General features: G+C 59.9%; 54 protein-coding genes and 6 tRNA genes (2 of these 60 only partly in view). 28 read left to right on the top strand and 32 right to left on the bottom strand.

Annotated elements, in window-relative coordinates; genetic code table 11:
* From E0D86_RS02385 to E0D86_RS02370, 4 genes are all read left to right on the top strand, one after another.
* On the top strand, positions 1 to 291 hold the 3' end of the coding sequence (locus tag E0D86_RS02385) for a DNA-J related domain-containing protein (RefSeq protein WP_131648370.1). The gene continues 339 nt to the left of window position 1, outside the view; the window shows 291 of its 630 coding nt (coding positions 340–630); its start codon lies beyond the left edge, outside the window; its stop codon occupies positions 289 to 291.
* Between the two features lie 137 nt (positions 292 to 428).
* Positions 429 to 1,028 (top strand): Yip1 family protein, encoded by a 600-nt coding sequence (locus tag E0D86_RS02380; protein WP_131648369.1) that lies wholly within the window; start codon positions 429 to 431, stop codon positions 1,026 to 1,028.
* Positions 1,029 to 1,184: 156 nt separating this feature from the next.
* On the top strand, positions 1,185 to 1,850 hold the full coding sequence (locus E0D86_RS02375; protein ID WP_131648368.1) for a Yip1 family protein: 666 nt from the start codon (positions 1,185 to 1,187) through the stop codon (positions 1,848 to 1,850).
* 56 nt (positions 1,851 to 1,906) lie between these two features.
* Positions 1,907 to 2,401, top strand: coding sequence for a SprT family zinc-dependent metalloprotease (locus tag E0D86_RS02370; RefSeq protein ID WP_131648367.1), 495 nt, complete (start codon positions 1,907 to 1,909; stop codon positions 2,399 to 2,401).
* Between the two features lie 4 nt (positions 2,402 to 2,405).
* Here E0D86_RS02370 and E0D86_RS02365 read toward each other — a convergent pair whose 3' ends face one another.
* A complete protein-coding gene (locus tag E0D86_RS02365; RefSeq protein WP_131648366.1) occupies positions 2,406 to 3,593 on the bottom strand; it encodes an MFS transporter in 1,188 nt (395 codons plus the stop codon).
* 338 nt (positions 3,594 to 3,931) lie between these two features.
* Here E0D86_RS02365 and E0D86_RS02360 point away from each other — a divergent pair, with 338 nt between their 5' ends.
* The 8 genes from E0D86_RS02360 (at position 3,932) to E0D86_RS02325 (ending at position 10,141) form a co-directional block, all read left to right on the top strand.
* Positions 3,932 to 4,114, top strand: coding sequence for a nitrate reductase (locus E0D86_RS02360; RefSeq protein ID WP_371924023.1), 183 nt, complete (start codon positions 3,932 to 3,934; stop codon positions 4,112 to 4,114).
* Between the two features lie 76 nt (positions 4,115 to 4,190).
* On the top strand, positions 4,191 to 4,451 hold the full coding sequence (locus E0D86_RS02355) for a chaperone NapD (protein WP_131648364.1): 261 nt from the start codon (positions 4,191 to 4,193) through the stop codon (positions 4,449 to 4,451).
* Complete coding sequence (napA, locus tag E0D86_RS02350) at positions 4,448 to 6,952, top strand: nitrate reductase catalytic subunit NapA (protein ID WP_131648363.1); 2,505 nt, start codon at positions 4,448 to 4,450, stop codon at positions 6,950 to 6,952. Before E0D86_RS02355 ends, napA begins: the two co-directional genes overlap by 4 nt.
* 11 nt (positions 6,953 to 6,963) lie before the next feature.
* Positions 6,964 to 7,446, top strand: coding sequence for a nitrate reductase cytochrome c-type subunit (locus tag E0D86_RS02345; protein WP_131648362.1), 483 nt, complete (start codon positions 6,964 to 6,966; stop codon positions 7,444 to 7,446).
* A 10-nt stretch (positions 7,447 to 7,456) separates the two neighbouring features.
* A complete protein-coding gene (locus tag E0D86_RS02340; RefSeq protein WP_131648361.1) occupies positions 7,457 to 8,053 on the top strand; it encodes a cytochrome c3 family protein in 597 nt (198 codons plus the stop codon).
* Between the two features lie 140 nt (positions 8,054 to 8,193).
* Positions 8,194 to 8,988 (top strand): dienelactone hydrolase family protein, encoded by a 795-nt coding sequence (locus E0D86_RS02335; protein WP_131648360.1) that lies wholly within the window; start codon positions 8,194 to 8,196, stop codon positions 8,986 to 8,988.
* A gap of 317 nt (positions 8,989 to 9,305) precedes the next feature.
* The gene (locus E0D86_RS02330; protein ID WP_131648359.1) at positions 9,306 to 9,743 is read left to right on the top strand and encodes a hypothetical protein; all 438 of its coding nucleotides are present in this window, start codon (positions 9,306 to 9,308) and stop codon (positions 9,741 to 9,743) included.
* Positions 9,740 to 10,141: an META domain-containing protein gene (locus E0D86_RS02325; protein WP_131648358.1), complete on the top strand. Its 402-nt coding sequence runs from the start codon at positions 9,740 to 9,742 to the stop codon at positions 10,139 to 10,141. The genes E0D86_RS02330 and E0D86_RS02325 overlap by 4 nt, the downstream gene beginning before the upstream one ends.
* Before the next feature lie 299 nt (positions 10,142 to 10,440).
* Here the strand turns inward: E0D86_RS02325 and dinB are convergent, their stop codons facing one another.
* Positions 10,441 to 11,490 (bottom strand): DNA polymerase IV, encoded by a 1,050-nt coding sequence (gene dinB / locus E0D86_RS02320; RefSeq protein WP_371924039.1) that lies wholly within the window; start codon positions 11,488 to 11,490, stop codon positions 10,441 to 10,443.
* 209 nt (positions 11,491 to 11,699) lie between these two features.
* Between dinB and E0D86_RS02315 the strand changes: the two genes are divergently transcribed.
* Positions 11,700 to 11,975, top strand: a complete 276-nt coding sequence (locus tag E0D86_RS02315; RefSeq protein WP_131648356.1) for a hypothetical protein — start codon at positions 11,700 to 11,702, stop codon at positions 11,973 to 11,975.
* Positions 11,976 to 11,986: 11 nt separating this feature from the next.
* Here E0D86_RS02315 and E0D86_RS02310 read toward each other — a convergent pair whose 3' ends face one another.
* The 7 genes from E0D86_RS02310 to uvrB form a co-directional block, all read right to left on the bottom strand.
* Positions 11,987 to 12,436 carry a thioesterase family protein gene (locus E0D86_RS02310; RefSeq protein ID WP_131648355.1) on the bottom strand — a complete coding sequence of 150 codons (450 nt, stop codon included), beginning with the start codon at positions 12,434 to 12,436 and terminating at the stop codon, positions 11,987 to 11,989.
* A 224-nt stretch (positions 12,437 to 12,660) separates the two neighbouring features.
* A tRNA-Glu gene (locus tag E0D86_RS02305) sits at positions 12,661 to 12,736 on the bottom strand.
* A gap of 43 nt (positions 12,737 to 12,779) precedes the next feature.
* A tRNA-Ala gene (locus tag E0D86_RS02300) sits at positions 12,780 to 12,855 on the bottom strand.
* 49 nt (positions 12,856 to 12,904) lie between these two features.
* Positions 12,905 to 12,980: transfer RNA gene (locus E0D86_RS02295), tRNA-Glu, on the bottom strand.
* Positions 12,981 to 13,037: 57 nt separating this feature from the next.
* Positions 13,038 to 13,113, bottom strand: a tRNA-Ala gene (locus E0D86_RS02290).
* 205 nt (positions 13,114 to 13,318) lie between these two features.
* Positions 13,319 to 14,800 (bottom strand): glutamate--tRNA ligase, encoded by a 1,482-nt coding sequence (gltX, locus tag E0D86_RS02285; RefSeq protein ID WP_131648354.1) that lies wholly within the window; start codon positions 14,798 to 14,800, stop codon positions 13,319 to 13,321.
* Positions 14,801 to 15,030: 230 nt separating this feature from the next.
* The gene (gene uvrB, locus E0D86_RS02280) at positions 15,031 to 17,046 is read right to left on the bottom strand and encodes an excinuclease ABC subunit UvrB (protein WP_131648353.1); all 2,016 of its coding nucleotides are present in this window, start codon (positions 17,044 to 17,046) and stop codon (positions 15,031 to 15,033) included.
* 240 nt (positions 17,047 to 17,286) lie between these two features.
* Here uvrB and E0D86_RS02275 point away from each other — a divergent pair, with 240 nt between their 5' ends.
* The 3 genes from E0D86_RS02275 (at position 17,287) to tsaA (ending at position 19,617) form a co-directional block, all read left to right on the top strand.
* A complete protein-coding gene (locus E0D86_RS02275) occupies positions 17,287 to 18,483 on the top strand; it encodes an amino acid aminotransferase (protein WP_131648352.1) in 1,197 nt (398 codons plus the stop codon).
* Between the two features lie 51 nt (positions 18,484 to 18,534).
* A tRNA-Asn gene (locus E0D86_RS02270) sits at positions 18,535 to 18,610 on the top strand.
* A gap of 308 nt (positions 18,611 to 18,918) precedes the next feature.
* Positions 18,919 to 19,617, top strand: a complete 699-nt coding sequence (gene tsaA, locus E0D86_RS02265) for a tRNA (N6-threonylcarbamoyladenosine(37)-N6)-methyltransferase TrmO (RefSeq protein WP_131648957.1) — start codon at positions 18,919 to 18,921, stop codon at positions 19,615 to 19,617.
* Between the two features lie 12 nt (positions 19,618 to 19,629).
* On the opposite strand, the gene E0D86_RS02260 is transcribed toward tsaA, so the two are convergent.
* From E0D86_RS02260 to E0D86_RS02225, 8 genes are all read right to left on the bottom strand, one after another.
* Complete coding sequence (locus E0D86_RS02260; RefSeq protein WP_131648351.1) at positions 19,630 to 22,167, bottom strand: penicillin acylase family protein; 2,538 nt, start codon at positions 22,165 to 22,167, stop codon at positions 19,630 to 19,632.
* A gap of 67 nt (positions 22,168 to 22,234) precedes the next feature.
* On the bottom strand, positions 22,235 to 22,699 hold the full coding sequence (locus E0D86_RS02255) for a DUF2489 domain-containing protein (RefSeq protein ID WP_131648350.1): 465 nt from the start codon (positions 22,697 to 22,699) through the stop codon (positions 22,235 to 22,237).
* Positions 22,700 to 22,706: 7 nt separating this feature from the next.
* Complete coding sequence (locus tag E0D86_RS02250) at positions 22,707 to 22,898, bottom strand: SEC-C metal-binding domain-containing protein (RefSeq protein ID WP_131648349.1); 192 nt, start codon at positions 22,896 to 22,898, stop codon at positions 22,707 to 22,709.
* A gap of 9 nt (positions 22,899 to 22,907) precedes the next feature.
* Complete coding sequence (locus tag E0D86_RS02245; RefSeq protein ID WP_131648348.1) at positions 22,908 to 23,405, bottom strand: LEA type 2 family protein; 498 nt, start codon at positions 23,403 to 23,405, stop codon at positions 22,908 to 22,910.
* Between the two features lie 174 nt (positions 23,406 to 23,579).
* Positions 23,580 to 24,314, bottom strand: coding sequence for an S-methyl-5'-thioinosine phosphorylase (locus E0D86_RS02240; protein WP_131648956.1), 735 nt, complete (start codon positions 24,312 to 24,314; stop codon positions 23,580 to 23,582).
* A gap of 14 nt (positions 24,315 to 24,328) precedes the next feature.
* The gene (nagZ, locus tag E0D86_RS02235; protein WP_131648347.1) at positions 24,329 to 25,327 is read right to left on the bottom strand and encodes a beta-N-acetylhexosaminidase; all 999 of its coding nucleotides are present in this window, start codon (positions 25,325 to 25,327) and stop codon (positions 24,329 to 24,331) included.
* 16 nt (positions 25,328 to 25,343) lie between these two features.
* Positions 25,344 to 25,868 carry a L,D-transpeptidase gene (locus E0D86_RS02230; RefSeq protein WP_131648346.1) on the bottom strand — a complete coding sequence of 175 codons (525 nt, stop codon included), beginning with the start codon at positions 25,866 to 25,868 and terminating at the stop codon, positions 25,344 to 25,346.
* A gap of 39 nt (positions 25,869 to 25,907) precedes the next feature.
* Entirely contained in the window at positions 25,908 to 26,615 is a 708-nt protein-coding gene (locus tag E0D86_RS02225; protein ID WP_131648345.1) for a TetR/AcrR family transcriptional regulator, read from the bottom strand.
* A 194-nt stretch (positions 26,616 to 26,809) separates the two neighbouring features.
* Here E0D86_RS02225 and lexA point away from each other — a divergent pair, with 194 nt between their 5' ends.
* Together lexA and sulA are read left to right on the top strand one after the other, a co-directional pair.
* Positions 26,810 to 27,418, top strand: a complete 609-nt coding sequence (lexA, locus tag E0D86_RS02220) for a transcriptional repressor LexA (RefSeq protein ID WP_131648344.1) — start codon at positions 26,810 to 26,812, stop codon at positions 27,416 to 27,418.
* Positions 27,419 to 27,588: 170 nt separating this feature from the next.
* On the top strand, positions 27,589 to 28,071 hold the full coding sequence (sulA, locus tag E0D86_RS02215; protein ID WP_131648955.1) for an SOS-induced cell division inhibitor SulA: 483 nt from the start codon (positions 27,589 to 27,591) through the stop codon (positions 28,069 to 28,071).
* A 66-nt stretch (positions 28,072 to 28,137) separates the two neighbouring features.
* Here sulA and E0D86_RS02210 read toward each other — a convergent pair whose 3' ends face one another.
* Positions 28,138 to 28,374, bottom strand: coding sequence for a hypothetical protein (locus tag E0D86_RS02210; RefSeq protein WP_131648343.1), 237 nt, complete (start codon positions 28,372 to 28,374; stop codon positions 28,138 to 28,140).
* Between the two features lie 207 nt (positions 28,375 to 28,581).
* On the opposite strand from E0D86_RS02210, the gene E0D86_RS02205 reads away from it, so the two are divergent.
* Entirely contained in the window at positions 28,582 to 29,421 is an 840-nt protein-coding gene (locus E0D86_RS02205) for a DMT family transporter (RefSeq protein ID WP_131648342.1), read from the top strand.
* A 33-nt stretch (positions 29,422 to 29,454) separates the two neighbouring features.
* Here the strand turns inward: E0D86_RS02205 and E0D86_RS02200 are convergent, their stop codons facing one another.
* The 5 genes from E0D86_RS02200 to fadB form a co-directional block, all read right to left on the bottom strand.
* Positions 29,455 to 29,973 carry a DUF6586 family protein gene (locus tag E0D86_RS02200; protein ID WP_131648341.1) on the bottom strand — a complete coding sequence of 173 codons (519 nt, stop codon included), beginning with the start codon at positions 29,971 to 29,973 and terminating at the stop codon, positions 29,455 to 29,457.
* A gap of 114 nt (positions 29,974 to 30,087) precedes the next feature.
* Positions 30,088 to 32,694, bottom strand: coding sequence for a type I DNA topoisomerase (topA, locus tag E0D86_RS02195; RefSeq protein ID WP_131648340.1), 2,607 nt, complete (start codon positions 32,692 to 32,694; stop codon positions 30,088 to 30,090).
* Between the two features lie 310 nt (positions 32,695 to 33,004).
* Positions 33,005 to 33,232: a DUF1653 domain-containing protein gene (locus tag E0D86_RS02190; protein WP_131648339.1), complete on the bottom strand. Its 228-nt coding sequence runs from the start codon at positions 33,230 to 33,232 to the stop codon at positions 33,005 to 33,007.
* An 81-nt stretch (positions 33,233 to 33,313) separates the two neighbouring features.
* Positions 33,314 to 34,489, bottom strand: a complete 1,176-nt coding sequence (gene fadA / locus E0D86_RS02185) for an acetyl-CoA C-acyltransferase FadA (protein ID WP_131648338.1) — start codon at positions 34,487 to 34,489, stop codon at positions 33,314 to 33,316.
* Between the two features lie 18 nt (positions 34,490 to 34,507).
* Entirely contained in the window at positions 34,508 to 36,655 is a 2,148-nt protein-coding gene (gene fadB, locus E0D86_RS02180) for a fatty acid oxidation complex subunit alpha FadB (RefSeq protein WP_131648337.1), read from the bottom strand.
* Positions 36,656 to 37,057: 402 nt separating this feature from the next.
* Between fadB and E0D86_RS02175 the strand changes: the two genes are divergently transcribed.
* Complete coding sequence (locus tag E0D86_RS02175) at positions 37,058 to 39,091, top strand: S9 family peptidase (protein ID WP_131648336.1); 2,034 nt, start codon at positions 37,058 to 37,060, stop codon at positions 39,089 to 39,091.
* Between the two features lie 154 nt (positions 39,092 to 39,245).
* Positions 39,246 to 39,608 (top strand): YgaP-like transmembrane domain, encoded by a 363-nt coding sequence (locus E0D86_RS02170; RefSeq protein ID WP_131648335.1) that lies wholly within the window; start codon positions 39,246 to 39,248, stop codon positions 39,606 to 39,608.
* Between the two features lie 109 nt (positions 39,609 to 39,717).
* Here the strand turns inward: E0D86_RS02170 and E0D86_RS02165 are convergent, their stop codons facing one another.
* The 4 genes from E0D86_RS02165 to E0D86_RS02150 form a co-directional block, all read right to left on the bottom strand.
* Positions 39,718 to 40,005 (bottom strand): topoisomerase II, encoded by a 288-nt coding sequence (locus E0D86_RS02165; RefSeq protein WP_131648334.1) that lies wholly within the window; start codon positions 40,003 to 40,005, stop codon positions 39,718 to 39,720.
* 64 nt (positions 40,006 to 40,069) lie between these two features.
* On the bottom strand, positions 40,070 to 41,290 hold the full coding sequence (locus E0D86_RS02160; RefSeq protein WP_131648333.1) for an aspartate aminotransferase family protein: 1,221 nt from the start codon (positions 41,288 to 41,290) through the stop codon (positions 40,070 to 40,072).
* Between the two features lie 117 nt (positions 41,291 to 41,407).
* A complete protein-coding gene (locus tag E0D86_RS02155) occupies positions 41,408 to 42,103 on the bottom strand; it encodes a crotonase/enoyl-CoA hydratase family protein (protein WP_131648332.1) in 696 nt (231 codons plus the stop codon).
* Positions 42,104 to 42,273: 170 nt separating this feature from the next.
* Positions 42,274 to 43,578 (bottom strand): HD-GYP domain-containing protein, encoded by a 1,305-nt coding sequence (locus tag E0D86_RS02150; RefSeq protein ID WP_131648331.1) that lies wholly within the window; start codon positions 43,576 to 43,578, stop codon positions 42,274 to 42,276.
* Positions 43,579 to 43,813: 235 nt separating this feature from the next.
* Here E0D86_RS02150 and E0D86_RS02145 point away from each other — a divergent pair.
* Positions 43,814 to 43,903, top strand: a tRNA-Ser gene (locus tag E0D86_RS02145).
* Positions 43,904 to 44,053: 150 nt separating this feature from the next.
* Here the strand turns inward: E0D86_RS02145 and E0D86_RS02140 are convergent.
* Positions 44,054 to 44,593, bottom strand: coding sequence for a hypothetical protein (locus E0D86_RS02140; RefSeq protein WP_131648330.1), 540 nt, complete (start codon positions 44,591 to 44,593; stop codon positions 44,054 to 44,056).
* Between the two features lie 450 nt (positions 44,594 to 45,043).
* On the opposite strand from E0D86_RS02140, the gene E0D86_RS02135 reads away from it, so the two are divergent.
* Both E0D86_RS02135 and E0D86_RS02130 read left to right on the top strand, forming a co-directional pair.
* Positions 45,044 to 45,397 carry a rhodanese-like domain-containing protein gene (locus E0D86_RS02135; protein ID WP_131648329.1) on the top strand — a complete coding sequence of 118 codons (354 nt, stop codon included), beginning with the start codon at positions 45,044 to 45,046 and terminating at the stop codon, positions 45,395 to 45,397.
* A 134-nt stretch (positions 45,398 to 45,531) separates the two neighbouring features.
* Positions 45,532 to 46,653, top strand: a complete 1,122-nt coding sequence (locus tag E0D86_RS02130; protein ID WP_131648328.1) for a mechanosensitive ion channel family protein — start codon at positions 45,532 to 45,534, stop codon at positions 46,651 to 46,653.
* Positions 46,654 to 46,697: 44 nt separating this feature from the next.
* Here E0D86_RS02130 and acs read toward each other — a convergent pair whose 3' ends face one another.
* Entirely contained in the window at positions 46,698 to 48,653 is a 1,956-nt protein-coding gene (acs, locus tag E0D86_RS02125) for an acetate--CoA ligase (protein WP_131648327.1), read from the bottom strand.
* Positions 48,654 to 48,905: 252 nt separating this feature from the next.
* Between acs and E0D86_RS02120 the strand changes: the two genes are divergently transcribed.
* From E0D86_RS02120 to E0D86_RS02105, 4 genes are all read left to right on the top strand, one after another.
* Positions 48,906 to 50,249 carry a DUF2254 domain-containing protein gene (locus E0D86_RS02120; RefSeq protein ID WP_131648326.1) on the top strand — a complete coding sequence of 448 codons (1,344 nt, stop codon included), beginning with the start codon at positions 48,906 to 48,908 and terminating at the stop codon, positions 50,247 to 50,249.
* Positions 50,250 to 50,418: 169 nt separating this feature from the next.
* The gene (gene dapE / locus E0D86_RS02115; RefSeq protein WP_131648325.1) at positions 50,419 to 51,567 is read left to right on the top strand and encodes a succinyl-diaminopimelate desuccinylase; all 1,149 of its coding nucleotides are present in this window, start codon (positions 50,419 to 50,421) and stop codon (positions 51,565 to 51,567) included.
* Positions 51,561 to 52,367 (top strand): putative RNA methyltransferase, encoded by an 807-nt coding sequence (locus E0D86_RS02110; protein WP_131648324.1) that lies wholly within the window; start codon positions 51,561 to 51,563, stop codon positions 52,365 to 52,367. Before dapE ends, E0D86_RS02110 begins: the two co-directional genes overlap by 7 nt.
* 111 nt (positions 52,368 to 52,478) lie before the next feature.
* Positions 52,479 to 52,850, top strand: a complete 372-nt coding sequence (locus E0D86_RS02105) for a hypothetical protein (RefSeq protein WP_131648323.1) — start codon at positions 52,479 to 52,481, stop codon at positions 52,848 to 52,850.
* Between the two features lie 222 nt (positions 52,851 to 53,072).
* Here the strand turns inward: E0D86_RS02105 and E0D86_RS02100 are convergent, their stop codons facing one another.
* The 3 genes from E0D86_RS02100 to E0D86_RS02090 form a co-directional block, all read right to left on the bottom strand.
* The gene (locus E0D86_RS02100; protein WP_122164305.1) at positions 53,073 to 53,282 is read right to left on the bottom strand and encodes a cold-shock protein; all 210 of its coding nucleotides are present in this window, start codon (positions 53,280 to 53,282) and stop codon (positions 53,073 to 53,075) included.
* Between the two features lie 193 nt (positions 53,283 to 53,475).
* Positions 53,476 to 55,311, bottom strand: coding sequence for a Gldg family protein (locus tag E0D86_RS02095; RefSeq protein WP_131648322.1), 1,836 nt, complete (start codon positions 55,309 to 55,311; stop codon positions 53,476 to 53,478).
* Positions 55,312 to 55,321: 10 nt separating this feature from the next.
* Positions 55,322 to 55,692, bottom strand: partial view of an ABC transporter permease subunit gene (locus E0D86_RS02090; RefSeq protein WP_131648321.1) — the 3' portion only. It continues 361 nt past the right edge of the window; only the last 371 of its 732 coding nucleotides appear in the window; the start codon falls outside the window, past its right edge — the gene reads right to left on this strand; the stop codon is at positions 55,322 to 55,324.

Below are 55,692 nucleotides of genomic sequence, written 5' to 3'. Positions count from 1 at the left end.
AACCTGCGCGACACGGACGAGGGAGAAGTGGAACGCCTGCTGGCGAGTTTCTGGTCGCGGATGCGCGGCGACCACCTCGATGAGCGGAGCGAAGCTTGGGATCCAGAGCAGAAGCAGGCGGCGCTCGAGTTGTTCGAGCTGGATCAGGAAGGCGCCTCGCTGACGCTGCATGCAATCAAGCGGCGCTACCGCCAGTTGGTGAGCATCCATCATCCGGATCGTGGAGGCAGCACCAAGCGCATCCAGTCAATCAATCTGGCAATGGAAATACTGCAACGCTATTACCGCTAAGGCCATAGCTTCTAAACGCTCTAACCAGCCGGGTGCGCCGTACCGTCAAATTCCTATACTGCGACTTAAGGTCGCACGCCCGTCCAACTGACGGCACGCCAGGCGAAGCGACCCTCCAAAACCGAGGAGACGCTGGCATGATCAATCACGTTTGGGGATTATTCGCTCACCCAGGTCAGGAATGGCAGGAGATCACCGGAGAAGAACGCGAAGTCGGACATTTGCATCTCGGAGAAGTGTTGGTTCTGGCGGCGATACCAGCCATTTCCGCTTTCATCGGTACCACTCAGTTCGGTTGGAGCATTGGCGGTGGGGACGCCGTAAGACTCACCGAAAGCAGTGCATTTCAGCTTACCCTTCTGTCCTACCTGGCAATGCTCGCGGGCGTTGCGGTGATGGGCGGCTTCATTCACTGGATGTCACGCACCTACGATGCCAGCCCGAGCCTGGTGCAATGCATCGTGTTCGCCGCCTACACCGCAACGCCTCTGTTCGTTGGTGGCCTGGCCGCGCTCTACCCTCACATATGGTTGGGGATGATCGTCGGCACGGCAGCAATCTGCTACACGACTTACCTGCTTTATGTCGGCTTGCCGACGTTCATGAATATCCCGTCTGACGAAGGCTTCCTGTTCTCCAGCTCAGTATTGGCCGTTGGGCTGGTCGTGCTGGTGGCGATCATCGCGCTCTCGGTGATCATGTGGGGCATGGGCGTCGGGCCGATTTACATACGCTGATGAGCCGAGCTTCAAGCCCCGCACTGCGGGGCTTGAAGCTTTTGCGTGCCCAAACCATCCAGACGCGACAGATTGAAGCCAAAGCCTGCTGAATCCCTGCGCCGCTGTGACGTCTATATCTACGACAGCGGCTCAAGCACGGTATCAGGAGGCTCCATGACCCCAGAATTCATCAGCTTATTCACCCGGCCGGATCGTGCCTGGGAAGCCATTCGCCAGAAGGAAGATGCGCACGGTCTGCATTATCTGATGCACTTGCTCCTGCTTTCCCTGATTCCAAGCGTGTGCCTATTCATTGGGGTCACCCTCGTCGGCTGGAGCCTGGTGGATGCGGAACGGGTGAGGCTCGACTTCGGCAGTGCGTTCCAGCTATGCCTGCTGCTGTACGTCACCATTGTCGTCGGCACCGTCATCATGGGCTTCTTAGTGCACTGGATGGCGCGGGCCTTTGAAGTACGGCCAAGCCTGAACCAGTGCATCGGCTTCATCGCCTACGTGATCACACCCTTTCTGTTGGCTGGAGTGTCCGGGCTTTACCCGAACCGCTGGTTCGCCGCGATCGTACTGCTGATCGCCGGGATCTACTCCACGTACTTGCTGTTCACCGGCCTGCCCGCTTTCATGCGCCAGCGCAGCTCGCAGAGCTTTCTATACGCCAGCACGATCTGGGGCGTCGCGTTACTGGTACTGGTGACGGTGCTGGTCGGCATGATTCTGTTCTGGACGCTCTCGCTCGAGCCGAACTACGAGCGCACCGTGGACCAGAACCAGAGCTTTGGCACCCAAGAGAGCCGCCCGCAGGAGGAGCCCGGCGGTCTCTGAACGGTTTGTCACCCTGCCTCATTGCGGCATAATTCCGGGCTTCTTCGGAGGCCCCTATGCCCGAACAGCTTCATGCCCGCGTCGAGGCCTGTTATCAGCAGGCCGAGGCCTTCTTCAACAAACGCTTCGCGCGTCCGCAGGTCAGCTTCAGACTGCGCGGGCAAAAGGCCGGCGTTGCGCACCTCGATAGCAACCTGTTGCGCTTCAATCCGCAGCTGTACCGGGAAAATCGCGATCACTTCCTCAAGCAGACCGTGGCCCATGAAGTCGCGCATTTGGTCGCCCATCAGATGTTTGGTGGTCGTATCCGCCCGCATGGCGAAGAGTGGCAATTGATCATGCGCGGGGTGTACGAACTGACCCCTGATCGCTGCCACAGTTATGAGGTCAGCCGCCGCCAGGTCAACCGCTATATCTATCGCTGCGCCTGTCCCGATCAGGATTTTCCGTTCACGCCGCAGCGCCATTCGCTGGTCCGCAAAGGCCGTCGTTATTTCTGTCGCAGCTGCCGTGCCACACTGGTATTCAGCGGCGAGCAACGGGTCGAGTGACCGTCTACAGCCGCCCGGCACGCCAGGCGGCCAACACGAATAGCGCAGCGAGTACCGCCATCAGCGGTAGCCAGCCGGCGTGCTCCCAGACGTAACCGGCCGCATAGCCCACCACGCTTGAGCCCAAATAATAGGCGCATAGATACAGCGCCGATGCCTGCGCCTTGGCACCCTTGGCGTGCACGCCAACCTGGCCGCTGGCTACAGCATGTGCGGCAAAAAAACCGAGCGTGAACAGCGCCAGCCCGACGATGATCGCGACCAGCCAGGGCGTTGCGCACAAGCCGACACCCAGCAACATCAGCCCGACGCCGCATTGAAGGACCGTCTTGGCCCCCAACCGCGGCACCAGTCGCCCTGCCCAACCCGCACTGAAGATTCCCGCTAGATAGACAATGAATAGCAGGCCGATCACCGTCGAAGATAGGCCGAACGGCGCCCCTGCCAGACGGAAGCCGATGTAGTTGAACAGCGCGACGAAGCCGCCCATCAGCAAAAACGCCTGCAGAAACAGGTTGCGCAGAATCGGGTTGCCCAGATGCCGAGCGAAGTTGTCCAGAAGTGCACGCAGCGATAACGGCTGGGGCTTGAAATGTCGCGAGGCCGGCAATAGCCAGATGAACAGCCCCAGTGCCAGCAGCCCTAATCCTGCTATCCCGCCCAGCGCCAATGGCCAACCGCCGATGTCGCTCAACAGCCCCGACAGCAATCTGCCCAGCAGGCCGCCTAGAGCGGTCCCGCCGATGTACAAGCCCATCGCGGCGGGCAGCGACTCGGGATCGAATTCCTCACCGACGTAAGCCATCGCCAAGGCCGGCAATCCGCTGAGCGCCAGCCCCAGCAACGCTCGCAGCACGAGCAGCAGCGTCCAGGATTCCACCGCTACGCAGGCGAGGCCAAGCAGGCAAGCCAAAGCCAGTGCCAGCGCCATGACCGGCTTGCGACCCCAGCTTTCAGCCAGGCTTCCGGAGATCAACAGGGAGAGCGCCAGTGTCAAGGTCGTCAACGACAACGCCAGGCTGCTGACGGCAGCTGATACGGAGAACTGCGACGCCAACAGCGGTAATAAAGGCTGCACGCAATAAAGCATGGCGAAGGTGGCGAAACCGGCGCAGAACAATGCCAGCGTGGCGCGGCGATAAGCAGCGGTCCCGCGCTTGAGATGATCATGAGCGAGCGAGTCAGGAAGCATGCGTTTATTCCTACATCCGTTACCGACGGAACGAGCAGAAAAAAGCGGCGCAGCCTACCACACAGCCATACAGATGCCACGCAGCCACACCCTGGCCAGATAAAGGCACAAGCGGTCATATATCAACAAACTTGTTTCGTCGCAGTCGCAACGAAACAAGACTTTGAGTTTCGGCCGTATATCGCTCGGATGATGCAACGCATTCCGCGTACCGAACCTTATTGTTGAGCTAGGTCAAAACAACTGTGATTAGCGCTTATTAGCCTGTCGTTTATCGACGGGCGACTTTGAATAAGCCATTGGCGCTTCCTAGACTCCATACACAGTCGAAGAAAAAGGTGAACGCAGTGCCGCACGACACCGATCCCGCCCTTATAAGCAAGCCGGACGAAACACGACTGTTCGTATTTCTGCTGGTCTTCCTGTTCCCCCTGCTAAGCGTCGTGATCGTCGCTGGGTACGGCTTCATCGTCTGGATAAGCCAGCTGGTCGTCTTCGGACCACCCGGCCCGCCGAGTTGACCACCGGCACTAACCTGACCTTAACAGTCCTCTTTTAGCTTGCAGTTTCAATGTAGGCGGAGCCTTACCTAAAACAATGAATAACGCCCTGCATATCGCCAGTTTGCTCGTGCATTGCCGCGCCGAGCTGCTGGAAGCCGTGAAAAGAAACCTGGTGTTATTGCCCGGAACCGAACTGCATCAAGAGAGTGCAGCGGGGAAACTGGTCGTGGTCCTCGAAGCCGAACATGAAAGCCGGATCCTCGACACGATCAGCCATATCCAACAAATACCCGGCGTTCTCAATGCCGCCCTGATTTACCACGAACTCCTCTCACCCGAAGGAGAGCCTGAATGAGCCTCACACGACGTCAATTTGCCAAGGCCAATGCTGCGGCCATAGCGGCCAGCGTGGCGGGACTGCCGATCGCCACCAGCGCCAGCAATCTGATCACCAATCCGGAGGTCACCAACCTTCAATGGAACAAGGCGCCCTGCCGCTTCTGCGGCACCGGTTGCGGTGTGATGGTCGCCACTGCCGGGGATCGTGTCGTGGCCACCCATGGCGACGTGAAGGCCGAAGTCAATCGCGGCATCAACTGCGTCAAGGGCTACTTTCTGTCCAAGATCATGTATGGCTCCGACCGTCTGACGCAGCCGTTACTACGCATGAAAGATGGCCAGTACGACAAGCAGGGCGAATTCCAGCCGGTCAGCTGGGAACAGGCCTTCGACGTCATGGAGGAGAAGTACAAGGCGGCGCTCAGGGAGAGCGGCCCGAGTTCGATCGGCATGTTCGGCTCCGGCCAGTGGACCGTGTGGGAAGGCTACGCGGCCAACAAGCTGATGAAAGCGGGCTTTCGTTCCAACAACCTCGACCCCAACGCCCGTCACTGCATGGCGTCAGCGGCGGTAGGCTTCATGCGGACCTTCGGCATGGACGAGCCCATGGGCTGCTATGACGACATCGAAGCGGCCGATGCCTTCGTGCTCTGGGGCTCGAACATGGCCGAGATGCACCCGGTGCTCTGGACCCGAGTCACTGACCGCCGGCTCAGCGCGCCGCACGTCAAGGTCGCGGTGATGTCGACCTTCGAGCACCGCAGCTTCGATCTGGCCGACATCCCGATGGTGTTCAATCCGCAGACCGATCTGGTGATCCTCAACTACATCGCCAACCACATCATCCAGAGCGGCGCGGTCAATCAGGACTTCATCAAGAACCACACCCGGTTCGCCAAGGGTGCGACCAACATTGGCTACGGCCTGCGCCCCACTGATCCCCGTGAGCTGAAGGCCGAAAATGCCGCAGTGGCAGCCAGCTGGACCGATATCAGCTTCGAGGACTACGCCGAGTTCCTCAAACCCTACACCCTCGAACACGCCGCCCACGAATCGGGCGTTGCTGCCGAGCGTCTGAAGGCATTGGCCGAACTTTATGCCGATCCCAAGACCAAGGTGATGTCGTTCTGGACCATGGGTTTCAACCAGCACACCCGCGGCGTGTGGGCGAACAACATGATCTACAACATCCACCTGCTCACCGGAAAGATCAGCGAGCCGGGTAACAGCCCCTTCTCGCTCACCGGCCAGCCCTCGGCGTGCGGCACCGCGCGGGAGGTGGGGACCTTCTCCCATCGCCTGCCTGCGGACATGGTGGTCACCAATCCGAAGCACCGCGCCACCACCGAAAAAATCTGGAAACTGCCAGAGGGCACCATCCAGGAGAAACCCGGCTTCCATGCCGTGCAGCAAAGCCGTGAACTAAAGGACGGCGGCCTCAAGGTCTATTGGACCCAGGCCTCCAACAACATGCAGGCCGGCCCGAATCTGATGCAGGAAACGCTGCCCGGCTGGCGCAACCCGGAAACCTTCATCGTTGTTTCCGATGTCTACCCGACGGTATCGGCCCAGGCGGCCGATCTCATCCTGCCGGCGGCCATGTGGGTGGAAAAGGAAGGTGCCTATGGCAACGCCGAACGCCGCACTCATTTCTGGCACCAGCTGGTCAACGCGCCGGGCGAAGCACGCTCGGATCTGTGGCAGCTGATGGAGTTTTCCAAACGCTTCACCACCGATGAGGTATGGCCGGCCGATCTGCTCGCCAAGGCGCCGGACTTAAAAGGCAAGACGCTTTTCGACGTGCTGTTCAAAAACGGCAAGGTCGATCGCTTCCCCACTTCGGATATCGAAGAGGGCTACCGCAACAAGGAGTCGGAGGAGTACGGCTTCTACGTACAAAAGGGCCTGTTCGAAGAATACGCCGAGTTCGGCCGCGGCCATGCCCATGACCTGGCGGACTTCGATCGCTATCACCAAGAGCGGGGCCTGCGCTGGCCCGTGGTAAACGGCGAAGAAACCCGCTGGCGTTACCGGGAAGGCTACGACCCCTACGTCGAAAAAGGCACCGGGGTGCAATTCTATGGCTATCCAGACAAGAAGGCGATCATCTTCGCCCTGCCCTACGAGGTCCCGGCGGAGATACCTGACGAGGATTATCCATTCTGGCTCAGCACCGGCCGCGTGCTGGAGCACTGGCACACCGGCAGCATGACTCAGCGCGTCGACGAACTGCACCAGGCGGTTCCCGATGCATTGGTGTACATGCATCCCGATGACGCACGCGACCTCAAGGCGCGTCGTGGCAGCGTGGTCAAGGTCATCAGCCGTCGCGGCGAGATGCAGGGACGTATCGAAACCCGTGGACGCAACAAGCCACCGAAAGGTCTGATCTTCGTGCCGTTCTTCGACGCCAACAAGCTGATCAACAAGGTCACCCTCGACGCAACCGACCCGATCTCCAAGCAAACCGACTACAAGAAATGCGCCGTGAAAATCGAAGTGGTCAGCATCGCCTGAGGAGAGTCGCCATGAAATTTCGCTTACTGCCTTTGACGCTCCTCACGGTGTTTGGCCTGGCCATCGCCGCCGAGCCGAACTACCCACTGGACGCCCCCGCGCCGGACGGCCGGCGCCCAGGCGGCACCATCACCCAGGAATTCACCCCGCCGCCACTCAAGGACGAGGAAAACAAGGACCTCAAGCGCGAGCGCAACTACCCCGAGCAGCCGCCGACCATTCCGCACACGATTCGTGGCTACCAGGTCGACGTCAACAGCAACAAATGCCTGTCATGCCACAGCCGCGCCAACAGCGCACGCACTCAGGCGCCGATGATCAGCATCACGCATTTCACGGATCGCGACAGCCAGACGTTAGGCACCGTCGCCCCTCGCCGCTATTTCTGCACCCAGTGCCATGTGGTGCAGCACGATGTGAAACCGCTGGTGCAGAACGACTTCGAGAACATCGACGAGTTGCTCTATCGCGAAAACCAACAGAACGAACAGTGAGGACGCCTGGATGAAGTCGATACTGTCGTTTCTCAAGAAATACTGGACAGTCCTGCGCCGCCCGAGCGTGCATTACAGCCTGGGCGCGCTGACGCTTGGCGGGTTCATCGCCGGCATCATCTTCTGGGGCGGATTCAACACCGCGCTGGAAGTGACCAACACCGAGGCGTTCTGCATCTCCTGCCACGAAATGGAAGACAACGTGTACATGGAGATCAAGGACACTATTCACTACACCAACCGCTCGGGCGTGCGCGCCACCTGCCCGGACTGCCACGTTCCCCATGAATGGACGGACAAGATCGCACGCAAGATGCAGGCGTCCAAGGAGGTCTGGGGCAAGATCTTCGGCACCATCAACACCCGGGAGAAATTTCTCGGCATGCGCCGTGAAATGGCCGAACGCGAATGGCGTCGTCTGAAAGCGAATGACTCGCTGGAGTGCCGTAACTGCCACGATTTCGACTACATGGACTTTACACGGCAGTCCGCCCGCGCATCGCAGTTCCACTCCACTGCCCTGGCCAACGGCGAAGCCACCTGTATCGATTGCCACAAGGGCATCGCCCACCGGCTGCCGGACATGCACGGCGTGCCGGGCTGGTAAACACGATCCGGCGCGGCCCTCAGGGTCGCGCCGGCTCTGTTCCTCCACATCTAACGCCCTTCGCTACACCTGAACGACCGGGTTGCAGGCGAGTCGAACGACGGCTATCAATCGACGTTGCCATAACAAGGAGTTCTCTCATGCGCTATTGCCTGCTCGGCGCGCTGATGGCCGCCAGCGCCTTCGCTCAAGCCGAAATCCAGACTCAGGAAATTCCCTATACCGCCGCCGACGGCACCGAGATGATCGGCTATTACGCTTATGACGACGCCATTGAAGGCAAGCGCCCGGGCGTCGTGGTGGTGCATGAATGGTGGGGCCTCAACGACTACGCCAAAAGCCGCGCTCGAGATTTGGCCGAGCTAGGCTACAGCGCGCTGGCGATCGACATGTACGGCGAAGGCAAGAACACCGAGCATCCCAAGGACGCCATGAGTTTCATGCAGGCCGCCTTGGCCGATGCCGACGCCGCCAAGGGCCGCTTCAACGCCGGCCTGGACCTGCTCAAGCACCAACAGCAAACCGACGCCGCCAATCTCGCCGCGGTCGGCTACTGCTTTGGTGGCAAGGTAGTGCTGGACATGGCACGCCAGGGCGCACCGCTCGCTGGCGTCGTCAGCTTCCACGGCGCGCTGGCCACGCAAACCCGTGCCGTCCCAGGCAGCGTCAAAGCTCGCGTACTGGTCGAGCACGGCAGCGAAGACAGCATGGTCAGTGTCGATGACGTAGCAGCACTGAATGCAGAAATGGTCAAAGCCGGCGCCGACTACCGCTTCGTCAACCTGCCCGGCGCCAAACACGGCTTCACCAACCCCGGAGCCGACAAGTTTCAGGAAAAAGGTGTCGACGTGGCGTACAACAAGGCCGCCGATGAGCGCTCCTGGAAGGACATGCAGCGTTTTCTCGACGAGACTTTTGCCGATACCCGTCCGTAACTATCTGATTGAATCTGGTTGGGCATCGGTGGTCATGGTCGGATTCTTTATGACGCAACAAAGTGACCGCAGCCTACAACAGCCCTAGCAGCCACTCGGTCCGCTCCCTCTCCCCTCCGGGAGAGGGCTGAGGTGAGGGGCAGACGACCTTGCTGCCGGAGCCCCCGCTCGCCGCGCCTTAGACCGATTGCCCAGCAACGCATCGGAAAACCGGATTGCTCGATTACTTTGCCTCGTCCAGCGCAGCCTCTGCTCAACTAGCGTGCTAGCATTACGGCCCGCCGCAAAAGCCCCCTCATTCCAGTCGATCGCGAGTCATGGCCGAACACGATTTCCGTTACAACCTGCTCAACCCCGCACACACCCTGACCGAATGCCGCGCCCTGGCACCGGGCCGCTATCAGGTCACAGGTAACGGCGGCAACATCCGCTCGGGCGACGTGCTCATCGTCACGCTCAAAGGCAGCCGGGAGCTCTTCCAGCGCCTGACGGTCGACAAGGTTCGGCACCTGATCAACCCGCCGGGCCGGTGGATGGCCGTGGCGCGCGGCCCGGTGTTTCGTGAACTCGCGATCATTAACTGGCAGGTCGACTGCGACGCTTGCGGTAAACAGCTGGATTTCGAATTCGCCGTGGACGCAGCCAAAGGCGAAGCCGCTCACGCCCCGGCGGCCGAAGCGCGGATCAGCGATTTGGGCTGGAAGAACGACGGCGGTCGACACCTGTGCCCCGCATGCAGGGAGCCCAAACAATGAACAAGTTCATCATGGCCGGCCTTGCCGTGTTGTCTGTCAGCGGTTGCTCAGTCGACCCGCTCACCCTGCAGCATGACGTCACTTACATCGCCGAATGGATCGGCGAAGACCCCGTGGTAGGCCGCAACCCGGTCTCGCTGACCTTCAGCGAAGACCGCGCCTACGGCAACGCCGGCTGCAATCACTGGTTCGCCAACTACCAGCTCGACGGTCAGCAGATCCGCTTCAGCGAAGTAGGCAGCACGCGCAAGATGTGCGCCGAGCACATCATGAAGCAGGAACAGCAATTCCTGAATTTGCTTTCCCGTGTTGAGCGCTGGGACGTATCCAAAATCGATCAGCTGCGCTTCTGGCCAGCTGAAGGCGCCCCGCTCCGCGTCTGGCCGGAACAGAACTGACTGCGCCACAAGTGTGCGAATTGCATGCAGTTGCACTCTATTTGCGCGAAACGAGCGAAGGCAGCCATCGCACTAGCTTGATATCGCCACCCCAAAACCCAGCAAGAACGCGGCCCTTGGCGAACGCAGCCTCCAATCAGTTGATTGCAGATACCCAAAACGGAACTGGCATATGCGATGCATAGCTTTATTCAGCCAGTTTCGGGGACCTCGGTACAGGCAGGCCGGGGCAACCCCTCTTTTATGCCAAGTGTGCCGCACGAAACCGTTGAATTGACGGAGCCACCAGCGGCAGAAGGCTAGAACAGACTCAGCTGCATGAAGTCGTTGCGTAGATCAATCAAACGGACCCCGACGCCCATCAGCCGCACTGGACGCTTACCACGCGCATAGGCGCCGGCAACGAGATCAGCGTAATTCTCCAGCTCGAGACCAGCGCCTGCCTGCTCGAAGGTCGTCTGGGTAAAGTCGTGAAATTTGAGTTTGACGAAGGGTTTGCCCGGCCGGTATCCACTGTCGAGCCGCGCCATCCGGCCGGCGAGTTCCTCAAGCAGTTCGGGCAATCGTTCCAGACAGGCTGCGAGGTCCGGCAGGTCGCGATCGTAGGTGTTTTCCACACTGACCGACTGGCGCCGCCTTTCAACTTTAACCAGGCGCTCATCGACCCCGTGCGCCAGCCCCCAGAGCCGCTCACCGAACGAACCGAAATCCCGAACCAGATCCAGGCGCTTCCAGGTGCGTAGATCCGCGCACGTGTGGATGCCCAATCGCTTGAGCTTTTCGGCAGTCACGCGGCCGACGCCATGCAACTTGGCGACCGGTAGCGTCAGCACGAAGTCTTCGACCTGATCCGGGGTGATCACGAACAACCCATCGGGCTTGTTCCAATCACTGGCGATCTTGGCGAGAAACTTGTTCGGCGCAACGCCCGCCGAAACCGTGATGCGCAGCTGCTGCCATACCCGGCGGCGAATATCCTGGGCGATACGTGTCGCACTACCAGAGAAGTGTTCGCAGTCGCTCACGTCCAGAAAGGCCTCGTCGAGCGACAGGGGCTCGATAAGATCGGTATAGGTACGAAAGATCTCGTGGATCTCGCGCGAGGCTTCCTTATAGGCGTCCATACGAGGCCGAAGGATCAGCAGGTCTGGACAGAGCTTCAGTGCATGCCCAGACGCCATCGCAGAGCGTACACCATAGGCGCGTGCTTCGTAGTTGCAGGTGGCAATGACGCCACGCCGGTCGGCCAGCCCACCCACAGCGATAGGTCGGTTCGCCAGACTGGGATCGTCACGCATCTCGATGGCCGCGTAGAAGCAATCGCAATCGACGTGGATGATTTTGCGCAGCTTGTTAACCAACTGGCCTGCCTTGACTTTGAACTGAATCGGTCCATTTAAAAAACGCGATCGATCCCCATCGAACCACGACGAGGCCAGACTGAGCGGCACCATTATCCATCATCCCGCGACCAGAGCGCTCAATCGCTGCGAGCGAACAATCCTCGATGCATCGAGTCGGAATTATGGAGTAGGCCAATCCACTACCGGAGACTCCCATGAAAACCACGCATCTTACCGCCGCCGTCTTTGCCAGTTTTATTGCCACTGGCGCGATGGCTAACCAGGACGATATGCATGACAGCACACACGGTGCCGCCGGTGACGCCCACGGCAGCGCCATGAGCGAAAACCATCAGCGCGCCAACACTGCCGATGTCAATGAAGACGGTACGACCCTGGATGAAAAAATGAAAAAAGAAGTACAAGACGATTGGCGCGAAGACGCCGATGAACGCCGCGATGCCGATGTGAGCAAACCGGAACAGCGTTGACTTGAGGCCCGTTAGAGTTCGAGGGGATAAGGCTGAACCAGGGCCTGGCCGTACCCCTCCACGAACTCCAGCGGCATCCGTTTGGGCTTGCCACTCGACATCTGAATGCAGACGAAGGTGGTCTGAGCCCGTAGCAGTGTCGTGCCATCAGCCGGCCTGACCAACTGGAAGTTACGCTTCATCTTCAACCGCTGATCGGAATCGACGATCCAGGTTGCCAACTGCAGGCGATCGCCCAGATAAGCCGCTGCCAGATAATCGATCTCATGCCTGAGCACGGCCATTGCTCGATCCAGACGGCGGTAATCCTCCACTCCCAGGCCCAGACTCTGAGAGTGCTGCCAGGCGCTCTGCTCCAGCCATGAGACATACACCGCATTGTTGGCATGGCCTAACTCGTCGATATGGTCGGCCTCGACTGCGATGTCGATTATGAACGCGTCGGCTTGATCCCAAATCATGCATCCCTCCTCGCTGTGCTGTGCGCCGTCAGACGCAATGCTCCTATTGGAAGCTAGACGCTGCTGGATGTCACGCCTGCGCCGAACGTCTATGACGGACCATTCAGCACAGCGAGCCGTTTCAACCTGATGAATGGGATCTTGCACCCACTTTAAACGCGCCCAAACAAAAAGGGCCACTTCGTGAGAAATGACCCTTTGGCGCCCAAAACGGGCAATAAAAATGGCGTCCCCTAGGGGACTCGAACCCCTGTTACCGCCGTGAAAGGGCGGTGTCCTAGGCCACTAGACGAAGGGGACGAAACCTTCGAACGATTCAGCGACTGCCGAAACGCGTGGAAATTGGTGGAGCTAGACGGGATCGAACCGTCGACCTCTTGCATGCCATGCAAGCGCTCTCCCAGCTGAGCTATAGCCCCGGATTTAACGTCTCCCGACTCGCGATGCTTGCGCAACGCTGCTGGAATATGGCGTCCCCTAGGGGACTCGAACCCCTGTTACCGCCGTGAAAGGGCGGTGTCCTAGGCCACTAGACGAAGGGGACAAAACCTTCTTACGCGACCCGCCGCTAGGCGTGTCGGTGGCAATCATTGTCCGAGGTTGGTGGAGCTAGACGGGATCGAACCGTCGACCTCTTGCATGCCATGCAAGCGCTCTCCCAGCTGAGCTATAGCCCCATCTCGAGGACGGGGCGCATATTAGGGGCGACCCTGCACAGTGTCAATGAAATTTTTTCTGGCCGGTGAAGAAATTTCGACAGAAGAACAATTACTTACCGCCGACGGATGGCGCGTCTCAAATTTTTTCGCGAGCAAGCTCGCTCCCACAGAAACCTGTGCTGCCTATCGCAGGTGCCGCCTAGTTCAAGAAGTTTAAAACCGCTCAAACAATCGCCGCCAACAGCTTCTCCCACTCCTTCACTTCTTTCTTCGACGCCCCGCCGAGCAACTCCAACGCCTGGCGCAGACGGAAGCGAGCCAGATCAGGGCCGAGAATCTCCATAGCATCAAGCACTGACACAGAACTGGCCTGACCGGTGATCGCGGCGAACATCAGCGGCATCACGTCACGTAGTTTCAGCTCCAAGTGCGCAGCCACCGCCTGAATGACATCAGTGATGCGCTCCTTGTCCCAATGGCGAAGCGCTTCGAGCTTCCACAGCGTCAGTTGCAACACTTGGCGCACCTGGATTTCGTCCAGCTTCTTGTGAGCGAATAGCGACGGATCGAGGTTCAGCGCACCAGAGAAGAAGAAACCGGCCAGCGGCGCGATCTGGCTGAAGGTCTCCACCCTACCCTGCACGTGCGGTGCGATCTTCATCAGGTACTCGGGGTTCAGCGCCCATTGCTGCACCTGGCTGGCGAAGGTCTCGACGCTCAGCTCACGGATCCACTGACCGTTGAGCCAGGACAGTTTCTCAACATCGAAGATCGGCCCGCCCAGGGAAACGCGATTGATGTCGAAGTGCTCGATCATTTCCGCCAGGGTGAATTTCTCGCGCTCGTCGGGCATCGACCAGCCCATGCGGCCCAGGTAGTTGAGCATCGCCTCGGGCATGAAGCCCATGCGCTCGTAGAAGGTAACCGAGGTAGGGTTCTTGCGCTTGGACAACTTGCTCTTGTCCGGATTGCGCAGCAGCGGCATATAGCACAGCTGCGGCTGTTCCCAGCCGAAGTATTCGTAGAGTTTGATCAGCTTGGGTGCCGACGGCAGCCACTCTTCGCCACGCAGCACGTGGGTGATGCCCATCAGGTGGTCATCGACCACGTTGGCGAGGAAATATGTTGGCAGGCCATCAGCCTTCATCAGCACCTGCATGTCCATGCGGTCCCAGCCGATCTCGACGGTGCCGCGTAGCATGTCCTGCACCTGGCAAACGCCTTCGGTCGGCACCTTCATGCGGATCACGTGGGATTCGCCATTGGCGATGCGCTGCTGCGCCTCGGCCGGGGCAATGTGCATGCAATGGCCGTCGTAGCGCGGGGTTTCCTTGTTGGCCATTTGCTCGGCACGCACCTGATCGAGGCGCTCGGCGCTGCAGAAGCACGGGAAGGCATGGCCCTTGGCGACCAGTTCGTTCGAGTACTTCTTGTAGATCTCACCACGCTCGCTCTGCCGGTACGGGCCATGCGGGCCGCCGACGTCCGGGCCTTCGTCCCATTCGATGCCCAACCAGCGCAGGGCATCGTAGATCTGCTGTTCGGATTCACGGGTCGAGCGCAGCTGGTCGGTATCCTCGATACGCAGAATGAACTGACCACCATGCTGGCGGGCGAAGCAGAGGTTGAACAGCGCGATATAGGCAGTGCCGACGTGCGGGTCGCCAGTGGGAGATGGCGCGATGCGGGTGCGAACGGTGGTCATGAAAGATCTCGAACGAACGTAAATCGAAGGGATGAATGGTAACAGGCACGCCGTAAGACGCTCCAGTTCGTAGGATGGAATCGCCGAAGGCGCCTCCATCGTTTACCGCGAATTGGCCACATCCGCCTGCACACATGAAGCTTGATCCGTGAACGCCGGATTGCGCCCTCGGCTAATCCAACCCACTTGGCTACGTGTTGCAACCGCTGCAACGTCCAGCTTCTTCCCCCTTACACCTGCAACAACCGCTCGCGCAGCTTGTGTATCTCGTCGCGCGTCTGCGCGGCGGCCTCGAACTCCAAGTCGCGTGCGTAGGCAAGCATCTTTTCTTCCAGCTGTCGGATGCGCTTGGTGATCTCGCTAGGCGAACGCAGCTCGTTTTCGTAACGCGCCGCCTCCTCCGCCGCCTTGGCCTCGCCGCGGCGCTTCTTGCTGCGCGAGCCCGGCACGGTGGCCCCTTCAAGGATGTCCCGCACATCCTTGAACACACCCTTCGGCACGATGCCGTGAGCCTCGTTGAAAGCGATCTGCTTGTTGCGCCGGCGCTCGGTTTCATCAATGGCGCGCTGCATCGAGCCGGTCACGTTGTCAGCGTAGAGAATCGCCCGACCGTTGAGGTTGCGCGCCGCACGGCCAATGGTCTGGATCAGCGAACGCTCGGAACGCAGAAAGCCTTCTTTATCCGCATCAAGAATCGCCACCAGCGAGACCTCGGGCATGTCCAGCCCCTCACGCAGCAGGTTGATGCCCACCAGCACGTCGAACACGCCCAGACGCAGATCACGAATGATCTCGACCCGCTCCACGGTATCGATGTCCGAGTGCAGATAGCGCACCCGCACGCCGTGGTCGCCGAGGTAGTCGGTCAGATCCTCCGCCATGCGCTTGGTCAGGGTGGTGACCAGCACGCGCTCTTCCTTGGCCACGCACTTGGTGATCTCCGATAGCAGATCATCGACCTGAGTCAGCGCCGGCCGTATTTCGATTTGCGGATCGACCAGCCCCGTAGGCCTCACCACCTGTTCGACCACACGCCCGGCGTGCTCAGCTTCGTAAGGGCCCGGCGTGGCCGAAACGAAGATAGTCTGCGGGCTGATTGCCTCCCACTCGTCGAAGCGCATGGGCCGGTTATCTAGCGCCGACGGCAGGCGGAAGCCGTATTCCACCAGGGTTTCCTTGCGCGAGCGGTCTCCTTTGTACATGGCGCCGACCTGCGGCACGCTGACGTGAGATTCGTCGATCACCAGCAGCGCATCGGCCGGCAAATAGTCGTACAGCGTTGGCGGCGCCTCGCCGCTGTCGCGCCCCGAGAGGTAGCGTGAGTAGTTCTCGATGCCATTGCAGTAACCCAGCTCCATGATCATTTCCAGATCGAAGCGGGTGCGCTGCTCCAGGCGCTGCGCCTCCACCAGCTTGTTCTGACTGCGCAGGTAGTCCAGCCGGTCCTTGAGTTCGACCTTTATCTTTTCCACCGCTTCCAGCAGGGTTTCGCGCGGCGTTACGTAGTGGCTCTTGGGGTAGAAAGTGAAGCGTGGCAGCTTGCGGATGACCTCGCCGGTCAGCGGGTCGAAGGCCGACAGGCTTTCCACCTCGTCATCGAACAGCTCGATACGCACCGCCTCCAGATCGGATTCGGCTGGGAAGATATCGATCACGTCACCGCGCACACGAAAGGTCGCACGGGCGAAATCCATATCGTTGCGGGTGTATTGCAGACCGGTCAGACGGCGCAACAACTCACGCTGATCGAGCCGGTCGCCGCGGTCCACATGCAGCACCATCTTCAGGTACGACTGGGGATCACCCAGGCCGTAGATGCAGGACACCGTGGTGACGATGATGGCGTCCTTGCGTTCCAGCAGCGCCTTGGTCGCCGACAGGCGCATCTGCTCGATATGGTCGTTGATCGAGGCATCCTTCTCGATAAAGGTGTCGGACGACGGCACATAGGCCTCGGGCTGGTAGTAGTCGTAGTAGGAGACGAAATACTCCACCGCGTTGCGCGGAAAGAACGCCTTGAACTCACCGTAAAGCTGCGCCGCCAGTGTTTTGTTCGGCGCCAGCACCAGCGTCGGGCGCTGCACGTGAGCGATCACGTTGGCGATGCTGAAGGTCTTGCCCGAGCCCGTCACGCCCAGCAGCGTCTGGTGCGACAACCCGGCCTCGATGCCCTCGATCATCTGCCGAATGGCTTCGGGCTGATCACCGGCGGGCTTGAAACGGGTGACCAGTTCAAATTGCGACATAACGACCTCTGGAGTTGCGGACCGGCTGGAGCGCCGATTGTGACATTTTGGGTGCCATCTGGAAGCGATGCCTGGCGGAACCCTGCGCTGTCGAAGGGCGCCAATTCTGTCAGAAAAACCGCCCCGGCATCTCGCGACCGCGGACCGGTGCGGCTATACTCCTGCCCCGTTTGCGCACCGCCCTCAGCGCGAAGCGAGGGTGCTGTATCACTCACCTTCTTCTCTTCGAGCCTCCCCACCATGAGTTTGTTCTCTGCTGTCGAAATGGCGCCGCGCGATCCGATTCTCGGCCTCAATGAAGCCTTCAACGCCGACACGCGGCTGAACAAGGTCAACTTGGGAGTTGGCGTTTATTACAACGAAGAAGGCCGCATTCCTCTGTTGCGCGCAGTTGCCGCTGCAGAAATGGCACGCCTGGAGCTGAACGCACCGCGCGGTTACCTGCCCATCGAAGGGATCGCCAGCTATGACATGGCGGTTCAGGGACTGCTATTCGGCGCGGATTCGGCGCTGGTGGCCGACGGCCGCGTAGTGACCAGCCAAGCCCTAGGCGGCACCGGCGCACTGAAGATCGGTGCCGACTTCCTCAAGCGCATCCTGCCGGATGCCGTGGTCGCCATCAGCAACCCCAGCTGGGAAAATCATCGCGCCCTGTTCGAATCCGCCGGTTTCGCCGTACAAAACTACGCCTATTACGATGCCGCCACTCATGGCGTCGACCGCGCAGCCATGCTCGAAGACCTGAAGAATCTTCCGCCCCGCTCCATCGTCGTGCTGCACGCCTGCTGCCACAACCCCACCGGCGTCGACCTGCTGCCCGAAGACTGGAAGCAGGTACTGGAAGTCCTGCGTGCCAAAGATCACGTACCCTTCATCGACATCGCCTACCAGGGCTTCGGTGACGGCATCGAGGAAGACGCCGCTGCGGTGCGCCTATTCGCCGAATCCGGCATGACCTTCTTCGTCTCTAGCTCGTTCTCCAAATCCTTCTCGCTGTATGGCGAGCGCGTCGGCGCGCTGTCGATGGTCACCCAGAGCCGCGAAGAGTCGACCCGCGTGCTGTCGCAGATCAAGCGCGTGATCCGCACCAACTACTCCAACCCGCCGACTCACGGCGCCACCGTGGTTTCCGCCGTGCTTAACAACGCGGAACTGCGCGCCACGTGGGAAGCCGAGCTGGGCGAGATGCGCACCCGCATTCGCGAAATGCGCCTGACCATGGTCCGCCTGCTGGCCGAGAAAGGCGCCAAACAGGACTTCAGCTTCGTCGCCAAGCAGCGCGGCATGTTCTCCTATTCCGGGCTGACCGCCGCTCAGGTCGAGCGCCTGCGCGTCGAGTTTGGCGTCTACGCCATCGGCACCGGACGCATCTGCGCGGCCGCGCTTAACCACAACAACCTGGACCACGTCACCGACGCCATCGTGCAGGTGATCTGATCGGCAAGGACTTGACTTCCCTTTTGTAAACAGTAGGATACGCACCGCTGTTCCGCGATAGCTCAGTCGGTAGAGCAAATGACTGTTAATCATTGGGTCCCTGGTTCGAGTCCAGGTCGCGGAGCCAAACTTCAAAGCCTCGGTTCATACCGGGGCTTTTTTGTGGCTGCGGGACTCTCACCAGGGACTATGTCCCAGGTTATTCGGCAAGCTCACCCCTTCGGGGCCGCGCTAAAGCGCGTTCTGCTGCGCAGTCGAGTCCAGGTCGCGGAGCCAAACTTCAAAGCCTCGGTTCATACCGGGGCTTTTTTGTGGGCGGATGGAAAGATTATTTGGCAAGCCCCCCTTCGGAGGTGCCCGCTGCGCAGCCATTGAACATGCCACCCTGCGCCAGCAGGTAAGATGGCCGCTTTCTTCACCGCATACAGCACCCGCATGTCCTATTCCGTATCGCCCATTGGTTTCATCCGCTCCTGCTTCAAGGAGAAGTTCGCCATTCCGCGGCAGCCGCAACTGGCGCCCGCGGCACGTGGCGTTCTTGAGTTGCTGCCGCCGTTCGACCAGACCCATGCGATCGAAGGCCTCGAACAGGTCAGTCACGTCTGGCTGTTATTTCTCTTCCATCAGACGCTGGAAGCCGAGCCACGCCTGCGGGTACGTCCGCCGCGACTAGGTGGCAACCGTATGGCAGGTGTCTTCGCGACCCGCGCGACGCACCGCCCGAATGGGATTGGACAATCGGTGGTCAGGCTGGAAGGGATCGCACCTGGCCGTCTGCAGCTGTCGGGAATCGATCTGCTGGACGGCACGCCAGTGCTGGATATCAAACCTTACGTGCCGTATGCCGATGCAATCACCAATGCTCACAACGGCTTGGCTGCCGATGCGCCGGAGCCGATAACCGTGCGCTGGACCGAGGCGAGTCTGCAACAGGCCCGTAGCGAAGCCCTACGGTTGGGCGAGCCGCTGCAGGAATTGATCGAACAATGCCTGGCGCAGGACCCGCGACCGGCTTATCAGACGCCATTACCGACGCGTCGTTACGGCACGCGCCTGTGGGATGTCGATGTGCGCTGGCACTACCCTGATCCAGCATCCATCACCGTGCTGGAGGTGACCCGGGTACCGCACTAGGTTGCCCCGACGTTACTGGCGCGCCGGGGTGAGCAATAGCCGTTGAGTACCGTAGACCTTGTCCAGATTCTCGGCCTTGAACGGGAAGCTCATATATCCGCCTTTTAACCACGCATCGATACCGTCGGCATAGTGCGGGCTGGCCGGATTACCTGACTGACCGGAGCTGTTGAGCCCCATCATCGGTTCGTCGCGTCCGAAATCGACAATGATGCGCATGGCCGGGATCAGCCAGGTATCGAAGTTGTCGCCCCAGCGATAAGCCGAAACGTTCAGGGTGCTGTGATCGCCTCCCGCCGCGAACGGGCCGCGGTCGAGATAGTTGGCGATGGCGTTGATCCCAGCACGCTGACTGGCCGACATGTAGGGCGCTAGCTGTGTGGTCCCGGTTTGCCAGGTGTAGCTGTGTAAGCCACCCCAGCGCCAGGCACCGCGATCCAGCCCCTGGGCGGCTTCCATGCGTTTGGTTACCGCTGCCAGGGAGCGCGCCAGAATGGCGGGTTTGTCCTCTTTTAGCGGCGTGCTCAGGTCATCCCAGAACGGGCTGTCGTCGCGACCGAGCAAGTGGTCCGCCTGCGCCGAGTAGGATGTGTTGGCGATATCCACCAGTCCCTTCCATGCAGCACTGGTGTCCGGCCCGAGTTCGTCGAGGAAGGTCTGTCGCGCCGACTCCGTCAGGAAGGCGGCATACAGAGCGGCGTCGGCGGAGTTTGCGGCGAGCTTACCATCGAACCTCAGAAGGCTCGTAAGCGCCTCGCGCGCCCTGTCTCGCTCAGGTGCGGCGAGCGTATCGATGGCGGTTTTCAGCGACTCAACCATTCCTGGCGCCTGCAGCATCGTTTGCAGCTTGGCAGCAAAGGTCGTGGTCTGGTCGTATTGCATGGCGATTGCACTGCGGCTGTCCTGTTTGCCCTGAGCAAGCAGCTCGGCAATGCGCTCGCCACGTTCCGGGTAAAACCAGGAGTTTGATAACTGCATGCCGTAGCCTTTGGCGACGGTGCGCTGATTGGCAGTCGCCAGCCAGCCTCGTGGCGGGTCCTGATCATAGGGGTGCAGCATGGGATCGGCGAAGCCATCCCAGTCGTAGCGGCCCTCCCAACCTGGTGACGGCATCAGACCCAGGCCTTCGCGACGATTGGGATAGCGCCCGGTCACCTGCCAGCCGGTGCTCTGCTCATCGGCAAAAACGATATTGAGTGCCGCGGCACGGATTTCACGAGCCGCCTCGAACGCTTGATCCACCGATTGCGCGCGAGTCAGGTCGAAAAACGCATCCAGCGACCGATCGCCTTCGAACTGCGTGGTTTTCAGCGCAAGCCCGTAACCGCTACTCAGCTGCAAAGGTTGCAACGGATGCTTGCGCTCGCCCAGTACGCTGTTCAGCAATGGGCCATAACGGGTCTCGTAAACTGTCTCGCGCTGCGGCCGTCCACCTTTGACGAAAAAAGTCTCGTGGCGCTCTCGGGCAGGCACCCATTTACCATCGGCGAGATAAAGCAAGCGGCCACCCTCACGGCGTACCTGCTCCAGAAACAGATCCTGGTTATCTCCCATGACCATCGTCATGCCCCAACCGAGCTTGCCGTTGAAGCCCGCGACCACGGCGGGCACGCCTGCGATCGTCACCCCCGTAGCCTGGAATCTAGGCGAACGGATCTGCACGAAATTCCAGTAAGAGGGCAACGACAACGGCAGGTGCGTGTCATTGGCCATCAGCGGTTTGCCGCTGCGGGTGTTGCTGCCGGATACGGCCCAGTTGTTCGAAGCGGCGACACCCAGCATGTTCAGTGAGGCAACCTGGGAAGCAGCGTTATCGAGCGCAGCAAGTCCCGGTATGTCTCCACTCAACTTGAGTCCCTTAAGCTTCTGGGCCTCTTCGAATGGCAGCGCCTCGTCAGGATAGACGGGCATCAGCCAAGCGAGCTTGTCGCTGCCGACTTTCTGCGCCATGACCAGCGACGCGATTTCTTCCTGCAGATTCACCGCCAGGCCGAAATTCAGCAGGCAGAACACCAGCACCGAATCTTCGGCCTTCCAGTACTCCGGAACATACCCGGCGGCAGCCAGATCCATCGGCAGCCTGTCGCGATGGCGGAACAGGTATGCATTGACGCCTCGCGCATAGACTTCGAAGAAACGCTTCATGCGCGGCGACGCATCGCGATAGAGCACGGCAGCGCTTTTTCGAAGATCGACAGCGCGCATGAAGCGATCGATATCCAGCACACCAGGCCCAGCCATCTCTGCAAGCCGCCCTTCAGCAATGAGACGCAAGCTGACCATCTGGCTTAAGCGATCTGTGGCATGGACATAACCCAGGCCGAACAACGCATCGTGGAACGTCGCCGTCTCGATCAACGGCATTCCCAGCGTGTTGCGTCGAATACTCACGCTCTTGTCCAGACCGGTAATTGCCTGGACGCCATGTGAGGGCGGAAGACTGTCGCTGTAGCGACTGTCCAGGTAGGCCTGACAACCGCTGAGGCCGCCAGTGATCAATGCAGCGCCCAGAGTCAGGCGAAACAGAACGAACGGCAGACGCAGAGACATGATGGCTCCTTGCAGCAAGGCATGAGGAATAGACAGGATAGAGGATGCGATGCGTATGCCGTCGCGCTCAGGCGGCTTCCCGAGCTTTCGGCAAGACGTCGTCGAGCAACCAACGAGCGGACCGGCGAGCCGCTGCCTTGTGTTGCAGTTCGAGCGCACTGAAGTTGGCTTCGTAACGGCGGCGTTCGGTTTTGTCCAAAGCCTTCCAGGCGGCGTGTGTAGGTACCTGTTCGGTTGCCTCGAAGAGCGTCTGAAAGACTTGGCAGCGCGGATCCTGGCCAAGGTTCAAATCGTAATTATCCAGCAGAACCTTGATCCGAATCGCGCCTTCGATCAGCGGCACCTGCTCGTCGAGCAGGCTGCCGGCGAGCACGCGCAGATCAGCCGCAAGCGCCACTTGCTGCTGCGCCTGCAGGGCCGCGAGTTGTTGCTCTCTGCGCCAGACCCTGCGCCACAGATGCAGAGCGTATCCAGCCAGCGCCACAATCAGCAACAGGCCAGCAACGAACAGCACAATGGCAAGGGGCGTCATGAGCGGATCAGGCTCCGTGGCACTTCTTGAATTTTTTCTGGCTACCGCAGGGGCAAGGGTCGTTGCGGCCGACATCCTTCAGCGGATTGCGTACCGGATCATGGCTGTGATTGCAGTGCGGGCCGTGAACATGAGGTGCATGGTCGTGATCGTGGTCGTGGTTGCAATCGGGACCGTGCACGTGGGTTTCGTGGTTCATGAGGTGTCGCTACTCCGGGATAAAGTTGCCGGGGATTATCTCGCCATTGGTGGAGATGTGCACGCGTCGCCCGAGCATCAAACCAGTTTTCAGCTCACCATCCAGACGATAGGCGATCGGCCGATCCGGCTTCTCGAGCAAGCGCACGATGTACTTCATATGCCGCCAGAGATTGGTGTGGATGGGCACTTCGTAGTAGTCGAAGCCATGACCGGGAACTGTCGTCCAGCCGCTGGACTCGCCGCTCGCCAGCTCAATGTCGTTGAGATGAACTCTATAGATCAGGCCACGTACAGGTAGGCTCTGCTCATTGGGATTGTCGATGCGAAAACGCAGCATGAACTGCTGCTCGAGGAGTCTCGCCTTGATGATCTCAACATCGGTAAGCTGAACCCGAGGATCTTTGAAATCGCCGCTGAACCAGGTCGAACAACCCGCAAGGCCAGACAGCAGACCCAGCAAAACCACTGCTCTCGATATTCTTCTTATAAGTGAGTGGCAAAGCATTCCGGTACTCCAAAGGACGGCCAAGTGTAGCAAGCGGCAGATCAGCTGCAATGGGTGTATGGCGAAATTAGCATGTCCCTGCTACGTCTTTGCTACTCCTGCCGCTGCCATGGTCCCGTCGCGCTCTGCTCACCTTTCGGCCTCCCCCAGGAACGCCGCTGCGTCTGCGTTCAATCAACCAAGCGCTCGTGCAAGCACCGCCCGCGTCTTGACTATCCCTTCCGCCAGCGCCTCTTCGATTTCAGCCATTGTGATCACACCGGTGGTTTTGCCGGCGGCCGGATTGACCACCAGTGCCAGGCAGGCGTACGGCAGCTCAAGCTCGCGAGCGAGCACCGCTTCGGGCATGCCGGTCATGCCGACGATATCGCACCCATCGCGCTCCATTCTGGCAATTTCGGCCACCGTCTCCAGCCTCGGCCCCTGGGTACAGCCGTATACGCCATGACTGCTGAACAGGTAGCCCTCGGCAGCCAGACCGGCAATCAGACGTTGACGCAGCGGTTCGTCGTAGGGGTAGCTGAAATCGACGTGAGTGACGTGCTTGATGTCGCCCTCGAAGAAGGTGTGCTCACGTCCATAGGTGTAATCAATGAGCTGATGCGGTACACACAAGTGGCCCGACCCCATCGCCGAATGGATGCCGCCGACGGCGTTCACCGCGACGATCGCCTGCGCCCCGGCGCGCTTGAGCGCCCACAAGTTGGCGCGATAGTTCACCTGATGCGGCGGGATGCGATGCGGATGACCATGGCGCGCCAGAAAGAGTATTTCTCGACCAGCATATTTCCCGCGCAGAATTTCCGCTGATGGCGGGCCGTAGGGCGTTTCCATGGGTACAGCTTCATGCAGGCTGAGCCCCGGCAGCTCGGTGAGCCCGGTGCCGCCAATAATGGCGTGGACAGTCATCTTTGTTTCCTTGGTCAAACGATCAATTCGGCTGCTTTGAGCGCGGCAATCGATGCGCGCCAACGCGGATCCTGCTTGTATTCCAGCGAGCCTGAAACACGACTGCGCATCTTCGCCAGCATCGGTGACGGTTGCGCGCCGCGACGCTGCAGCGCCGACAGTGCCAGTTCAGCTGCACCCCTGTCGTTACACACCAGCCCCATGTCGCAGCCCGCCGCAAGCGCTGCCTCGATGCGACTCGCCGCATCACCCGCGACATGCGCACCGGCCATCGACAGATCATCGCTGAAGATCACGCCCTGGAAGCCCAGCTCTTTGCGCAGGATGTCCTGGAGCCACCTTTGAGAGAAACCAGCCGGTTTGTCGTCTACCTGTGGATAAATCACATGGGCCGGCATTACCGCATCCAGTTCGCCAGCTAGCCGCCGGAACGGGATCAGGTCACGCTGGCGAAGCGCCTCCAGCCCTCGCTCATCGACCGGGATCGCCAAGTGCGAATCAGCCTCGGCCCACCCATGGCCCGGAAAATGCTTGCCTGTGGCTGCCATTCCAGCGCTGTGCATACCCTTAATGAACGCGCCCGCAAGCTCGGTAGCGCGCTGCGGATCGCCCTCGAAAGCGCGTGAACCAACCACTGCGCTGCGTTGATGATCGAGGTCGAGCACTGGCGCGAAGCTAAAATCCAGTCCAACCGCCAATACTTCCGTGGCCATCACCCAACCGCAGATTTCCGCAAATTGCGGTGCATCGGCGCGCGACGCGAATTCGCGCATCGCCGGTAGGCGGATGAAATCACGCCGCAGCCGTTGAACGCGTCCGCCCTCCTGATCGACCGCAAGCAAAATGTCAGGCCGTACAGCCCGAATCGCACGGCAGAGTTCCTGCACCTGACGCGGGTTTTCGATATTGCGCGCGAACAGAATCAACCCGCCTACTTCCGGCTTACGCAGCAACTGGCGATCCTCGGCGGTCAGCCAAGTGCCGGCGATGTCCAGCATCAATGAACCTTGCATGATATTGAGCAGATCCTTAATTCAGCGTTGCGCTCGACCAATCGGGGCATGCCGCTTCGCCTATCTGTACGGCACAACCAGCCGGCACCCGCGGGAACAGATCGAGCAAGTCGGCATTGCGCAGCCTGATGCAGCCGTGAGAGAGCGGTACGCCCATGGGCTCTGAATCAGGCGTGCCATGCAAATAGATGTATCGACGGAAGGTATCGACCGCGCCCATTCGGTTGTATCCGGGCTCGCAACCGCTGAGCCAAAGAATGCGGGTCAGTATCCAATCGCGTCCTGGGTAGCAATCATGCAGTTCCGGGCTCCAGACCTCGCCAGTCCAACGGCGGCCACGCAGAACAGCGTCGGCCGGCAATCCTTCGCCGATGCGCGCGCGCACCCGGTGAAGGCCACGCGGCGTACAACCGGAACCGTTGCGTTCCCCCGCACCATTAAGGGCGGTCGACACGGGAAGCCTGAGGCGCAGCCTGCCTTCGGAAAATCCGTAGAGCAGCTGGTCGGCAATTGAGATATGGAGTAAATCGAGATCAGACATGGGCGGCAAGCTTAGCCGATCGTTCCCAAACCGTGCACCTCAACTCTTGGCCGGCATTGCCAATGCATTGCGACGGGCAATGGCGTGAGCCTGCGCCAGGTCGGGATCGTCCACGCCGGAATCAGCTCGCATACCGGCCGCCAGAAACGGAACCATCATCCGCATGACCTGCTCGATGGACGTTCTGGCACCGAAGTCGTTCTCGGCTATCGCCCTCAGCGCCTTGATGCCCGACATGCTGAACGCCGCCGCGCCGAGCATGAAATGTACGCGCCAGAACAGTTCGATCGGCGGAATCGAAGGGGCAGCCTCATGCACCCGCATCATGTAGCGACGGAAGACCTTGCCATACATATCTTCGAGGTATCGCCGCAGGTGGCCCTGGCTCTGGCTGAAGGACAGGCCCAACAGGCGCATGAAGATCGACAGGTCGTCGCCACTGCGCGGCGTCACCGCCAGCGCCTGCTCGACGAGGATCTCCAGCAGCTCTTCGAGACTTTCCTTTCTGTCGGACTGGGCTTCACGCCTGTCCAACTCACGCTCGAGACTCACACAGAACGGGCCGAGAAAACGCGAGAAGACCGCCTGGATCAGGGCCTTCTTCGAACCGAAGTGGTAGTTCACCGCAGCCAGATTCACCCCGGCCTTACTGGTGATAAGACGAAGCGAAGTCTCGGCGAAGCCTTTCTCAGCGAATAACTGTTCCGCTGCGTCAAGAATACGCTCCACTGTTTCAGACTGCGCCATGCCCCCTCCTCCGACAAACACTTGTTTGAAACTTACGTTTCAGCCCACATCAAGTCAACCATCAAAGCGCCTGAACGCTTTCGCTTTCAACCAAAGTTAGCGGCACGCTCCTCCAGCTCCCCACCAAACAACGATTGCCAAGCATCAGGCACTGTATATAATCCCAGGCACTGTATAAAAGCACAGAGACGCTCATGATCAAGCTGACCCCTCGCCAGTCGGAAATTCTTTCGTTCATCAAGCGCTGCCTGGAAGACAACGGCTACCCACCTACGCGGGCGGAGATCGCTCAAGAGCTGGGATTCAAATCGCCCAATGCGGCCGAAGAGCATCTGAAAGCGCTGAACAAAAAAGGCGCTATCGAGATGACGCCTGGCGCATCGCGCGGGATACGTATTCCCGGCTTCGAACCCGCAGCCGAGGAAAGCGGCTTGCCGATCATTGGGCGAGTCGCCGCTGGCGCGCCCATTCTGGCTCAGCAACATATAGAAGAGTCCTGCCAAATCAATCCGACATTCTTTCACCCGAAAGCCGATTACCTATTGCGCGTGCACGGTATGAGCATGCGAGACATCGGCATTTTTGACGGAGACCTGTTGGCCGTTCATACCACACGAGAAGCGCGCAACGGTCAGGTCGTTGTGGCCCGCATCGATGATGAGGTCACTGTGAAACGTTTCAAGCGTGAGGGCCACAAGGTTTGGCTACTGGCCGAAAACCCCGAATTTGCACCAATCGAAATCGATCTCAAGGAACAAGAGCTGATTATCGAAGGGTTGAGTGTCGGTGTGATACGCCGCTAACAGACCGTTAAAAAAGGTAGGCAAGACGAGGCGCGACGACCTACGGAAAAACAGCCGAAGATGCGGACCGGCCTCGCTTACGAGCTGACTGTTTGAATGAGCGCCTGAGGCTGTTTTTAACGAAGTATTGGCAACGCAGGCAGTTTCAACAGCCTGCCAAGGAGAGGTTGATGCAGTACCACCCCCAGCCCACCACAGGCAAACCACCGCAGCTGTCCTTGTTCGAAAACCTGATTGCAAATCGCTTGATGCCAATTCAGGAAGTCGTCCGCAGCAAGTCGAAAGAAACCGATGACAGCCTGAGCGAAATGACCCTGAGCGGTAGTAGTGATCACTGTCACCTGCTGCTCGCATCCATCCTTAGAGATCTTAGCGAAGCCGCCGATACGCGCTGGCTGACGCTGATTGCGCCACCCGCATCGCTTTCACAAAGCTGGCTGCGAGATACCGGACTCAACCGCGACCGCATTCTGTTGTTGCAAGCCCGAGAGACGCAAGGTGCTCTTGAGCTGGCATGCAAAGCGCTCATGTCAGGCTGCAGCCATACGGTCATCACTTGGCTGCCGCGCCTCGACAAACATGGTCGGCTGAAACTCCGCGCGGCAGCGGACCAAGGTAGCGCGCGCAGTTTGAACATACGCCTGGGAAACTGACCCCAGCTGCTCGGCATAAGGAAGTGCCGAAACCCGCCCAGCCGCATAGGCAACCAGGCAGCCTTCTCAATGTAGTACGCGCGGCCCCTCTTCCTCCCGCTCGAACTCCCCTTCTGATACTCGTCCCGCCATCTGCACGCCGACATTGAACATCGCCTTGGCGATTTCGACATGCTGACCTTGCAGGAACACCTTGGCATCGTCGGAAAAATCCAGCGTGACCAGAACACCCTCATCCTCAGCACGACGCAGCACGATGGTACCGTCGGGTAGCTCGACGATTTCCAGAAACGATGTTGGCATGAGTCTGTTCCCCGTGAAACGGCGCATTGTAACAGCCGACCGACTTGTCGGCTGCCCTTGGCTTCTCCACGTGAGAACCGTGCCGTGCTCATCATGGGAGCGGTGGGCTTAAAGCAGGTGCGCCGTCGATCAACGACACAGTAGGATGGGACTTTATAGAAGTCCAGACAGCAGTCAGGACAGCCCTAGCCGCTTCAAGGACTCAGGATGAGCACAAGAACCTTACTGTTGACCGCATTGGCCATGCTCGCCTTTGCTGGCAACTCGCTGCTTTGCCGTGCCGCATTACGTGACAGCCAGATCGACCCTACAAGCTTTACCGCGCTGCGCCTGCTGGCCGGGGCGCTGGTGCTGTGGCTACTGCTACGGCTACGTAACGGCCCTTCGGCTGCAGCTGGCGGCTGGTATGGCGCCCTCGCGCTCTTTGCCTATGCTGCAGCGTTCTCGTATGCCTATTTACACCTCGATGCTGGCGCTGGAGCATTGCTGCTGTTCGGTGCCGTGCAGCTGAGCATGATTGCCTGGGGTCTCATCACAGGAGAGCGGCTATCCCGCCTGCAGATCACCGGACTGGTACTGGCTGCAGGGGGACTGGTCACAATCCTTCTACCCGGCACGAGCATGCCGCCGCTATCGGCTTCGTTGCTGATGGTAATTTCAGGCGTCGCCTGGGCAGCCTATTCGCTGCTTGGAAAAGGCGCGCCCGATCCGCTGGCCGCCACCGCTGGGAATTTCATTCGCAGCCTGCCGTTCATGGCCGTGCTTTGCCTACTGGCTTTGGATGGGCTCGAATGGGACCGCGCAGGAGTCATATACGCCTTGTTATCCGGCGGGCTGACATCGGGTGTCGGCTACGCGATCTGGTATGCCGCGTTACCTGGCCTTACGGCTATTCAGGGCGCCAGCGTGCAGCTGAGTGTGCCGCTTATCACTGCGCTTGCGGGCAGCTTGCTGCTCGGGGAAACGCTAACCGTCCAACTCTTGATTGCCGGTGTTGCAATCCTGGGCGGCATCGCTCTGGTCCTGCGGGTCAAGCACAACACATGACGCAGCCTCGGAAAGCCGCACAAGGCTTTCCATTCACCACTCGGTGAGCGATTCGCGGAAGCGCAAGGCCAGATCCTTCAAATTGCTCCGCCAGGACTCCACATCCGCACGCGCCAATTCCGGGGTTTCTTCGTCCACGCTGATCGCCTCGATCAACGGCATGGTTGGATCGGTCTTGCGTTTGGCAGGTGCGCGTGGCGGCTCGAATAGCGCGGTATGGGCCTGCAACAATTGCGCAAGCCAGTTTTCGGAGTACGCGGCCAACTCGCTCAGCTCTGCAAGTTCCGGACTGGGAGAGGGATCGGTCGTCGGGCGCACCAACAGCAATTCGACACGCGGCGCGCTCGCTCCAGGCAGACGGTAATAACCGGCAATCTCATGGCAAAGGCCTAGCAGCGCGCCGTACAGGTGAAAAAGACTGGCCTCTCGCTCTGCCTGGATTACGCCGGGAGCGTTCAGCACGCCATGCTCTTCGGCCCGACGCCAATTCTCGAGAGCGAGCCCGGCGAAATAGATCTTCTGATTGGTTCGGGTATACAGCTCATGAGCCATGGCGGGTCGCTCTCGTAGATCAGCGTCAAGAAAGTTGCAGGCACACCGCCTGCTTCCATCGAGGCTATGCGGCTTCCGTTCTGCCCAGCCTCGAGCTCTCTTTCCAGCTTCAGCCTATTTGGTGGTTTTGTCTTCTATCTTCCACTTGCTGCCATCGTAGAACGCCTTCCAGCCAGTCGGCTTGCCGCTCACCTCGGTCTGCACATACTGCTCCTTGGTTTTACGGCTGAAGCGAATAACGGCTGGGCGGCCTTCCGGGTCCTTCTGCGGCGCACTCATCAGGAAGTGATACTTCGGGTCGATCTCATCCTTGTGTGGAATCAGCTCCAACACCAGCGGTGCACGGGTTTCGCGGTTCTTTGGAAACTGACTGGCCGCAAGGAACAACCCGGATGCGCCGTCACGCAGAACATAAGTATCGTCCACCTTTTCGCACTTGAGTTCCGGCATCTTCACCGCATCCATCTTCGGCGGCGCCGCCTCACCACTTCTGAGTAGTTTGCGCGTGTTCTTGCACTCAGCGTTGGTACAACCGAAGAACTTGCCGAAACGACCGGTTTTGAGCTGCATTTCGCTGCCGCATTTATCGCATTCCAGGCTCGGACCTTCGTAACCCTTGATGCGGTACTGGCCTTCTTCGATTTCATAGCCGGTGCAATCGGGGTTATTGCCACAGATATGCAGCTTGTGCGTCTCGTCCAGCAGGTAGGCATCCATGGCGGTGCTACAGATCGGACAACGATGCTTGCCCAGCAGCACGAGAGATTCGGACTCGCCCTCGTCGTCGGCGGCAATCTCGTCACCTGGAATCAGGTTGACCGTGGACTTGCAGCGCTCTTTCGGCGGTAGGCTGTAACCAGAGCAGCCGAGGAACACGCCCGTGGAAGCCGTGCGGATCATCATCGGTCGGCCACAGACCTTGCAGGAAATGTCGGTCAGCGTCGGCTGGTTGGCACGCATACCATTTTCGCCGGCCTCGGCGACATCCAGCTTCTTGCGGAAGTCGCCGTAGAATTCGTCCAGCACGTGCTTCCATTCACGCTCGCCCTGGGCGACGTCGTCGAGGTGCTCTTCCATGCCGGCGGTGAAGCCGTAATCCATCAGGTTGTTGAAGCTTTCAGACAGGCGCTCGGTGACGATGTCGCCCATCTTCTCGGAGTAGAAGCGACGGTTGTGCAGCGACACGTAACCGCGATCTTGAATGGTCGAGATGATCGCCGCATAGGTGGACGGCCGACCGATGCCACGCTTTTCCATCTCTTTGACCAGGCTTGCTTCCGAGAAGCGCGCCGGCGGCTTGGTGAAATGCTGGCTCGGGTCAAGCTGGAGCAGCGCCATGGCATCGCCCTTGTTCATCTCCGGCAGTACATCGTCTTCGCCGCTCTTGCTCTGCTGTGGCATGACCTTGGTATAACCGTCGAACTTGAGAATGCGGCCCTTGGCACGCAGCTCGAAGTTCCCGGCTGTCACCGCGACGCTGGTGGACAGATACTGCGCCGGCGGCATTTGGCAGGCGACGAACTGGCGCCAGATGAGATCGTAGAGCCGCTCAGCATCACGTTCCATTCCGGACAGCTGCGCCGGCCGCAGATTGACATCGGACGGGCGGATCGCTTCGTGCGCTTCCTGGGCGCCTTCCTTGCTGGAATAAACGTTGGGCTTTTCCGGCAGGTACTTATCGCCGAACTCGTCCTGGATGAAGCCGCGCACCATGCCGACGGCATCGGCCGAGAGATTGGTCGAGTCGGTACGCATGTAGGTGATGTAACCGGCTTCGTACAAACGCTGGGCCATCATCATGGTTTTCTTCACGCCGAAGCCGAGGCGATTGCTCGCCGCCTGCTGCAGGGTCGATGTGATGAAGGGCGCGGACGGCTTGCTGCTGGTCGGCTTGTCTTCGCGCTTGGTGACGTTGTAGCTCGCCCCGCGCAACTGCTCCAGCGCAGCCATGGCATGAGCTTCGTTCAGCGGTTTGAACGCCTCGCCATTTTCGCGCGCCACTTCGAAGCGAACCTTGGCCTTGTCGGCGGTGGCCAGGTCGGCGTGAACTTCCCAATACTCTTCCGGAACGAAGGCGCGGATCTCACGTTCGCGCTCGACCACTAGCTTCACCGCAACAGACTGCACGCGCCCGGCCGACAGACCGCGGGCGATCTTGGCCCACAGCAGCGGCGAAACCATGTAGCCCACTACGCGGTCGAGGAAGCGTCGTGCCTGCTGCGCGTTGACGCGGTTGATATCCAGCTCGCCCGGTTTGGAGAAGGCTTCTTGGATCGCCTTCTTGGTGATCTCGTTGAACACCACGCGCTTGAAGCGGCTGTCGTCACCGCCGATGGATTCACGCAGGTGCCAGGCGATGGCCTCCCCCTCTCTATCCAAGTCGGTCGCGAGATAGATGGTGTCGGCTTCCTTGGCCAGGCGACGCAACTCTTCGATCACCTTTTCCTTGCCCGGCAGGATCTCGTACTTGGCTTTCCAGCCGTGCTCAGGGTCGATCCCCATACGGGTGAACAGCTGACGCTTGGCTTTTTCCTTCGGCGACAGCGCAGGAGCCTCGGCGACGGCCTTGCCACGCTTGGCCGGTTCGCGAGCCGCGGAACCGCTGGTAGGAAGGTCGCGGATGTGGCCGATACTCGACTTCACCACGTACTGGTTGCCCAAATACTTGTTGATTGTCTTGGCCTTGGCCGGTGATTCCACGATGACCAGCGATTTACCCATGGAGACGAGAGTTCCTGAATCGAGAGGTGAACTGAGAATATCGAACCGACAGTAGCCGGGCGTCACGAACGCTCGACCTGCCTGAAAGAAGCGAAGCAGCCCTTTTACGGGACTGCAAAGAGCAGTCATTTGCTCCGGAAATCTTTCGTACCCACGGCCAGAATCCATTGGCGGCCTGGCTGTCCGGTGGGTTTTGTACTGCCCGAAACCCGGTGAAGTCGCCAGCACTCGGTTTGAAAGCACCGCTATATATAGTGGCGATAGAGCCGAGGTCAAGCATAAGGGTTAAGCCAGAGTGGCCTGACGGCACTCAAAAACGGCTGGGCTCGGCTTCGACCAATGCAAAACGGGGGAGCGTTTCGCCGTCGACCTCCACCGTCTCGGTAAACATCGACAACGGACGCACCCAAAGACCGAAATCCCCGTAGAGCGCCTGATAGAAGACGACTGGTTCTTCGGTTTCGGAATGCCTGGCAACTGCATATACCCGGTACTCGGGGCCTTTGTAATGACGATAACGACCTGGTGTGACCTGCATCTGGACTGCCTCTGAAAAAATCACATACCCATCAAATGAAAACCGGGGCACGAGGCCCCGGTTTCCGTGTCACCGAACAGCTTAGACGCGTTCGAACACCGTGGTGATACCTTGGCCCAGACCGATACACATGGTGGAGACCCCCAACGTGCCGCCGTTCTGCTTCATGACGTTCAGCAGAGTGCCGGAGATACGCGCACCGGAACAGCCGAACGGGTGACCCAAGGCGATGGCGCCACCATGCAGGTTGACCTTCTGCTCCATCTTGTCGAGCAGTTTCAGATCCTTCAGCACGGGCAGCGCCTGGGCGGCAAAGGCTTCGTTGAGCTCGACGTGATCGATGTCGTCCATGGTCAGACCGGCGCGCTTGAGCGCCTTCTGGGTAGCCGGTACAGGACCGTAGCCCATGATAGCCGGATCGACACCAGCCAGCGCCATCGAGCGAATCACGGCCAGCGGCTGGATGCCAAGATCCTGAGCGCGCTGTGCGGACATAACGATCATGCAGGACGCGCCATCGGTGATCTGCGAGGAAGTCCCCGCCGTCACGGTGCCGCCCTTGGGGTTGAACGCAGGCCGGAGGGTGGCCAGGCTTTCCAGAGTGGTTTCCGGGCGAATGGTTTCGTCGTAGTCGAAGACCTTGAGGAAGCCGTTCTCGTCATGGCCCTGCATCGGGATAATTTCATCCTTGAACAGGCCTTCGACGGTCGCCTTGTGCGCCAGACGGTGCGAACGCTCACCGAAAGCATCCTGCTGCTCACGGGTGATGCCATGCATCTTGCCCAGCATCTCAGCGGTCAGGCCCATCATGCCGGACGCCTTAGCGGCATACAGCGACAGCTGCGGGTTCGGGTCAACGCCGTGCATCATGCTGACGTGGCCCATGTGCTCGACACCACCGACGACGAACACATCGCCATTGCCGGTCATGATCGCCTGAGCGGCAGTATGTAGCGCGCTCATCGACGAGCCGCACAGGCGGCTGACGGTCTGCGCAGCACTGGTGTGCGGAATGCGGGTCATCAGCGACGCCATGCGCGCGATGTTCCAGCCCTGTTCCAGGGTCTGGTTGACGCAGCCCCAGATCACATCTTCCACTTCTGCCGGATCGACTTTCGGATTGCGCGCGAGCACGCCTTCGATCAGTTGCGCGGACATGGTCTCGGCGCGGGTGTTGCGGTGCATGCCGCCCTTGGAACGACCCATCGGGGTACGGCCGAAGTCGACAATGACGACGTCTCTCGGATTAAGGCTCATATCTTCACTCTCGCTCGATTAACCGTAGAAGCGCTGGCCATTGGCAGCCATTTCACGCAGCTTCGCAGTCGGGTGGTACAGCGGGCCCAGATCGGCGTACTTGTCCGCCAGCGCCACGAACTCGGCGACACCGATCGAATCGATGTAGCGCAGTGCACCACCACGGAAGGGTGGGAAACCGATGCCGTAGATCAAGCCCATGTCGGCTTCAGCGGCGGTCTCGACGATTTTGTCTTCCAGGCAGCGAACGGTTTCCAGGCACAGCGGGATCATCATGTAATTGATGATGTCCTCGTCGGAGAGCTCGCGGGTCTCGCTGACGATCGGCTTGAGCAGTTCGTACGACTGCGGGTCGACGACCTTCTTCGGCTTGCCCTTCTTGTCCACTTCATAGGCGTAGAAGCCCTTGCCATTCTTCTGGCCCAGGCGGTTTGCCTCGTACATGACGTCGACGGCGGTCTTGCTGTCGTCCTTCATGCGATCCGGGAAGCCTTCGGCCATGACGTCACGACCGTGGTGGCCGGTGTCCATGCCGACGACGTCCATCAGGTAGGCCGGGCCCATGGGCCAACCGAACTTCTCCATCACCTTGTCGGCGCGCGTGAAGTCGACGCCGTGGGCTATGGCGCGGGCGAAGCCGCCGAAGTATGGGAACAGCACGCGGTTGACCAGGAAGCCCGGGCAATCGTTGACCACGACCGGGCTTTTGCCCATTTTCTTGGCGTAGGCAACGGTGGTGGCGATGGCGGTTTCGCTGGTCTTCTCGCCGCGAATAACTTCCACCAGCGGCATCATGTGCACCGGGTTGAAGAAGTGCATGCCGCAGAAGTTTTCCGGACGCTTGAGCGCCTGGGCCAGCAGGCTGATGGAGATGGTCGAGGTGTTGGAGGCGATGATCGCGTCTTCACGCACCAGGCTTTCGACTTCAGCCAGTACCGACTGCTTGATCTTTGGGTTCTCGACCACGGCCTCGACGACGATGTCGACATTGCCGAAATCACCATAGGAGGTGGTCGGGCGAATCGCATTGAGGGCTTCGGCCATCTTCGCTGGGGTCAGGCGACCCTTCTCGACGCGCTTGCCGAGCAGCTTGGACGCTTCGTCCAGGCCCATCTGGATGCCTTCCTCGCGGATATCCTTCATCAGGATCGGCGTGCCCTTGATGGCCGACTGGTAGGCGATACCGCCACCCATGATGCCGGCACCGAGCACGGCAGCCAGTTTCACTTCACGGGCCTGCTTGTCGTAGTTCTTGGCCTTCTTCTTCAGCTCCTGGTCGCTGAGGAACAAGCCGACCAGGCTCTGCGCCACGGAGGTCTTGGCCAGTTTGACGAAGCCGGCAGCCTCGACTTCGATCGCCTTATCGCGACCGAAGTTGGCAGCTTTCTGAATGGTCTTGATCGCTTCGACCGGCGCCGGATAGTTCGGACCGGCTTGACCCGCGACGAAGCCCTTGGAGGTTTCGAAGGCCATCATCTGCTCGATGGCGTTGAGCTTGAGCTTGTCCAGCTTCGGCTGACGCTTGGCCTTGTAGTCCAGCTCACCGGAAATGGCGCGCTTGATCAGATCCAGCGCCGCTTCCTGCAGTTTCTCCGGAGCGACCACGGCATCGACGGCATGCACTTTCAGCGCATCTTCGGCGCGGTTTTCCTTGCCCGAGGCGATCCACTCGACGGCGTTGTCGACGCCAATCAGACGCGGCAGGCGAACGGTGCCGCCGAAGCCCGGGTAGATGCCCAGTTTGACTTCCGGCAGACCGACCTTGGCGGTAGCGGACATGACGCGGTAGTCGGCCGCCAGGCACATTTCGAAACCGCCACCCAGGGCGATGCCGTTGATGGCGACGACGGTAGGCACGCCCAGGTCTTCGAAATCACTGAAGATCTTGTTCGCTTCGAGGTTGCCGGCGACCAGTTCCTCGTCTGGGAGCTTGAAGTTGTCGACGAATTCGGTGATGTCGGCGCCGACGATGAACACGTCCTTGCCGCTGGTGACGATGACGCCCTTGACCGAAGCGTCGGCCTTGATGGCGTCGACAGCCTGACGCAGGTCGTTGAGGGTGAGGCGATTGAATTTGTTGACGGACTCACCCTTGAGGTCGAAATTCAATTCGACGATGCCGCTCTCAAGAGCCTTAACCGTGATGGCTTTACCTTCGTAAATCATCAACTGATCTCCAGGAATGGAAGCTGAACGTTACGTGCCGCACGTCATCGGCCTGAACGACCGTCACCGAATTCGATGAAACGACACCCACCGACACGATAAACCGGGCTGACGGCATTTGCATGGCAAACGCTCGATTCATACGCCCGTTTGATTTGGGTAGCACACCTTCATGGAAAAGCGATCTGTTGTCAATCAGCTGTCTATCCGCTCGAAGACGCTCACCCTTGCCAGTCGAACAGTTATGCCTAGCCAACGCCTCAAATGTCGCCGCTGCGGATAAGTCGGCGCGATGAACCCAAACCGCGCGGCGTCGTCACACTGACGAGGCACCTAGTACACTCCTCGCCTGCTTCACCTCGTTCAGCTGCGCCGCTCGCGGCCGCATTTCAGGAGTTATGCATGTCCGTACCCATCGCCCGCGTCGAGAGCGGCCAAGATCCCTACAAGTGGCTGGAGAACCGTGGCGCACCTGAGGTGCTCGATTATCTGAAGGCTGAAAACGCTTACCTGGAGCGCCAGCTGGCAGACCAGGCCGAGCTGCGCGAAGTGCTGTTCCAAGAAATTAAGAGCCGCATCCGCGAGACCGATCTCTCGCTGCCCGCCCCATGGGGTCCGTGGCTTTACTACCAGCGCACCACGGCCGGGGATGAATACCCGCGTCACTACCGTTGCCCGCGCCCAGCGGACGGTTCGCTCACGGTCGATGAAAACGCCGAGCAACTGCTGCTCGACCCCAACGAACTGGCCGGTGAAGGCTTTCTTTCGCTGGGCGCCTTCAGCGTTAGCCAGGATCAGCGCAAGCTGGCCTACAGCCTCGACACCCAGGGCGATGAAATCTACCGGCTGTTCGTCAAGGATTTGGAGAGCGGCGAAGTCACCGCCCTGCCCTTCGACAATTGTGACGGCAGCATGACCTGGGCGAACGACCATCAGACATTGTTCTTCGGCGAACTCGACGACACCCACCGCCCGCACAAGATCTATCGCCATCGCCTGGGAGAAGAAGGCCGCAGCGAGGTCTACCACGACCCGGATGGCCGCTATTTCGTGCATTGCTACCGCACCAGCTCTGAGCGCCAGTTGGTGATCCTGTCCAACAGCAAGACCACCAGCGAAGCCTGGGTACTGCCGGCCGATGAACCGGAAGGCCGCTGGACCTGCCTTGCCCCTCGCGAGGAGAACCACGAGTACTACCCCGACCACGGCCAGCTTGACGGCGAGTGGCGCTGGTTCCTGCGCAGCAACCAGACCGGCATCAACTTCGCGCTGTACCTGGCGGTGGAAAGCGCGCCGCAACGGGAAAACTGGCAGGAACTGGTCGCACAAGACGACGCGGTGATGCTCGAAGAGATCAGCCTGAATGCTAGTGCCCTTACTCTCAGCCTGCGCGAAGCCGGCCTGCCGATCATCGAGGTACGGCCGCAGAACGATGCACCCTATCGCCTGCAACTGCCGGACGCGGCTTACAGCCTGCACGTGCAGAACACCCTGGAATTCGACAGCCCGGTGATCCGTCTGCGCTACGAAGCGCTCAACCGTCCCGCGCAGATTCGTCAGCTGCAGCTTGCTGATGGCGAACAGAGGGTTCTGAAAGAAACCCCGGTGGAAGGCCCCTTCGACGCCGATGCCTACGAAAGCCGGCGCATCTGGGCAACCGCAGCGGATGGCACGCAAGTACCGATCAGCCTGGTGGGTCGCAGTGAGACGTTCTGCAAATCCGCACCGCTTTATCTGTATGGCTACGGCGCTTACGGCCACAGCCTCGATCCCTGGTTCTCCCATGCGCGGCTGTCGCTGCTCGACCGTGGTTTCATCTTCGCCATCGCCCACGTGCGCGGCGGCGGCGATCTTGGCGAAGCCTGGTACCGCGCCGGCAAGCTGGAGCACAAAACGAACACCTTCGGCGACTTCATCGCCTGCGCGGAGAAACTGATCACCGATGGCCATACCACGCCGCAGCGCCTGGCCATCAGCGGTGGCAGTGCCGGTGGTCTGCTGATCGGTGCGGTGCTCAATCAGCGTCCGGAACTCTTCGGTGTCGCCATCGCCGAAGTGCCCTTCGTCGACGTGCTCAATACCATGCTTAACGAAGAGCTGCCCCTGACCGTCACCGAGTACGACGAATGGGGCAACCCCAACGAGCCGGACGTGCACGCGCGAATGAAGGCCTACGCGCCCTACGAGAATGTCCAGGCGCAAGCCTATCCGGCAATCCTCGCGGTCGCCGGCTACAACGACAGTCGGGTCCAGTACTGGGAGGCGGCGAAATGGGTAGCCAAACTTCGCGCCAGCAAGACCGACGACAACCTGCTGCTGTTGAAGACCGAACTCGGCGCCGGCCATGGCGGCATGAGCGGTCGTTATCAGGGGTTGAAGGATGTGGCCTTGGAATACGCTTTCGTACTCAAGGTTTTCAGTATGGCGAAGCGCTAAGGCGTCAAAGCTTTCACACTGCATGACCCGAGATATCTGCAGTGAGTCTGGGCTGATGGTGCCGTTCTGTAGACCGCAGGTTTACCGACTTGTGGTCGGAACGCCTCCGGCGCGCCGGGGTCACCTATCACATCACTGTTCGGAGCGATCACACATGACCAGGACATCCTCAAACCAGGCATCGCAAAATGTGCATGGCTGGGAGCGCGCGGCATCGATCGCGGGCGGGCTCTACTTCCTCGGCAAGGGCATCGGCCGCGGTGGTCTGGGCGGGCTATTGCAGCTGGCGGTGGGCGGTATGGCCCTGGCACGCGGCGTGACGGGACACTGCGAAGCCAAGCGCGTGCTTTGCGAAGTGAACGACCAAGCCAAAATGGCTGAAGGCAACTACCGGAGCATGCCGCTGGAGCGCAGCGAAGCGGACCAGGCGCGAATGAAAGCCAACGCTCAGGCAGCCACCTCTACCGCGACGGTCACCGGCAACGATTCACTCGCCAATCCTCCAACCGGCGTCTGAGCAATAACCGGCGCGCTTCGGGCGGGCGCGCCAAGCCGAAGCCGATTGCAGTCGCCCGACTCAGACCAGCGCGTCACAGCTCGACAAGTTGCCGAGCGCAAGCGGTCCGTCAGTGGTCGTGGCCGCAGTCCGGCCCATGAACATGATCGTCTTCGGCCGACTCGACGGGCTCCATCTCGAGCTCGAGACTGACCAGATTAGTAGCCAGCGGGCGCAGCAGCAGATTGGCGTATTCAGTGTCACCGTCTTCCACGTCAACGCCGATCATCAGCTGGTTGTTGCCGACCTGTTGAATCCACACCTCCCGTCCTTGCCACATCACGGCAAAACGGGTGCAGGACGTTTCGAGCTGAGTACCGTCTACGTCTTCCAGGATCAGTTGCAGGCTATCGCTCATGGTCAAAACTCTCGATGGATAAAGAAGGCAGGACGTTAGCCGCCCAGCCGGATTCAGGCCTTGATCAGGCCTGGGTCAATTTCGCCGCCGCCCGCTCGAAGCGAGCGAGACCTTCAGCGATATCGTCTTCCTCGATGATCAGGCTCGGTGCCAGACGGATGACATCAGGACCGGCTTGCAGAATCATCAGCGCTTCCCTTTCGGCGGCATCGAAGATCTCTCTTGCGCGACCTTTCCACGCCTCGTTCAACACGCAGCCGATCAGCATGCCCATACCGCGCACCTGATCGAACAGCCCGTAGCGCTGGCCAATCTCCAATAGCCCGCGCTTGAAGCGCTCGTGCCGCTCCTTGACGCCGTTCAAAACCTCCGGGGTATTGACGATATCGACCACCGCTTCGGCCACCGCGCAGGCGAGCGGATTGCCGCCATAGGTGGTGCCGTGGGTGCCAACACTGAAATGTGCGGCGATTTCATTCGTGGTCAGCATCAACCCGATCGGGAAACCGCCACCGAGGCTCTTGGCGTTGGTCAGGATATCCGGCGTGACACCGTAATTCATGTAGGCGAAAAGCTCGCCGGTACGGCCCATGCCGGTCTGAACCTCATCGAAGATCAGCAATGCGTTGTGCTCGTCACACAGCTTGCGGGCCCCTTCGAGATAAGCCTGATCGGCCGGCAGAACGCCGCTTTCACCCTGAATTGGCTCAAGCACCACGGCGCAGGTTTTATCGGAAATAGAGGCGGCCAACGCATCGAGATTGTTGTAAGGAACGTGACTGATGCCCTGAATCTTTGGTCCGAAACCGTCGGAGTATTTTGGCTGACCACCGACCGTCACGGTGAAGAGCGTCCGACCATGGAAGCTGTTTACTGCGGAGATGATTTCGCATTTCTCCGGCCCGTGATTATCGAAGGCATAGCGGCGCGCCAGCTTGAATGCCGCCTCGTTCGCTTCGGCCCCGGAATTACAGAAAAACGCCCGATCGGCGAAGGTCGCGGCGACCAGCTTCTTGGCCAACCGCAGCGCCGGTTCGTTAGTGAAAATATTGGAGATGTGCCACAACTTGCCGGCCTGCTCAGTCAGCGTAGCCACCAGTGCCGGATGGGCATGACCAAGCACGTTCACGGCGATGCCGCCGGTAAAGTCGATCAGTTCTCGCCCGCGCTGATCCCATACTCGCGAACCTTGGCCACGCACGGGGATGAAGGCGGCGGGTGCGAAAGTGGGAACGATGACCTGGTCGAAATCTGCGCGTTCTACCGGGGTGTGCGGGGCGGACATCAGGGCTCTCCTGCGAGGCGATACGATAGGAATGAAAACGCCCCGCCATGGCGGGGCGTTGCACTCGCAGTTTAAACGCAGGTCCGCCAGGAATGGACGGTCCGGCGAAAATTATCTTCAGGAGACGACTGAATGTTGCTTGTCCAGCACGATGGCCTGATCCAAGGTTTCCAACAGCGCCTTGCGTACCTTGAGTTTGGTGTTCTTGTGGGCCGTCATGTTGATTTTTTTCAGCTGTGCCGCGGTCGCTTTGGCGATGTCCATTAGCTCACCAGCAGGAACGATCTTGTCGAGGAAGCCGGCTTCGAGCGCCGCCTGCGGAGAGAAGATTTCGCCGTTGATCACCGAACGCTGGAACGCCGGTTTGGTCAGCCGATCCCGCGCCAGTTCGATACCCGAATGGTGCATCGTCATGCCGATCTGCACTTCATTGAGACCAATGTTGAATGCGCCGTCGACACCGATGCGGTAGTCGGCGGAAAGCAGCAGGAACGCCCCCTTGGCAATGGCATGTCCGGGGCATGCCACGATAACCGGGAAGGGATGGGCAAGCATTCGTCGCGTGAAGGCCGAACCGGTGGCCACAAGGGTAATGGCGCTTTCAGGCCCGGAAGTCATCACCTTGAGGTCATAACCGCCGGACAGAATCCCCGGCTGGCCGGTGAGAATCACCACCGCGCGGTCTTGCTCTGCACGATCGAATGCGGCGTTGAGCGCGTCGAATACGGCCGGCGACAGCGCATTGACCTTGCCATTGTTCAGGGTCAGCGTGGCAATGCCGTCTTCGAGGTCGTAGGAAACCAGATCACTCATGACGAATATTCCTTGTTAGAAGTGCGCAGACGTTACCCAGCACAACCCGCAAGGTAAAGCGTCGTGACTGACTGACAAGTCATATTGGCCGCGTCATCAGTGCAGTACGAGCGTCGCAGCGTTCAATGTTCAATGTTCAGCAGAAAATTCGCGGTTCAAAGGCGGCTGGCTTAGCTCTCAGCTATATCTGGCTCAAGTTCGAGCACGGCAAGCAACTCGGGGTGCAGGAGCGTCTGCAACTGCGGATCGGCGATGAACAAATCGTAGGAGCCGTCGGCAATACCGCCGCTGATCCGATAGGGTGTGCCATCGGCATCGACGGTCAACTGGGAAAGATCCAGATAACGAGGCTCGCAAGGCATCTTGTTTGCGTCCCGCATGACCACAACTTTGGGCCGCAGGTGCAACTGCTGATGCTTCTCCAGCACCAGCGCGATTTCACCAGTATGCAACTCGACCAACGTCCCTACCGGGAACACCCCGAGCCAACGAATAAATTCATTCACCAGACTCTCGTCGAATTGCTGGCCGGCACTGCTGCGCAGCACGTCGTAGGCAGTCTGGATCGGACGCGCATCGTCATAGGTGCGATGGCTGGTGATCGCATCGAAGGCATCGACGATGGTAATCACTCGCGTGGTGAATGGAATCTGATACTGATCGAGCCCTTGCGGATAACCTTTGCCATCCAGCCGCTCATGATGCCCGTACGCGGCGTGGACGGCGGCAGCGGGGATATCATTCTGGCCACACAAGGCCTCGTAGCCGAACGATGGGTGCAACTTGATGTGCTCGAACTCTTCCTGGGTCAGCTTCCCCGGCTTGTTCAAAATGGCGGGATCGATCTTCATCTTCCCGACGTCGTGCAGCAGCCCGGCGACGCCCAACAACTCTATTTTCTCGTCGGGCAACCCAAGGTGCGTCCCGAAGCCCATCGCCAGAATGGAGACGGAGAGGCAGTGCAGGCTGGTGTACACGTCCCTAGACTTCAGACGCGTCAGCCAAAGCATGGCGCTCTCGTTGCGCAGCATGCTCTCCAGGTTCCGCTTGACCAGCGCCTGGCAGGCTTTGGTATCGATCACTCGTCCCTGCTGGACATCCAAAAGCACCCGATCCAGCACCAGTGCGCTACTTCGATAGGCTTCGCGCGCTTCCTGCACTTCAAGCGAGAGCGGGATGCGCGACATCTTGCGCTTCACCCGTAGTGGCGTCGCCGAAGGCACCATCATCTGGCCCTGATCGAGCAGCACCCGACGGGTGTCATCGACGAAAACGTAGTCGCAGCGTTCGCGCACCGCCTGGATATGCTCCAGTTTGAGCAGCGGGAATCCTTGGAATAGAAAGTCGGTCTGGCGCCACGGTCGATCCAGCTCGCATATATACATGCCGAGCTCCAGATGACTGACGTGCAGACGCCGCTTCGTAGCAACTTCCGCCACGTCAGGCCGCTTGCGCTTGCTTTTGAATAACTTCATCGAAGCCTGTCCTGGCTCTTTATATTCGCGACGCTCGACTCCGCTTGCGTCAAGCACCGAGATATTACTAGAGCTAAGAACCTCAAAATTTAATATAGGTTCACTTCAACCCTACGTTTCGCCCGCATTCTAACGGTGCGTTAACCACATGAAAGATCTAAAAAACTTTTTGCCATCCGCGTTCTCTTCGGCTACATTAGCGCGCCTCGACGGACATCAAGCCCCGTCGAGACCCGGTGAGGTGTCCGAGCGGTTGAAGGAGCACGCCTGGAAAGTGTGTATACGAGAAATCGTATCGTGGGTTCGAATCCCACCCTCACCGCCAGACTCGAAACATACAAAGCCCCGATTATCGGGGCTTTGTCGTTTCTACCGTTCGCAATACCATCAGAAGTGCCGAGGACATTTCGCCTCGCGCAGCCATACGATCCATGCCCGCGGGAAATGCACCGCAACGAGGCCATCACCCGATCGGTCAATTACCACTGGCTCCGCCGGCTGCGGAGCCCGCTGGGCTGCTACCGGGTCCTCTGGTCCCGTTACCGCCTGATGTTCCGATTTCACCCGCGGCTGCGCCGTTTTCGGGGCTGACGTTTCCATTGGCACCACGATTGCGGATGGGCTCAACGGGCGTACCGGTGGTCGTCGAGCTACCAGACTCCACCGTCGATCTTCCCGGACCAGTGGTTGTGATCGGACTATCGTTATTACCCGGCTGCGTGACCCCGGGGTTAGGAGCGCCACCACTCGGGGCCTGTCCGGGCTGAGTTGCGCGTGTGCCGACCGAATTGTTCGGACTGGCAGAGCCCGCTGCGCCCGACTCGGCCGCCGAGCCGCTGGATACTCCAGGCTCGCGAATGGTGTTGATCTCGTCCCCGATCCGTTGGCGATTTTGCTCCATCTCAGCGCCGATCTGGTTACGTTCCTGTTGCAGGGTCATGCTTTCTTCTTCGGCATTCGCCGCGCCTGAAACGATCAGGGCGAACAGCATTGCCGGCACGCCAAGCCTGTTCATGGTTAGTCTCCATTCATGGTGTTCATTTCATGGACAACGAAAACCACGCAGCTGCGCACGAGGGATGATCAGCCCAAAAGCTAACCCGTCAGGTAGCGCCTGAAGGAAAACTCACGTCTACTGGTCTGTAAATTGCTTGAGATTAAGCCCACGCCTTCGAGACTGATCATCAGGCCGTTGTCGGACAGCGGATCAGACCGATGCCGCTACCACAAACCTATTACAGCGCGCCGCAATTCATCGGCGCGTAATTTTTCGGCACGACGCGCGACGGGTGAGCCGGACAACCGGAGCCCGCGCGCCAGATCAATAAAAAGGCCGCTACCATGTTCAAACACAAGAAGTTCAGGCAGGCCACCATGATCCTGATCGCTACGGCGATCATCCTGATCCTGCCGAACCTGACCCGCCTGATCAGCTGATCGCCCAAGCGCGGCACGAGAGGAACCCATGCACCGACTGTTCCTGTTATTGATGATGGCGACCGGCACAGCGATTGGCGGCGAAATTGATCAGCCCGCCGCGCTGGCCACGTTGCAACGCGCCGACAGTATCCTGATCGACGTTCGCACCGCGCAGGAATACGCCGAAGGCGCTTTGCCTGGAGCAACGCGAATCGAGACCCAGGATCTCTCCGAGCGCATCGCCAGTGTCGCCCCCGACAAGGACGCCCCGATCGTTCTGTACTGCCGCAGTGGTCGTCGCTCGTCCGCCGCTCAGGATATCCTCCATGACATGGGTTATCGCCAGGTCATCAATGCTGGCGCCTATCAGGACTTGCAAGCAGTCGTTCCACCGCGCTGAGCCGCGCGCTTTTGCTCATCGCCGTCAGCGTCATCTCCCTTCGCCTTTAGCGGGAACTAATGCGTAGCAGCGGCTACTGAAAAAGAAGCCGCTATTTTTGCGCCTGCCCGCAACTGCCCGGAGGACTCGGATTGATGAATTGGGACGTGCTGTTTAACGAAACCCTATGGATCAACACTGCCATAATCGCTGGCGTCACAATTGTCAGCTATCTAATCCTGCAGGCCATTCTGCGGATCATTACCAGCCGCCTGCGGGCAATGAGCCAACGCTCCAAAAGCGGCTTCGTCGCCATTGCGGCGGAAATGCTCAGCCGCACCAGCCATCTGTTACTGATTGCTCTCTCGTTACTGATCAGCCTCAAGATTGTCGAACTGCCGGATCGCTGGGAATCGGCGATGTCGCATGGCTGGTTCATCGCCCTCGCCTTCCAGCTCGCACTCTGGATGGACACCGCCGTCAGGCTGTGGATGGAAAGCCTAAGCCGCGACGGCAAGGCGCGAAACCCGGTCACTACCACCATCATCGGCATCATGATCCGCATCGTCATCTGGACCATGATGCTGCTCTCGATCTTGGCCAACCTCGGCGTCGACATTACTGCGATGGTCGCCAGCCTCGGCGTCGGCGGTATCGCCATCGCCCTGGCGGTCCAGACGCTGCTCAGCGACGTGTTCGCATCTCTGTCCATTGGCGTGGACAAACCCTTCGAGATTGGCGATTTCGTCGTATTCGGCGATGTCGCCGGGACAATCGAGCACATCGGCCTTAGGACCACGCGCATCCGAGCATTGAGCGGCGAGCAGATCGTCACCGCCAACGCCGATCTGCTCACGCAGGTCCTGCACAACTACAAACGCATGAACACGCGGCGAATCGTGTTCAAGTTCGGCATTGCCTATCAGACGCCGTCGGACAAGGTTCGCGAGGTTTCAGCACTGGTTAAGCAGATCATCGAGAGCCTGGATAACGCCAAATTCGACCGGGCGCACTTCCTTGCCTTCGACAATAGCCAGCTCACGTTCGAGGTCGTCTATATCATGCAGGTGTCGGACTACAACGCGTACATGGACGCTCAGCAGGAGATCAACCTGCAATTACTCGACGGCATTCGAGAGATGGGCGTGCAGTTCGCCTTCCCGGTCCGCAAGGTCGAATTCACTGGCGGCAACCTGCCGGAAGTGAACGTAGCCGGTATTCCCAAGGAAAAACCCGCGGCCAACCAGGAAGCTCAGAGCGCTCAACCAAACGACTGACGACTGGCGGCGTCCGGCCAGAATGGACGCCGCCGCGGCTCGCTTCAAGGCAGACGGATCTGCTTGTGGGTTTCAATCAATTGCTCTACGACGCCTGGGTCAGCCAGTGTCGAGATATCGCCCAAGGCGTCGTATTCGTCAGCGGCGATCTTGCGCAGAATGCGCCGCATGATCTTGCCCGAGCGCGTCTTCGGCAGCCCCGGCGCCCACTGAATCACGTCCGGCACGGCGATTGGCCCGATTTCCTTGCGCACCCACTGTTGCAATTCCTGACGCAGCTGATCGGAAGGCTCCTCCCCTGTCACCAGCGTCACATACACATATATTCCCTGCCCCTTGAGCGGATGCGGCACACCCACCGCAGCCGCTTCGGCCACTTTGCGATGCGCCACCAGGGCGCTTTCGATTTCGGCCGTCCCCATGCGGTGGCCGGAAACGTTCAGCACGTCATCCACTCGGCCAGTGATCCAGTAATAACCATCCTCGTCGCGGCGTGCGCCGTCTCCGGTGAAATACATGCCGCGGAAAGTCTTGAAGTAGGTATCGACGAAGCGGTCATGGTCACGATAGATGCTGCGCATCTGCCCTGGCCAGGAATCGAGGATGACCAGATTGCCATCGGTGGCGCCTTCCAGCAGATTGCCGAGGTTATCCACCAGCCCCGGTACTATGCCGAAAAAAGGTCGCGTCGCAGAACCTGGCTTCAGTGCGGTCGCACCCGGCAGCGGGCTGATGAGAATGCCGCCGGTCTCGGTCTGCCACCAAGTATCGACGATTGGGCAACGTGACCGCCCCACCGTCTCGTAATACCAGTGCCAGGCTTCCGGGTTGATCGGCTCACCCACGGTCCCGAGCAACCGCAGACTCGAACCATCGGCACCCTCCATCGCCGCGCTGCCTTCGGCCATCATCGAGCGTATCGCCGTGGGCGCGGTATAGAGAATGTTGACCTTGTGCTTGTCGATGACCTGCGCGATCCGCGTCACGTCGGGATAGTTAGGCACACCTTCGAACATCAAGGTGGTCGCGCCATTGGCCAGCGGCCCGTAAATGATGTAGCTGTGTCCGGTGATCCAGCCCACGTCGGCGGTACACCAGTAGATCTCGCCGGGTCGATAGTCGAAGACCCTTTCGTGGGTCAGCGCGGCATAGAGCAGATAGCCGCCCGTGGTATGCATCACGCCTTTGGGTTTTCCGGTTGAACCGGAGGTATAAAGAATGAACAGCGGCTCCTCCGCACCCATCTCCTTGGGCGCGCAGACTTCACCCGCGACACGCATCAAATCCTCGTACCAGATGTCACGATGCTGATGCCATTTGATATTGCCGCCGGTACGCCGCACCACGATGATCTTTTGCACGCAGCGGGTTTTCGGGTTGGTCAGTGCCTCGTCGACGTTAGCCTTCAGCGGTATGGCCTTGCCGCCGCGCAGTCCTTCGTCGGCCGTTATCACGACCTTGGAATTGCCGTCGATGATTCGTCCGGCCAGCGCCTCCGGTGAAAAACCGCCGAACACGACCGAATGGATGGCGCCGATGCGTGCACAGGCCAGCATCGCCACGGCAACCTCTGGAATCATCGGCATATAGATGGTGACGACGTCCCCTCGGTGCACATCTTGCCCACGCAGGGCGTTGGCGAACTTGCTGACCTCCTGATGCAGCTCGCGGTAGGTGATCTTGCGCTGCTCCGAGGGATCATCGCCCTCCCAAATGATCGCGACCTCATCGCCACGCGTTTCCAGATGGCGATCCAGACAGTTGGCCGAGACGTTCAAGGTGCCATCGGCAAACCACTTAATGTCGACGTGATGATCATCGAAGGATGTCTGCTTGACGCGTGTGAACGGCTTGATCCAGTCAATCCGCTCCGCCTGCTCGCGCCAGAAGCCGTCAGGGTTGACCACCGACTGTTGATACATGGCTTTGTAAGTGGCTTCGTCGGTCAGCGACCGCGCCGCAACGTCAGGATTTACGGGATACAGGGACTCAGCACTCATGGGTAAATACCTCACTCGTCGGTCTTGTTATCGTTTCGAATAACCCTGTCTCACAGGCGAACCATACGCATCAAACCAAGCGCCTGGACGACTTCACGTTCGAGCTACGCGGGGTCAAAGCGTTCCGCTGGCCGCAATCCGTGGCAAAACGCCCTTGCGTAAAGCATAGACGGTTCGGCCAGGGCGCACTTCGCCGCTCTTCGCGGTCGTAGAAATGAGGGGCTGGCGCCCGCCAACACTGAGGTTCGATGGATGTCAGATCCAGCCAACATGCTCTTTCGTGTCGTTACACGCATCAACGAAAGCATCGCTTTGTATCCGGTCCTTATCCCTGCACTCTATGTCGTGGCAGCCGTTCTGGTATTCGCATTCGAATCGACCCACGCTGCTGCGACGCTACGCGACGAACTACCGCCAGGCCTGGTCGACGTCGACAACGGTCGCGAGATACTCGGCACGCTGATCACCGGCATCGTATCCCTCACGGTCTTTAGTTTCTCGATGGTGATGGTCGTGCTAAATGGCGCGGCGGCCCGTCTGTCACCGCGCGTGCTGCCTGGATTGGTCAGCGATCGGCGGAATCAGGTGATCCTCGGGGTTTACCTGGGCAGCATCGTCTATTACCTGCTGCTGATCAGCAGCATCAACACGAACGACCCAGAAAGCGTTCCGGTGCTTGGCCTGCTGCTGGCGGTGCTGTTCGGCATATCCTGCATGGCCTTGTTCATCGTGTTCATCCGCTCAGTTTCCCAATCGATTCAAGTCGACTGGATACTCGGCCAGCTCTACAACGGCGCATTAAAGAATCTCGACAAGCGCAAGCGGCGCATCGCCCAGGTTGCCGAAATTCCCAATGCAGACGATTGGTGGTGCCTACCCGCAGCCCACTCGGGTTACCTGCGCGAGGTAAACGAAAGGCGCCTGGGCAAATTGCTACGCCAACGCGGTTTGATTGCCATGATTCAAGTGGAGCCGGGCTTCTTTCTGATCGATGGCCATCCGCTGATCAAGTTCAGCGGGCCGCTGAGTTCCGAAGATGCGGGTGAAGCGTCGGATTGCTTCGACTTTCATGACAACGAATTCGCCAGCGCAAACGTCTCCTACGGTATGCGGCAGATCTCCGAGATCGCAGTCAAGGCAATAAGCCCGGCCATCAACGACCCCGGTACAGCAATGCGGGCAACCAACCTGATCGGCGTACTGTTGAAGCAACTCGGCGGCGTGCGGCCTTACGATGTGGGCTGTTTCGATGATGGCCAGCCACGCCTCTTCTATCCGCAAGTGGGCATGCGACGCCTACTACAAACCGTCGTAGGCCCTATACGCGTTTACGGCGGTCATGATCCACAGGTGCTGTTCACGCTGCTGCAGTGTCTGAAAAATGCCCTGCACGGCAACCCGAGCAAAACGCAGCGGGAGGCTCTTCACGAAGAGATATGCGCATTGCCCGAGGAAGCCGACGCGAAACTGGAAAACCAGCAGGACCGCCATATGGTGAACGAGGCGCTCGAGCGTCTGGCTGATTCCAAGATCTGCCCCCTAACCGTAGCGCTTCTTCCCATCAGCCGGGGCAAAGCAACTGAGGCGCCAGCCTAACCTCCAATCACCAACAGATACGTCCGGATGCCGATGCGGTTAGCCCTCAGATCGCAGCAGGAAGCGCCAACAAGCGCGGTGCGCTGCTCCGCCTTTCGTATCGTTTTGGCGATCTTCTGCCGGCTTTTTAATTTAATATGGCCGCCCTTCTCGCCGTACCGGAGCCGTGATGACTGCCGCCGCCCTCTCCCCGACTCTCGAATTTGCCTGTGAGCTGATCAACCGGCCTTCGGTAACACCGCTGGACGAGGGTTGCCAGCAACTGATGAGCGAGCGGCTTGCCGCCTGCGGGTTCGCCATCGAGCCGATGCACATCGAGGACGTCGAAAACTTCTGGGCGATACGCGGCAACGAAGGGCCGGTCCTGTGTTTCGCCGGTCATACCGACGTGGTCCCCGCCGGGCCGGTGCAGGCGTGGCGGAACCCACCGTTCACGGCGCGCATCGACGAGAGCGGCATGCTCCACGGCCGCGGCGCGGCGGACATGAAGGGCAGTCTGGCGTCGATGATCGTCGCGGTGGAGCGCTTCACCGCCGACCATCCCAACCATAAAGGTCAGATCGCGTTCCTGATCACCAGCGATGAAGAAGGCCCTGCGCACCACGGCACCAAGGCGGTCGTCGAGCGTCTGCGCGAACGCGGTCAACGCCTGGACTGGTGCATCGTCGGCGAACCGTCGAGTACCACGTTGGTGGGTGATGTAGTGAAGAATGGCCGCCGCGGCTCGCTCGGCGGCACCCTCACCGTACGGGGTCAGCAGGGTCACGTGGCTTATCCGCACCTGGCGAAGAATCCGATTCATCTGGCCGCGCCGGCGCTGGCCGAACTGGCTGCCGAGCATTGGGACGATGGCAACGCCTTCTTCCCGCCGACCAGTTTTCAGATTTCCAATCTCAATTCCGGTACCGGTGCGACCAACGTCATCCCCGGTACGCTGGAAGCGGTGTTCAACTTCCGCTTTTCCACCGAATCCACTGTTGAAGGCTTGCAGCAACGCACCGCAGCAATCCTCGACAAGCACGGGCTGGACTGGAGCGTCGATTGGGCGTTGTCGGGCCAGCCCTTCCTCACCGAGCCGGGCGAGCTGCTCGACGGCGTGGCTGCGGCGATCCGCAGCGTGACCGGTCGCGAAACGACGCCTTCCACCAGCGGCGGCACGTCGGACGGCCGATTCATCGCGACCTTGGGAACCCAGGTGGTCGAGCTTGGCCCGGTCAACGCAACGATTCATCAAGTGGACGAACATATCCTGGCCAGCGATCTCGACCTGCTGACCGATATCTACTACCAGACGCTGGTCAATCTGCTCGCATGCTGATCTGCCCCATATGCCGCGCCGGGCTGATCGCAGTCGACAATGGCGTCGCCTGCCCGGCCAATCACCGTTTCGATCGTGCCCGTCAGGGTTATCTCAATCTGCTGCCGGTGCAGCACAAGAATAGCCGCGACCCCGGCGACAACCAGGCCATGGTCGAGGCGCGGCGGCGCTTTCTCGATGGTGGCCACTATGCGCCGCTGGCTGCACGTTTGGCGCAGCTGGCGGCCGAACGTGCGCCTGGTCGCTGGTTGGATATAGGCTGTGGCGAAGGCTATTACACCGCGCAGATCGCCCAGGCGTTGCCGAATGCCGAAGGCTATGCACTGGATATTTCCCGCGAGGCGGTCAAGCGTTCCTGCAAGCGTGCACCGCAGCTCGAATGGCTGGTGGCGAGCATGGCGCGGGTGCCGCTGGCAGACGCCAGCTGCGACTTGCTCGCCAGCGTATTCAGCCCGCTGGACTGGTCCGAAGCCCGGCGCCTGCTCGCACCCGGCGGAGGCCTGCTGCGCATGGGCCCTACCCGCGAGCACCTTTGGGAACTGCGCGGTCTGCTGTATGACGAAGTACGTGACTATGATGACGAAAAGCACTTGTCACTGATCCCAGAAGGCATGCATCTCGCCCACAGCGAAACGCTGACCTTCGAACTGCAGCTGGACAGTGCCGATGACCGTGCCGATCTACTGGCGATGACCCCGCACGGCTGGCGCGCCAGCGCCGAACGCCGCGCCGCGGTGATCGAGGCGCCACTGCGTGTACGGGTTGCGATACGCTACGACTGGATTCAGCGCGACGCCTAGTGTTGCCATGCGCTAGGACCCGTCTTGCAGACGCCTCGTCGCAAGCGGGCCAGTACAGATACCGACCGACCACAGAATCAACTGAAACATCACCCAACAAGGCAGCCGCCCATGCGCCAACCGGACATCGAGATCTACCTCAGGGATGCCAGCCAGGACGCCGTCACCGACTGGCTCAACCTGGCCGTCGGGCCCTGTTCTGCGTGGCAACCCAAAGGTAAGACGTTCAAGTGCCGCGCTGGACAGGTCCCGATCACCTGGCTGCCGAAGGCGGTCGGCAAATGGCATAGCCTGTTGCTCGAAAGCGACGCAACACCCTGGGAAGACGATGTCGCCTGCGCGCGTGCCGCATATCAGGCGCTGGGGGTGGAAATTCGCTGCGCGCCTGGCGGCTGGCAGGAAGAAGAATCAGTGGAAGATGCCGATCGCTGGATCAGCATCAGCGAACGCGGCGAAGAGGAAATCGTCTGGCGTACGGATTGATGGGGCCTCTGAACGGGTCCTTGGTGGCTTGTTCTGTTGGAAGCGCACATCCGTAGGGGGCCGATCATTCGGCCGACGACCAGACCATGGTGCCACCGCGTGGTGAGCTGAAGCCACCCTACAGAACTATAAAGACGTCATAGAAAACAAACCCCGCTGAATAGCGGGGTTTGTCATCAATGTGCCCATCGAGCGACGGGCCGCTTCATTGCCGCAGCAGGATCAGAGCCCTGCAACGTCCTCGGCCTGCAGGCCTTTTTGGCCTTGGGTAACCGAGAACTCCACCTGCTGACCTTCGGCCAGAGAGCGGTGGCCATCGCCACGAATCGCCTGGTAGTGCACAAACACATCCGCACCACTACCCCGCTGGATGAATCCATAACCCTTGGCATCGTTGAACCACTTGACGGTTCCGGTCTCGCGCTCAGCCATCCTAACTTTCTCCAACTCGATTCTTGTTATTCCCCACCGTGGGGATGGAACGATCCGGCCCGACTTGCAGCAAGCAGTCCGCCCGACAATCTACCGGGACAGACATGACACCTGCGTTTCCAGGCCGCTCGCCGGCTGAGTATAAACAGGAAACTCTCGGCTTCGGTTCTTTTGCAGCCGTTGAACCCGACCATCAGCCGGTCCGGCGCCTGCGCCACAACCAGGCCAGCAACACGCCCACTGTGAGTAACAGCGGTATCAGCGCGATATTGACGAACTTCAGCGTGCGGCCCAGCGCCTCGATGTCAGCGTTGAGCTGGTAGCGCACCTCGCGCAGCTCCTTGCGGATACTCAACTTCTCCTGCATGAAGCTCCGTAATGCCGCCTCTTGTTCGGTGGTCAGTTCCAGCGCCTGTTCCGGGTCCGGGCTCTGCAGCTCGGCCAGCTTCGTTTCCGTCGCGGCCAGGCGCTGCTGCAACACATCTTCCGTTTCACGGAAACGATTTTCCGCCTGACGCTGCAGTTCCTCGACAACCACGAAAGGCCGAGCGAAGCGCCCACGCGAGCGAATGCTAATCAGCGCATCGGTACCGGCGAGGTTGTCTAACGCGTTGACCACGAAGGTGCCGTTGTCGGCCCAAGGCTGCGGGAGGCGCTGACCGAAGAAATCCTGCACCTGTACCCACATGCGGTCGGCTAGCAGATCGGTATCCGCCACAGCGATGACATTGATGTGGGCCGCTTCCTTGAGGCCATCCGAGCGCCCTTCGATCCCGTTCGGATAGGCCGATTGCGCCGGCCCCTGAATGCGTGCCGCCAAGGTGTAGCGCTCGCCGGTCGGCTGCAGCTCACGCAGTAGCATTTCCGGATTATCCAGGGTGGCGAAGCGCGCCGCCTCGAACGGCATGGCATAGCTTGAGCTCTGGATCAGCGGCGTGAAGCGGGTCGTTGCACTCTCCAGCGGCTCGAGGAAACCAGCCGTGGCCACCGTCAGGCTTTCCAGCGAGGCGGTGGTGACATCCTCGGTATCCATGGTGCCTTGAGGTAGGTTCAACCAGCCGGGATGGCGGGCCGATCGACGCTCGGCGCCAACGCCGACGGACATCGCATAGGACGCATCCGCCACCACCTGATCGGCAGCCATGCGCACGCCCCAGGCTTCGAACAGCGGCTCCAGATCGGACGCCTTGTTCTCGCCGAACTCGCCCGGGCCGATGCCCATGCCAGGATCGGCTTCGCTGTATGGGTCGACGAACACCAGCAGTTTGCCGCCACGCATGACGAACTGGTCGATGGCGTAGAGCGTCTGTTCCGGTAGCTCCTTGGGGTGCACCAGCATCAGCACCGACACGCTGGCCGGGATCATGTCGACGTCGCGCTTGAGGCTCTCGATATGGAACACCTGGCGGATGTTCTCCAGCACCATCCAGGGCTGCGTCGCCTGCTGGGTGCGCATGTCGAAACCGCCATTGATCTGCAACCCGGACAATACCCCCACGACGGGCATCTGCGGCGCCGCCAGCGTTTGCACCAGCCGGCTGATCTCATATTCCAGAAACTCTTCCTGATCCAGCGGAAAGAACGGAATGCCCTGCGTCTGGCCTGAAGCGTTGGTGCCGGCAAGGCCAAAGTAGATGGTGTCGCCACTCTGGTTCAACGGCACCGCCTGCAGGCCCAGCTCGGCGGCGCGATCTTCCTCTTCCGAGAACGGCTGCGGGTCGATCACGTGCAGCTTGATCTTGCTTCCCGCCTCGCGCTCGTAGGCGCGCAGCATTTCCTCGACACGCCGGGCATAGTTACGCAGCGCTACCAGGTCTTTCACCGCATGGTCGGAATAGAAAAAATGAAGCTCGATGGGCTCCTTGAGTTCATCGAGGATGGTCTCGGTGCCTTCGGAAATGGTGTAGAGCTTCTGCTCGGTCAGGTCCAGTCGAGCACCGGTGAACAGCAGACCGGAGAACATGTTGAACGCCAAGAACGCCAGCGCGATCAGCAGCAGTCCGGCACCCGAATAAATCACTCGTTTCATGTGGGCTCCCTTATGCCGCTTTTTTTAGATCGACGACCACGGCAGTAGCCGCCAGCCAGGCGATGATCAGCGTCACGAAATACAGCAAATCACGCAGATCGATCACGCCCTTGCTGAGCGAGTCGAAACGAATCAGGAAACTCAGCGAAGCCACTGCATCCACCAGCCACTGCGGTGCCCAGGCGAAAGCGTCGAGCACCATCGGCAAGCCGCTGACGATGAACAGAAAGCACACGCTGACTGCCAGGATGAAGGCGATCACCTGGTTCTTCGCCAGTGCCGACATGCACGAACCTATCGCAAGGAAGGCACCCGCCAGCAACCAGCTGCCGAAGTAACCGGCGGCAATCGCGCCGTTATCCGGCTCGCCGAGATAGTTGA

The organism is Pseudomonas sp. IC_126, from assembly GCF_004331835.1.
In the GTDB taxonomy this organism is placed as follows: domain Bacteria; phylum Pseudomonadota; class Gammaproteobacteria; order Pseudomonadales; family Pseudomonadaceae; genus Stutzerimonas.
This window is presented reverse-complemented; position numbering and strand designations above follow the sequence as displayed.

Bases quoted from the DNA above. Each gene is read 5' to 3' on its own strand.
- E0D86_RS02380 (WP_131648369.1), top strand. From the start codon at position 429: ATGATCAATCACGTTTGGGGATTATTCGCTCACCCAGGTCAGGAATGG.
- E0D86_RS02375 (WP_131648368.1), top strand. From the start codon at position 1,185: ATGACCCCAGAATTCATCAGCTTATTCACCCGGCCGGATCGTGCCTGG.
- E0D86_RS02370 (WP_131648367.1), top strand. From the start codon at position 1,907: ATGCCCGAACAGCTTCATGCCCGCGTCGAGGCCTGTTATCAGCAGGCC.
- E0D86_RS02365 (WP_131648366.1), bottom strand. From the start codon at position 3,593: ATGCTTCCTGACTCGCTCGCTCATGATCATCTCAAGCGCGGGACCGCT.
- E0D86_RS02355 (WP_131648364.1), top strand. From the start codon at position 4,191: ATGAATAACGCCCTGCATATCGCCAGTTTGCTCGTGCATTGCCGCGCC.
- napA (WP_131648363.1), top strand. From the start codon at position 4,448: ATGAGCCTCACACGACGTCAATTTGCCAAGGCCAATGCTGCGGCCATA.
- E0D86_RS02345 (WP_131648362.1), top strand. From the start codon at position 6,964: ATGAAATTTCGCTTACTGCCTTTGACGCTCCTCACGGTGTTTGGCCTG.
- E0D86_RS02340 (WP_131648361.1), top strand. From the start codon at position 7,457: ATGAAGTCGATACTGTCGTTTCTCAAGAAATACTGGACAGTCCTGCGC.
- E0D86_RS02335 (WP_131648360.1), top strand. From the start codon at position 8,194: ATGCGCTATTGCCTGCTCGGCGCGCTGATGGCCGCCAGCGCCTTCGCT.
- E0D86_RS02330 (WP_131648359.1), top strand. From the start codon at position 9,306: ATGGCCGAACACGATTTCCGTTACAACCTGCTCAACCCCGCACACACC.
- E0D86_RS02325 (WP_131648358.1), top strand. From the start codon at position 9,740: ATGAACAAGTTCATCATGGCCGGCCTTGCCGTGTTGTCTGTCAGCGGT.
- E0D86_RS02315 (WP_131648356.1), top strand. From the start codon at position 11,700: ATGAAAACCACGCATCTTACCGCCGCCGTCTTTGCCAGTTTTATTGCC.
- E0D86_RS02310 (WP_131648355.1), bottom strand. From the start codon at position 12,436: ATGATTTGGGATCAAGCCGACGCGTTCATAATCGACATCGCAGTCGAG.
- gltX (WP_131648354.1), bottom strand. From the start codon at position 14,800: ATGACCACCGTTCGCACCCGCATCGCGCCATCTCCCACTGGCGACCCG.
- uvrB (WP_131648353.1), bottom strand. From the start codon at position 17,046: ATGTCGCAATTTGAACTGGTCACCCGTTTCAAGCCCGCCGGTGATCAG.
- E0D86_RS02275 (WP_131648352.1), top strand. From the start codon at position 17,287: ATGAGTTTGTTCTCTGCTGTCGAAATGGCGCCGCGCGATCCGATTCTC.
- tsaA (WP_131648957.1), top strand. From the start codon at position 18,919: ATGTCCTATTCCGTATCGCCCATTGGTTTCATCCGCTCCTGCTTCAAG.
- E0D86_RS02260 (WP_131648351.1), bottom strand. From the start codon at position 22,167: ATGTCTCTGCGTCTGCCGTTCGTTCTGTTTCGCCTGACTCTGGGCGCT.
- E0D86_RS02255 (WP_131648350.1), bottom strand. From the start codon at position 22,699: ATGACGCCCCTTGCCATTGTGCTGTTCGTTGCTGGCCTGTTGCTGATT.
- E0D86_RS02250 (WP_131648349.1), bottom strand. From the start codon at position 22,898: ATGAACCACGAAACCCACGTGCACGGTCCCGATTGCAACCACGACCAC.
- E0D86_RS02245 (WP_131648348.1), bottom strand. From the start codon at position 23,405: ATGCTTTGCCACTCACTTATAAGAAGAATATCGAGAGCAGTGGTTTTG.
- E0D86_RS02240 (WP_131648956.1), bottom strand. From the start codon at position 24,314: ATGACTGTCCACGCCATTATTGGCGGCACCGGGCTCACCGAGCTGCCG.
- nagZ (WP_131648347.1), bottom strand. From the start codon at position 25,327: ATGCAAGGTTCATTGATGCTGGACATCGCCGGCACTTGGCTGACCGCC.
- E0D86_RS02230 (WP_131648346.1), bottom strand. From the start codon at position 25,868: ATGTCTGATCTCGATTTACTCCATATCTCAATTGCCGACCAGCTGCTC.
- E0D86_RS02225 (WP_131648345.1), bottom strand. From the start codon at position 26,615: ATGGCGCAGTCTGAAACAGTGGAGCGTATTCTTGACGCAGCGGAACAG.
- lexA (WP_131648344.1), top strand. From the start codon at position 26,810: ATGATCAAGCTGACCCCTCGCCAGTCGGAAATTCTTTCGTTCATCAAG.
- sulA (WP_131648955.1), top strand. From the start codon at position 27,589: ATGCAGTACCACCCCCAGCCCACCACAGGCAAACCACCGCAGCTGTCC.
- E0D86_RS02210 (WP_131648343.1), bottom strand. From the start codon at position 28,374: ATGCCAACATCGTTTCTGGAAATCGTCGAGCTACCCGACGGTACCATC.
- E0D86_RS02205 (WP_131648342.1), top strand. From the start codon at position 28,582: ATGAGCACAAGAACCTTACTGTTGACCGCATTGGCCATGCTCGCCTTT.
- E0D86_RS02200 (WP_131648341.1), bottom strand. From the start codon at position 29,973: ATGGCTCATGAGCTGTATACCCGAACCAATCAGAAGATCTATTTCGCC.
- topA (WP_131648340.1), bottom strand. From the start codon at position 32,694: ATGGGTAAATCGCTGGTCATCGTGGAATCACCGGCCAAGGCCAAGACA.
- E0D86_RS02190 (WP_131648339.1), bottom strand. From the start codon at position 33,232: ATGCAGGTCACACCAGGTCGTTATCGTCATTACAAAGGCCCCGAGTAC.
- fadA (WP_131648338.1), bottom strand. From the start codon at position 34,489: ATGAGCCTTAATCCGAGAGACGTCGTCATTGTCGACTTCGGCCGTACC.
- fadB (WP_131648337.1), bottom strand. From the start codon at position 36,655: ATGATTTACGAAGGTAAAGCCATCACGGTTAAGGCTCTTGAGAGCGGC.
- E0D86_RS02175 (WP_131648336.1), top strand. From the start codon at position 37,058: ATGTCCGTACCCATCGCCCGCGTCGAGAGCGGCCAAGATCCCTACAAG.
- E0D86_RS02170 (WP_131648335.1), top strand. From the start codon at position 39,246: ATGACCAGGACATCCTCAAACCAGGCATCGCAAAATGTGCATGGCTGG.
- E0D86_RS02165 (WP_131648334.1), bottom strand. From the start codon at position 40,005: ATGAGCGATAGCCTGCAACTGATCCTGGAAGACGTAGACGGTACTCAG.
- E0D86_RS02160 (WP_131648333.1), bottom strand. From the start codon at position 41,290: ATGTCCGCCCCGCACACCCCGGTAGAACGCGCAGATTTCGACCAGGTC.
- E0D86_RS02155 (WP_131648332.1), bottom strand. From the start codon at position 42,103: ATGAGTGATCTGGTTTCCTACGACCTCGAAGACGGCATTGCCACGCTG.
- E0D86_RS02150 (WP_131648331.1), bottom strand. From the start codon at position 43,578: ATGAAGTTATTCAAAAGCAAGCGCAAGCGGCCTGACGTGGCGGAAGTT.
- E0D86_RS02140 (WP_131648330.1), bottom strand. From the start codon at position 44,593: ATGAACAGGCTTGGCGTGCCGGCAATGCTGTTCGCCCTGATCGTTTCA.
- E0D86_RS02135 (WP_131648329.1), top strand. From the start codon at position 45,044: ATGCACCGACTGTTCCTGTTATTGATGATGGCGACCGGCACAGCGATT.
- E0D86_RS02130 (WP_131648328.1), top strand. From the start codon at position 45,532: ATGAATTGGGACGTGCTGTTTAACGAAACCCTATGGATCAACACTGCC.
- acs (WP_131648327.1), bottom strand. From the start codon at position 48,653: ATGAGTGCTGAGTCCCTGTATCCCGTAAATCCTGACGTTGCGGCGCGG.
- E0D86_RS02120 (WP_131648326.1), top strand. From the start codon at position 48,906: ATGTCAGATCCAGCCAACATGCTCTTTCGTGTCGTTACACGCATCAAC.
- dapE (WP_131648325.1), top strand. From the start codon at position 50,419: ATGACTGCCGCCGCCCTCTCCCCGACTCTCGAATTTGCCTGTGAGCTG.
- E0D86_RS02110 (WP_131648324.1), top strand. From the start codon at position 51,561: ATGCTGATCTGCCCCATATGCCGCGCCGGGCTGATCGCAGTCGACAAT.
- E0D86_RS02105 (WP_131648323.1), top strand. From the start codon at position 52,479: ATGCGCCAACCGGACATCGAGATCTACCTCAGGGATGCCAGCCAGGAC.
- E0D86_RS02100 (WP_122164305.1), bottom strand. From the start codon at position 53,282: ATGGCTGAGCGCGAGACCGGAACCGTCAAGTGGTTCAACGATGCCAAG.
- E0D86_RS02095 (WP_131648322.1), bottom strand. From the start codon at position 55,311: ATGAAACGAGTGATTTATTCGGGTGCCGGACTGCTGCTGATCGCGCTG.